50 protein-coding genes (1 of these 50 cut by a window edge) are annotated in these 57,671 nt (G+C 72.2%); 24 read left to right on the top strand and 26 right to left on the bottom strand.

The features are described 5' to 3' along the window. The 4 genes from ACQPY0_RS07610 to ACQPY0_RS07595 form a co-directional block, all read right to left on the bottom strand. Nucleotides 1-351 carry the beginning of a caspase, EACC1-associated type gene (locus ACQPY0_RS07610; RefSeq protein ID WP_432986317.1) on the bottom strand. 1,140 nt of this gene lie to the left of the window's left edge, so 351 of the gene's 1,491 nt are visible here — the first part of the coding sequence; it begins with the start codon at nt 349-351; the stop codon falls past the left edge of the window. Continuing rightward, nucleotides 344-694 carry an effector-associated constant component EACC1 gene (locus ACQPY0_RS07605; RefSeq protein ID WP_432986315.1) on the bottom strand — a complete coding sequence of 117 codons (351 nt, stop codon included), beginning with the start codon at nt 692-694 and terminating at the stop codon, nt 344-346. The genes ACQPY0_RS07610 and ACQPY0_RS07605 overlap by 8 nt, the downstream gene beginning before the upstream one ends. Before the next feature lie 774 nt (nt 695-1,468). Beyond that, nucleotides 1,469-1,909, bottom strand: coding sequence for a hypothetical protein (locus ACQPY0_RS07600; RefSeq protein ID WP_432986313.1), 441 nt, complete (start codon nt 1,907-1,909; stop codon nt 1,469-1,471). Next, the gene (locus ACQPY0_RS07595; protein WP_432986311.1) at nt 1,906-2,736 is read right to left on the bottom strand and encodes an IS5 family transposase; all 831 of its coding nucleotides are present in this window, start codon (nt 2,734-2,736) and stop codon (nt 1,906-1,908) included. The genes ACQPY0_RS07600 and ACQPY0_RS07595 overlap by 4 nt, the downstream gene beginning before the upstream one ends. 304 nt (nt 2,737-3,040) lie before the next feature. Between ACQPY0_RS07595 and ACQPY0_RS07590 the strand changes: the two genes are divergently transcribed. The 6 genes from ACQPY0_RS07590 to ACQPY0_RS07565 all read left to right on the top strand — a co-directional run bounded on the left by ACQPY0_RS07590 (nt 3,041) and on the right by ACQPY0_RS07565 (nt 15,394). Then, nucleotides 3,041-5,563 (top strand): Hsp70 family protein, encoded by a 2,523-nt coding sequence (locus tag ACQPY0_RS07590; RefSeq protein WP_432995062.1) that lies wholly within the window; start codon nt 3,041-3,043, stop codon nt 5,561-5,563. A gap of 569 nt (nt 5,564-6,132) precedes the next feature. Continuing rightward, entirely contained in the window at nt 6,133-6,582 is a 450-nt protein-coding gene (locus ACQPY0_RS07585; protein ID WP_432986309.1) for a hypothetical protein, read from the top strand. Between the two features lie 403 nt (nt 6,583-6,985). Next, complete coding sequence (locus tag ACQPY0_RS07580; protein WP_432986307.1) at nt 6,986-8,104, top strand: hypothetical protein; 1,119 nt, start codon at nt 6,986-6,988, stop codon at nt 8,102-8,104. A 214-nt stretch (nt 8,105-8,318) separates the two neighbouring features. Continuing rightward, entirely contained in the window at nt 8,319-8,822 is a 504-nt protein-coding gene (locus ACQPY0_RS07575) for a sigma-70 family RNA polymerase sigma factor (RefSeq protein ID WP_432986305.1), read from the top strand. Continuing rightward, complete coding sequence (locus tag ACQPY0_RS07570; protein WP_432986303.1) at nt 8,815-9,657, top strand: hypothetical protein; 843 nt, start codon at nt 8,815-8,817, stop codon at nt 9,655-9,657. The genes ACQPY0_RS07575 and ACQPY0_RS07570 overlap by 8 nt, the downstream gene beginning before the upstream one ends. A gap of 385 nt (nt 9,658-10,042) precedes the next feature. Next, a complete protein-coding gene (locus tag ACQPY0_RS07565) occupies nt 10,043-15,394 on the top strand; it encodes an AAA family ATPase (RefSeq protein WP_432986301.1) in 5,352 nt (1,783 codons plus the stop codon). Nucleotides 15,395-15,623: 229 nt separating this feature from the next. Here ACQPY0_RS07565 and ACQPY0_RS07560 read toward each other — a convergent pair whose 3' ends face one another. Continuing rightward, the gene (locus tag ACQPY0_RS07560; RefSeq protein WP_432986299.1) at nt 15,624-16,595 is read right to left on the bottom strand and encodes a helix-turn-helix domain-containing protein; all 972 of its coding nucleotides are present in this window, start codon (nt 16,593-16,595) and stop codon (nt 15,624-15,626) included. 455 nt (nt 16,596-17,050) lie between these two features. Between ACQPY0_RS07560 and ACQPY0_RS07555 the strand changes: the two genes are divergently transcribed. Beyond that, on the top strand, nt 17,051-17,644 hold the full coding sequence (locus ACQPY0_RS07555; protein ID WP_432986297.1) for a dihydrofolate reductase family protein: 594 nt from the start codon (nt 17,051-17,053) through the stop codon (nt 17,642-17,644). Here the strand turns inward: ACQPY0_RS07555 and ACQPY0_RS07550 are convergent. The 3 genes from ACQPY0_RS07550 to ACQPY0_RS07540 are packed head-to-tail and all read right to left on the bottom strand — an operon-like array spanning nt 17,613 to nt 20,451. Then, a complete protein-coding gene (locus ACQPY0_RS07550) occupies nt 17,613-18,947 on the bottom strand; it encodes an aminotransferase class I/II-fold pyridoxal phosphate-dependent enzyme (RefSeq protein WP_432986295.1) in 1,335 nt (444 codons plus the stop codon). The two genes, ACQPY0_RS07555 and ACQPY0_RS07550, sit on opposite strands and share 32 nt — an antisense overlap. A gap of 23 nt (nt 18,948-18,970) precedes the next feature. Next, nucleotides 18,971-19,633, bottom strand: a complete 663-nt coding sequence (locus ACQPY0_RS07545; RefSeq protein WP_432986293.1) for a response regulator — start codon at nt 19,631-19,633, stop codon at nt 18,971-18,973. Continuing rightward, nucleotides 19,630-20,451 carry a sensor histidine kinase gene (locus tag ACQPY0_RS07540; protein WP_432986291.1) on the bottom strand — a complete coding sequence of 274 codons (822 nt, stop codon included), beginning with the start codon at nt 20,449-20,451 and terminating at the stop codon, nt 19,630-19,632. The genes ACQPY0_RS07545 and ACQPY0_RS07540 overlap by 4 nt, the downstream gene beginning before the upstream one ends. Nucleotides 20,452-20,591: 140 nt before the next feature. Between ACQPY0_RS07540 and ACQPY0_RS07535 the strand changes: the two genes are divergently transcribed. Together ACQPY0_RS07535 and ACQPY0_RS07530 are read left to right on the top strand one after the other, a co-directional pair. Continuing rightward, complete coding sequence (locus tag ACQPY0_RS07535; protein ID WP_432986289.1) at nt 20,592-21,278, top strand: ABC transporter ATP-binding protein; 687 nt, start codon at nt 20,592-20,594, stop codon at nt 21,276-21,278. Beyond that, the gene (locus ACQPY0_RS07530) at nt 21,275-23,593 is read left to right on the top strand and encodes an FtsX-like permease family protein (RefSeq protein ID WP_432986287.1); all 2,319 of its coding nucleotides are present in this window, start codon (nt 21,275-21,277) and stop codon (nt 23,591-23,593) included. Before ACQPY0_RS07535 ends, ACQPY0_RS07530 begins: the two co-directional genes overlap by 4 nt. A 16-nt stretch (nt 23,594-23,609) precedes the next feature. On the opposite strand, the gene surE is transcribed toward ACQPY0_RS07530, so the two are convergent. Together surE and ACQPY0_RS07520 are read right to left on the bottom strand one after the other, a co-directional pair. Further along, on the bottom strand, nt 23,610-24,509 hold the full coding sequence (gene surE, locus ACQPY0_RS07525) for a 5'/3'-nucleotidase SurE (RefSeq protein WP_432986285.1): 900 nt from the start codon (nt 24,507-24,509) through the stop codon (nt 23,610-23,612). 11 nt (nt 24,510-24,520) lie between these two features. Beyond that, nucleotides 24,521-25,846, bottom strand: a complete 1,326-nt coding sequence (locus ACQPY0_RS07520) for an RNA-guided endonuclease InsQ/TnpB family protein (RefSeq protein ID WP_432986283.1) — start codon at nt 25,844-25,846, stop codon at nt 24,521-24,523. Nucleotides 25,847-26,076: 230 nt separating this feature from the next. Here ACQPY0_RS07520 and ACQPY0_RS07515 point away from each other — a divergent pair, with 230 nt between their 5' ends. Beyond that, nucleotides 26,077-26,379: an MTH1187 family thiamine-binding protein gene (locus ACQPY0_RS07515; protein ID WP_432986281.1), complete on the top strand. Its 303-nt coding sequence runs from the start codon at nt 26,077-26,079 to the stop codon at nt 26,377-26,379. Between the two features lie 95 nt (nt 26,380-26,474). Here the strand turns inward: ACQPY0_RS07515 and ACQPY0_RS07510 are convergent, their stop codons facing one another. Then, nucleotides 26,475-26,984, bottom strand: a complete 510-nt coding sequence (locus tag ACQPY0_RS07510; protein ID WP_432986279.1) for a PadR family transcriptional regulator — start codon at nt 26,982-26,984, stop codon at nt 26,475-26,477. 58 nt (nt 26,985-27,042) lie between these two features. Between ACQPY0_RS07510 and ACQPY0_RS07505 the strand changes: the two genes are divergently transcribed. Both ACQPY0_RS07505 and ACQPY0_RS07500 read left to right on the top strand, forming a co-directional pair. Beyond that, nucleotides 27,043-28,107, top strand: a complete 1,065-nt coding sequence (locus ACQPY0_RS07505; protein ID WP_432986277.1) for a hypothetical protein — start codon at nt 27,043-27,045, stop codon at nt 28,105-28,107. A gap of 151 nt (nt 28,108-28,258) precedes the next feature. Next, nucleotides 28,259-28,900, top strand: a complete 642-nt coding sequence (locus ACQPY0_RS07500) for a SnoaL-like polyketide cyclase (RefSeq protein WP_432986275.1) — start codon at nt 28,259-28,261, stop codon at nt 28,898-28,900. Nucleotides 28,901-28,915: 15 nt separating this feature from the next. Here ACQPY0_RS07500 and ACQPY0_RS07495 read toward each other — a convergent pair whose 3' ends face one another. Beyond that, complete coding sequence (locus tag ACQPY0_RS07495; RefSeq protein ID WP_432986273.1) at nt 28,916-29,311, bottom strand: cupin domain-containing protein; 396 nt, start codon at nt 29,309-29,311, stop codon at nt 28,916-28,918. An 86-nt stretch (nt 29,312-29,397) separates the two neighbouring features. Between ACQPY0_RS07495 and ACQPY0_RS07490 the strand changes: the two genes are divergently transcribed. Then, complete coding sequence (locus ACQPY0_RS07490; RefSeq protein WP_432986271.1) at nt 29,398-30,207, top strand: alpha/beta hydrolase family protein; 810 nt, start codon at nt 29,398-29,400, stop codon at nt 30,205-30,207. Here ACQPY0_RS07490 and ACQPY0_RS07485 read toward each other — a convergent pair. Then, the gene (locus ACQPY0_RS07485; RefSeq protein WP_432986269.1) at nt 30,202-32,064 is read right to left on the bottom strand and encodes a helicase-associated domain-containing protein; all 1,863 of its coding nucleotides are present in this window, start codon (nt 32,062-32,064) and stop codon (nt 30,202-30,204) included. The genes ACQPY0_RS07490 and ACQPY0_RS07485 overlap by 6 nt on opposite strands. A 256-nt stretch (nt 32,065-32,320) precedes the next feature. Here ACQPY0_RS07485 and ACQPY0_RS07480 point away from each other — a divergent pair, with 256 nt between their 5' ends. Both ACQPY0_RS07480 and ACQPY0_RS07475 read left to right on the top strand, forming a co-directional pair. Beyond that, nucleotides 32,321-32,989 (top strand): LPXTG cell wall anchor domain-containing protein, encoded by a 669-nt coding sequence (locus tag ACQPY0_RS07480; RefSeq protein WP_432986267.1) that lies wholly within the window; start codon nt 32,321-32,323, stop codon nt 32,987-32,989. A 153-nt stretch (nt 32,990-33,142) separates the two neighbouring features. After that, complete coding sequence (locus tag ACQPY0_RS07475; RefSeq protein WP_432995060.1) at nt 33,143-33,973, top strand: DUF72 domain-containing protein; 831 nt, start codon at nt 33,143-33,145, stop codon at nt 33,971-33,973. On the opposite strand, the gene ACQPY0_RS07470 is transcribed toward ACQPY0_RS07475, so the two are convergent. Further along, on the bottom strand, nt 33,960-35,036 hold the full coding sequence (locus ACQPY0_RS07470) for a winged helix DNA-binding domain-containing protein (protein WP_432986265.1): 1,077 nt from the start codon (nt 35,034-35,036) through the stop codon (nt 33,960-33,962). The two genes, ACQPY0_RS07475 and ACQPY0_RS07470, sit on opposite strands and share 14 nt — an antisense overlap. 373 nt (nt 35,037-35,409) lie before the next feature. Here ACQPY0_RS07470 and ACQPY0_RS07465 point away from each other — a divergent pair, with 373 nt between their 5' ends. Beyond that, entirely contained in the window at nt 35,410-36,045 is a 636-nt protein-coding gene (locus ACQPY0_RS07465; RefSeq protein WP_432986263.1) for an alpha/beta fold hydrolase, read from the top strand. 130 nt (nt 36,046-36,175) lie between these two features. On the opposite strand, the gene ACQPY0_RS07460 is transcribed toward ACQPY0_RS07465, so the two are convergent. The 6 genes from ACQPY0_RS07460 to ACQPY0_RS07435 are packed head-to-tail and all read right to left on the bottom strand — an operon-like array spanning nt 36,176 to nt 42,275. Further along, the gene (locus tag ACQPY0_RS07460; protein WP_432986261.1) at nt 36,176-37,399 is read right to left on the bottom strand and encodes a glycosyl hydrolase; all 1,224 of its coding nucleotides are present in this window, start codon (nt 37,397-37,399) and stop codon (nt 36,176-36,178) included. A gap of 48 nt (nt 37,400-37,447) precedes the next feature. Beyond that, entirely contained in the window at nt 37,448-38,236 is a 789-nt protein-coding gene (locus ACQPY0_RS07455; protein WP_432995058.1) for a carbohydrate ABC transporter permease, read from the bottom strand. A 23-nt stretch (nt 38,237-38,259) separates the two neighbouring features. Next, a complete protein-coding gene (locus ACQPY0_RS07450; protein WP_432986259.1) occupies nt 38,260-39,168 on the bottom strand; it encodes a carbohydrate ABC transporter permease in 909 nt (302 codons plus the stop codon). Further along, entirely contained in the window at nt 39,168-40,589 is a 1,422-nt protein-coding gene (gene ngcE, locus ACQPY0_RS07445; RefSeq protein ID WP_432986257.1) for an N-acetylglucosamine/diacetylchitobiose ABC transporter substrate-binding protein, read from the bottom strand. The genes ACQPY0_RS07450 and ngcE overlap by 1 nt, the downstream gene beginning before the upstream one ends. A gap of 19 nt (nt 40,590-40,608) precedes the next feature. After that, nucleotides 40,609-41,331, bottom strand: coding sequence for a sugar isomerase domain-containing protein (locus ACQPY0_RS07440; protein WP_432995056.1), 723 nt, complete (start codon nt 41,329-41,331; stop codon nt 40,609-40,611). Between the two features lie 26 nt (nt 41,332-41,357). Further along, a complete protein-coding gene (locus ACQPY0_RS07435) occupies nt 41,358-42,275 on the bottom strand; it encodes a MurR/RpiR family transcriptional regulator (RefSeq protein ID WP_432986255.1) in 918 nt (305 codons plus the stop codon). Nucleotides 42,276-42,372: 97 nt separating this feature from the next. On the opposite strand from ACQPY0_RS07435, the gene ACQPY0_RS07430 reads away from it, so the two are divergent. Beyond that, nucleotides 42,373-43,233 (top strand): N-acetylglucosamine kinase, encoded by an 861-nt coding sequence (locus ACQPY0_RS07430; RefSeq protein ID WP_432986253.1) that lies wholly within the window; start codon nt 42,373-42,375, stop codon nt 43,231-43,233. Here the strand turns inward: ACQPY0_RS07430 and ACQPY0_RS07425 are convergent, their stop codons facing one another. Together ACQPY0_RS07425 and ACQPY0_RS07420 are read right to left on the bottom strand one after the other, a co-directional pair. Beyond that, complete coding sequence (locus ACQPY0_RS07425) at nt 43,234-44,475, bottom strand: RNA polymerase sigma factor (protein ID WP_432986251.1); 1,242 nt, start codon at nt 44,473-44,475, stop codon at nt 43,234-43,236. Between the two features lie 14 nt (nt 44,476-44,489). Further along, on the bottom strand, nt 44,490-44,843 hold the full coding sequence (locus ACQPY0_RS07420; protein ID WP_432986249.1) for a YciI family protein: 354 nt from the start codon (nt 44,841-44,843) through the stop codon (nt 44,490-44,492). A 113-nt stretch (nt 44,844-44,956) separates the two neighbouring features. Here ACQPY0_RS07420 and ACQPY0_RS07415 point away from each other — a divergent pair, with 113 nt between their 5' ends. Together ACQPY0_RS07415 and ACQPY0_RS07410 are read left to right on the top strand one after the other, a co-directional pair. Continuing rightward, entirely contained in the window at nt 44,957-46,036 is a 1,080-nt protein-coding gene (locus ACQPY0_RS07415) for a glycosyltransferase (protein WP_432986247.1), read from the top strand. 13 nt (nt 46,037-46,049) lie between these two features. Continuing rightward, the gene (locus tag ACQPY0_RS07410) at nt 46,050-46,478 is read left to right on the top strand and encodes a hypothetical protein (protein WP_432986245.1); all 429 of its coding nucleotides are present in this window, start codon (nt 46,050-46,052) and stop codon (nt 46,476-46,478) included. A 68-nt stretch (nt 46,479-46,546) separates the two neighbouring features. On the opposite strand, the gene pepN is transcribed toward ACQPY0_RS07410, so the two are convergent. Beyond that, entirely contained in the window at nt 46,547-48,946 is a 2,400-nt protein-coding gene (pepN, locus tag ACQPY0_RS07405; RefSeq protein WP_432986243.1) for an aminopeptidase N, read from the bottom strand. 55 nt (nt 48,947-49,001) lie between these two features. Between pepN and ACQPY0_RS07400 the strand changes: the two genes are divergently transcribed. The 5 genes from ACQPY0_RS07400 to ACQPY0_RS07380 all read left to right on the top strand — a co-directional run bounded on the left by ACQPY0_RS07400 (nt 49,002) and on the right by ACQPY0_RS07380 (nt 54,848). Beyond that, nucleotides 49,002-49,592 carry a hypothetical protein gene (locus ACQPY0_RS07400; RefSeq protein ID WP_432986241.1) on the top strand — a complete coding sequence of 197 codons (591 nt, stop codon included), beginning with the start codon at nt 49,002-49,004 and terminating at the stop codon, nt 49,590-49,592. A gap of 429 nt (nt 49,593-50,021) precedes the next feature. Next, nucleotides 50,022-51,521 (top strand): LamG-like jellyroll fold domain-containing protein, encoded by a 1,500-nt coding sequence (locus ACQPY0_RS07395; protein ID WP_432986239.1) that lies wholly within the window; start codon nt 50,022-50,024, stop codon nt 51,519-51,521. Nucleotides 51,522-51,611: 90 nt separating this feature from the next. Then, complete coding sequence (locus ACQPY0_RS07390) at nt 51,612-52,283, top strand: hypothetical protein (RefSeq protein WP_432986237.1); 672 nt, start codon at nt 51,612-51,614, stop codon at nt 52,281-52,283. Nucleotides 52,284-52,335: 52 nt separating this feature from the next. Continuing rightward, nucleotides 52,336-54,201, top strand: coding sequence for a sensor histidine kinase (locus ACQPY0_RS07385; RefSeq protein ID WP_432986235.1), 1,866 nt, complete (start codon nt 52,336-52,338; stop codon nt 54,199-54,201). After that, the gene (locus ACQPY0_RS07380) at nt 54,198-54,848 is read left to right on the top strand and encodes a response regulator (protein ID WP_432986233.1); all 651 of its coding nucleotides are present in this window, start codon (nt 54,198-54,200) and stop codon (nt 54,846-54,848) included. Before ACQPY0_RS07385 ends, ACQPY0_RS07380 begins: the two co-directional genes overlap by 4 nt. On the opposite strand, the gene ACQPY0_RS07375 is transcribed toward ACQPY0_RS07380, so the two are convergent. From ACQPY0_RS07375 to ACQPY0_RS07365, 3 genes are all read right to left on the bottom strand, one after another. After that, nucleotides 54,814-55,479 (bottom strand): DUF2306 domain-containing protein, encoded by a 666-nt coding sequence (locus ACQPY0_RS07375; RefSeq protein WP_432986231.1) that lies wholly within the window; start codon nt 55,477-55,479, stop codon nt 54,814-54,816. The two genes, ACQPY0_RS07380 and ACQPY0_RS07375, sit on opposite strands and share 35 nt — an antisense overlap. A gap of 70 nt (nt 55,480-55,549) precedes the next feature. Beyond that, the gene (locus tag ACQPY0_RS07370) at nt 55,550-56,212 is read right to left on the bottom strand and encodes a response regulator (protein ID WP_432986229.1); all 663 of its coding nucleotides are present in this window, start codon (nt 56,210-56,212) and stop codon (nt 55,550-55,552) included. Beyond that, nucleotides 56,184-57,554, bottom strand: a complete 1,371-nt coding sequence (locus ACQPY0_RS07365; protein WP_432986227.1) for an MFS transporter — start codon at nt 57,552-57,554, stop codon at nt 56,184-56,186. Before ACQPY0_RS07365 ends, ACQPY0_RS07370 begins: the two co-directional genes overlap by 29 nt. Between the last annotated feature and the right edge of the window lie 117 nt (nt 57,555-57,671).

The following is a 57,671-nucleotide window of genomic DNA, read 5'->3' as shown; positions in this document are numbered from 1 at the left end:
CTTGGCGTAGTCTATACCCGTAAGGTCCTCGTCGCGTTCCTCCGTGTCGGTCAGCGTGAGGTACAGCTGGCCGCGCCGGCCTATGGTGCCGTGCCCGACGAAGTACACCAGCAAGACGTCACTCGTCGACTCCGCTATCCGGCGCAACAGGAACAGCGGGTTTTCGGTCTTCCAGCTCGGGTTTTCCACGAGGTGCACCCGATCCTGCGGCCAACCGCACAGCGCTGGGTCGACCAGCAGGCGCTGCATTTCGATGAGACTATTCGCAGCCGCTGGCAGCGGCGGGTAATGGCGGCTGCGGTACGCCGACGTCCCTATCAACAGCGCCGCAGAGCGAACCAGGTCAGCCATCGCGTGCCTGGAGTACGCGCTCAAGAACCGGCAGCACGTCAGCCGACGCAAGGTTGGTTGCGGCTACCTTCACGACACCAACCTCGGTGCTGACGGTGACTGACACGTCAGCGCGGCGAGAGCGGAGCCAGGTAAGCAGCGACTGCGCAAGCACGGCGCCGGCGCCCCCGGCACCGAGAGCAACGACGAGAATGTCCGCCACGCCGCCGAGGTGCCCATCCTCGATCGGCTGCGGAACACGTCGCACGAGGCCAGCCAAGGCGCGTTCCTTCCGCAGCCATTCGTGCAGTTCACCGACATCCCCTACGTCGTCGACGCCGGATACCACAAGCTCAACATTCACCGGATCATCTCCGCAGTCAGATTCCGCCACCAACATTGACGCACAGCCGCTGTGTAGGCACCCACGGTACGACAACCCGACGAGTGCACAACCGAAGCGGTCAGAACGCGACAGCGGGAGCTGCTCGTCGGTGCAGCACCATCCACATTCCCCTGGCCGCGCTCGGGTCCGCCGTGTCCGCGGCCGCCCCGATAGCCCGTCGCCGGTCGCGTGGCGGTACTCGGTCAACCCAGCCGGGCACCTCAGTGATGCCAGTAACCTAAGCGATGACATGAACCATCAAGAGCCCAGTCGGCGACCCAGATGAACGACGGCCAGTCGGGCGACACTGCAAACGACCAGCGCTACCGCCAAGTCGGGGTGCACTGTGCTCGGCAGGGTTAGAACGTCCGCTCCGGTAAGTCATGTGCACGCACATCGAGCAGATGAGTGCGCGTAGTTGTTGCCGACGCAACGAGAGCCATACTCGCGAGCCCGGGAGCGTCCCGATCGCCAGCGAACTGGACCGGGTCCGGAAGCACCAACCTGCAATCGCTTCAGCCGGGCAAATCCCAGGTCAAGGCTCTGCCCAGCTAAACCTGGGTGCAGTCGCGATCAAGTTGTGCAGGTTTGTCTGTAGCCGGGGACACACATTCGGACATGCCGCCCCCGATCGGCGAATGCGCTGGTCAGGGCGCCGATTTAGGCGTCACGAATGTCGCAGTCGGACATTTCAGTTCGCTGCCACGTTTCGTTGTGGCAGGTTTGAGAGGGCGGTCCGTGGGGTTATGTCCGTTATGACTCTGGCGTTGGGTTAGGGCTGCTGGTGGTGGGCTGAGCAAGGGCGAACAGGCCGGGCTCAGCTTCGGTCAGCACGCTGCGGGCGACGAGGCGTTTGAGTTTGGCGCGGAGGCTTTCGGTGTGGTTGGCGGTGGTGCCGACGCCGAGCGCGTGGCAGATATCCTTGGCGCGGAGCCCGCTTTCGGTGGTGGCGAACACGGCGAGGATCTGCTGGTAGGCAGTGCTGGCCAGGGTGGCGTCCGTGGATGCTGTGCTGTCGGTGGTGATGGCCAGCCGTAGGAGGGTGCCGCGGGTGGTTGCGAGGTCTGCCAGCTCGGTCTCGATGGCGGCGAGCTGCTCGGTGAGCGTGTTGATCTGCTCGCGTAGCTGCTCGGCCTGCGTAGTGGCGGCGGTTTCGCGGGTGGTAATCAGGTCCAGGATCTGCTCGTGGTTCACCCGTGACGCCAGGTCGGGGTGGTGGTGCCGGTGAGGCGGCGGACCAGGTTCGCGGTGCCCGCCCACCAGGTGCGCGACTCGCTGGACGCCTCGCGGGTTTCGTACTCGCGCGCGAGCCGGCGGTGCAGCATCAGGGTGCCGTTGACCTGTTCGACCACCCACCGCTTGGCGATCGGCACGAACCCGGGCCTGGTGTCGGTGCGTTTGACCTGTTCGACGTCGATGCCCATAAGCGCGCCGTGGATCGCGACGTCGTCCTTGAACCCCGCGTCCACCCACGCTTTGCTCACGGTCGGGGTGTGCGCGACGACTCGGTCGAGCAGCCGCGCACCGATCTGGTTGTCGGTGGCCGAGGCCGCCATCACCACCACAGCGATGATCAGCCCGAGCGCGTCCACGGCCAAGCCCCGCTTGCGGCCCGGCACCCGTTTCGCGGCATCTTTGCCGGTGGTGGCCGCCGGGATGTGGTTCGCCGCGCGGATCGACTGGGTGTCCAGCACGACCGCGGTCGGATCCTCGGCCCGGCCGGCCTTCTCCCGGGCTTGGCAGCGCAGCAGGTCGTGGATCGTCTGGTCGGTGCCGTCGTCGCGCCACAACGCGAAGTAGTAGTACGTCGCCGACTTCGGCGGCAGGTCGTGCGGCAGGTACGCCCACTGACAGCCGGTCCGGTTCTGGTAAAAGATCGAGTTCACGATCTCCCGCAACTCGTAGCGGCCCTGATACCCCGACACCGACGGATGCCGAGCCTTCCACGCATCCAGGAACGGGCCGATCACCGCCCACTGCTCATCCGTCAGATCACTCGGATACCGCTTCCGTTCGCCCACGACCAGCCCAACGTGGGCTCCAGTCGGCCAGACATCGGCACAGCCCGAACATCACGACATCCAGCGATGACAAACTACCAAAACCTCACAAACCACCCTCTGAGCCGTCCTCCCGGAGAGTATCTCGCACGCCTGGCGTTGAAGACGACACCGAGGACGACGTGCGGCCGGGTTTACGGCCACCGACGTGGAATGAGGTCCCGCTCGGCGGAGGCTGTCTCCGCCGAACGGACACGGTGTTGGCGTCGGTCGGTGCAACGTATCGATCTTGGTGGCCCAGCTGTGGTATGACCGTGCCGTGGTGATGCTCGGCATCGACTTCGGGACCTCGTCCACCGTGGCAGTCGTCAAGCTGGACGACGGGCGGACGGTGCCTCTGCTGTTCGGCGAGACACCGCTGCTGCCTTCCGCCGTCTGCGTCACACCGGGCAGTGAGCTCCTCGTCGGCCGTGACGCGATACAGGCGTCCCGGAGTAGGCCGGAGGCGTTCGAGGCGCATCCGAAGTCCCGCATCGACGACGGGGAGGTCTTGCTCGGTGACCAGGCGGTGCCGGTGGCCGAGCTCATCGGGGCGGTGCTGCGGCGGGTGCATGACGAGGCGGTCCGGGTCGCGGGTGCCGCGGTCGGCCGGCTGGTTCTGACGCACCCGGCGGGCTGGGGCGCCCGCCGGCGGCGCACGCTGCGGGAGGCCGCCACCGTCGCGGGCCTGCCCACGGCGGTGCTCGTCGCCGAGCCGGTCGCCGCCGCAGCGTACTACGTGCATGTGCTCGGTCACGCGGTTCCGCCGGGTGGTCTCCTGGTGGTGTATGACTTCGGGGCGGGCACGTTCGACGCATCCGTGGTCCGACGCACCGGTGACGGGTTCGAGGTGCTGGCCGAGGCGGGCATTCTCGACGCCGGCGGCCTCGACATCGATGCAGCCATCGTCGCGCACCTCGGCGCCGTCCACGGCGTCAGCGACCCCGAGGGCTGGCGCCGGCTCACCGCCCCGACCACCCCGGCCGACCGACGGATGTCCCGCACCTTCTGGGACGACGTACGTATCGCCAAGGAGACGCTATCCCGCACCTCCACGACGACGATCTTCGCGCCAATTCTTGAACGCGATGCGGTCCTCGGCCGGGAACAACTGGAACACCTCGCCCGGCCACTGCTCGACCGGACGGTCGCGGCGACCCGCCTCGCCGTACGCAACGCAGGGATCTCCACCAAGGAGATCGCGGCGGTGTTCCTCGTCGGCGGCTCCAGCCGCATGCCGTTGTCTGCCACGCTGCTGCACCGATCGCTGGAAATCCCGCCGACAGTGATCGAACAACCCGAGCTGATCGTGGCCGGCGGCACCCTACACGTGCACGGCGCCGACCCGCGCACCGCGGAACCGCCGTTGCAAAACAAAGCGCCGACGTCGGTACCGCAGGAAGCCTCGCCACTCGCGGTAGTCCAGCAACCGACGCCGCCAACACCCGTGCTGCCGGACCCACCCGCGCCGACCTCGCCTGTCACAGTGTCACCCGCGCCATCTTCGCCGGCGTACACGCTTCCTCACACGTCTGTGCATGCGGGACATCAACCGGGTGGTAGGGATGGGTTGAGCGCCGGCCGGCCTGTCCAGACCGCCGCGCCGATCGCCCCCTCGCATGCAGACCAAGGCCAGCCAAGGACGACCGTCGAGGTCACGGGGCCGACAGCTCCGGCACGCAGGCGGCGTCGCCTGCTCGCCATCGTCGCTACCGCCGTGGCCGTGATCATCATCGTCGTCGTTGTAGCGATCGCCCGGCAATCCGAGCCTCCGGCCACTGACCCGACGCTCACCAAATCATCCGGCAACGCCCTCACCAACCCGGCGGAATCCAGTACAGCGTCAGCCACGATCACGCCCACAATCAACCCGACCCGGCTCGCCACCCTCACCGGCCACAAGGATTCGGTGTGGTCGGTGGCGTTCAGCCCGGACGGCAAAACCATGGCCACCGCCAGCAGGGACAAGACGGTGATGGTGTGGAACGTGGCCAACCCGGCCACGCCGACCCCCATCACCACCCTTACCGGCCACAAGGACTTCGTTCAGTCGGTGGCGTTCAGCCCGGACGGCAAGACCATGGCCACCGCCAGCAGCGACACATTGATGGTGTGGAACGTGGCCAACCCTGCCGTACCCACCCCCATGGCCACCCTCACCGACCACAAGGACTCGGTGGGTTCTGTGGCCTTCAGCCCGGACGGCAAGACCATGGCCACCGCCAGCGCGGACAAGACGGTGATGGTGTGGAACGTGGCCAACCCGGCCACGCCGACCCACATCACCACCCTTACCGACCACAAGGCCTGGGTGCCTTCGGTGGCGTTCAGCCCGGACGGCAAGACCATGGCCACCGCCAGCGCGGACAAGACGGTGATGGTGTGGAACGTGGCCAACCCGGCCACGCCGACCCGCATCACCACCCTTACTGGCCACAACGATTCGGTGTGGTCGGTGGCGTTCAGCCCGGACGGCAAAACCATGGCCACCGCCAGCGCGGACAAGACGGTGATGGTGTGGAACGTGGCCAACCCGGCCACGCCGACCCGCATCACCACCCTTACCGGCCACAACGATTCGGTGTGGTCGGTGGCGTTCAGCCCAGACGGCAAAACCATGGCCACCGCCAGCAGGGACAAGACGGTGATGGTCTGGAACGTGGCCAACCCAGCCACGCCGACCCGCATCACCACCCTCACCGACCACACGGACTCGGTGGGTTCGGTGGCGTTCAGCCCGGACGGCAAGACCATGGCCACCACGAGCGACGACGACACGGCGATCGTCTGGCGGCTTACCGCCACCTAACGATATGTCAGCGTCATGATGCGGCCCGGGCGACGCCGCGCGAGTCAGCGCTTGGACGCACCACCGACTGACAGGACACGGCCGGACGACCTACTTCGGCGGCAGGGTAACCGGCATTCGATCTCTAATGGCGAACGTTTCCGCAGCTCAGATGTTGTCGCGGATGCTTTGCGCGTCCCGCCGGGGGCACCATTGATCAAATCACCTTCCAGCAGCCGAATCGGCGTCGCTGACCTGCGAATATGCGGGTCAGCGTCCGGCCTTGATCGGCCAGCCACGCCACCGGCGCGCCACCGTTTGGGAACGCCCTGGGTGTGCCTTTACAGCCAGGGCGTGACGTTCCTTGCGGACGGGCTCTTCCCATCGCAGCCCGGACTCAGCGCGTTCGGGAACACCGGTAGCAGTGCGGCCACGCCTCGCCGCCGGCGCTCCTCCGGTCTCGGCACCGGGAGTGCCTGTTCCCGGTGCCGATTGACCAGCGCCGTTAGTCTCCCGTAGTAGTTGCCGCTCGGCGGAGCGTACGCGAGAGGAATGTCCATGCGTCGTATGGTGACGTCCTGGTCGCGGCAATGACCATGGTGTTGCCGGGGTGTGGTGAGCCGGGCGTCGGGGACCTCGGCAGGACCGACGGCGTCGAGGGTGTCGTGGAGGTCTTCGAGGCATGGGCCAGGGCCCTGGCCGATCACGACGGTACGCGCGCCTGCGGGTTGATGATCGCCACCGCCGCCCGCGACCTCACGACCGAGTTCGGTGCCGTCTCCTGCCCGGCGGCGGTCACGGCGCTGCACGGGAGGCTGACCGTCGACGAGCGAGAGGTGCTCGCCTCGGCGAGGATCGATCGGGAGACGCTGAACTTCGACTCCGACGACGCGGCGCGGATATGGCACAGCGATGTCCGGTCCACCAAGGGTCCGTTCGTACTGCTGCCCGGGCGGAACTGGAACGTGACCGTCCTCTGCCGGTGTGACGACCGCTGGCGGGTGCAGTACCCGGCCGAGTTCCGGCAACCTTCCGGCTGACGCGACGCGGGCCACCCCTGCCCGCTCAGCCGGCCACGCCTTCCACCTGTTCGGCCTGCTGCCGGGTGTGGCAGAGGGCAACGGCGAGTTCCATCCGGCACGGGAGCTCAACGGTCGGCTGGAGTTGTCTACTGCCTCACCACCGAGGTCGACGCTGAGACCGACCCCGCGAGGGTGTGCACCGCCGGCCCATGGGCCGGCTCCAGGTCGGGCGGCTGCCGGAAGACGGCTCGCGGGGCGGTACCCCAAAGCATCGTCCTGGGCGACCGGGGGATAGCCCCCGATTGCGTTCGGGGGGTGGTCGGATGGTTACCGGCGGGCGGTTCGCCGAGGCTGAGGGGGCATCCACCACCATCGTGGCGGCCGGTTGGGACCGTCCGCTCGTCCCTGTCTGGAGCGTCCGATGAACGTTCTTACGAGGTTTGTCCACGCGGTGCGTGGGTGGCACCGGCCGCTGGTGCTGCACGCGGCGCTCATGTTCGGGTTGGCGGTCGTCTCCGCGGTGGGAGTGTTCACCGATGATCGGCTGTTGCTGGGCGAGCCCGTGTGGACGAAGCCGATGAAGTTCGGCGTGGCCATGGGCGTCTACAGTCTGACGTTGGCGTGGCTGCTCACCCGGCTGGCGAAGGGGCGGCGGGTCGGGTGGTGGGTCGGGACCGTGTTCGCGGTCGCCGGAGTGCTGGACGTCGGGGTGGTGACCTGGGCCGCGGCGCACGGGACGTTCAGCCACTTCAACAAGGACACCGATGACGTGGCCCGGACCGTGCAGACGGTGTTTTCCTTCGGCATCCCGCCGTTGATGCTGGCCACGCTGGTGATCGCGGTACTGCTGCTGATCCAGCGGACCGGCGACCGCGCCCTCACCCGCGCCCTGCGCGCCGGGCTCGGGCTCGCGTTCGCCAGCATGGTCGTGGCGCTCTGGCTCAGCATGTCCGCCGGGTCGACGCCGCGTACGGAGATCGACGCGAACGGGCACGCGGTGCCCCTGGTCGGCGCGCACGGCATCGGCGACCCGGACGGGCACGGCATGTTCCTGACGAACTGGAGCACCACCGGCGGCGACCTCCGCGTGCCGCACTTCGTCGGTCTGCACGCCATCCAGGTGCTGCTGGCGGTCACCGCGATCCTGAACCTGCTCGCGACCCGGCGTGCGTGGCTGCGCGCCGAGCGGGTCCGTGCCCGTCTGGTCGGGGCCGCCGCGTTCGGCTGCGCCGGCGTGTTCACCGTTCTGACCTGGCAGGCCAAGCGAGGCCAGTCCGTGCTGCACCCCGACGCGCCGACCCTGGTCGCGTTCGGCGCGGTCGCGGTGCTCGCCCTGGTGGGAGTGGCCACGGTAGTCACGGCAGCCCGCAGGCAGATCGTGGAACTCGCCGCCGTGAATGCCCGAGGCGTCGAGCCGCCCGCGCCAAGGGCGCCGACCGAAACGGCCACCGTCAATCTTCTCGCGCCGTGCGGGCTCGCCGGCGCCCTCCTGGACAGGTCGTACGACCGGTACGCCGGACAAGTCAACGCGGTGAAGTAACAGCCATCCGAACATCCTCGTCACCGGGCCGAGCGCATTCATCGGATGCGCTCGGCTCAAGCAGTTGAGGATGCGATCGCCGTCCTGGGCGCGCCGGCGCCGGCTATGAAAGTCGACGCGTCGGGCATGGACCCCAGTAGCGGGCTATTTTCAACGGCGAGGTAACCGACGAGCTCGCTCAGGCGTGTCCCCCATAACGGCGAGAGGGGGGTGGATGCGCGACAGCGACACGTTCGACGAGTTCTACGCGAGCAGCGCGAGCAGGATGGTGACGCAGCTCTACGCGATGATCGGTGACCTGGCCGAGGCCGAGGACGTGGTCCAGGAGGCGTACGCCAGGGCCTGGCAGCGCTGGCGCCGAGTGAGCGCGTACGAGAACCCGGCGTCCTGGGTGCGCACCGTGGCCTATCGGCTCGCGGTCAGCAGCTGGCGGCGGTCACGCAACCGGCGGACCGCCGATCAGAGGTTCGAGGCGGGCCGACAGGTGCGGGAGCTCAATCCCGACACGGTCGCGCTCGTCGCCGCGCTGCGGCAGATCTCGGCGAGCCAGCGCCGGGCGATCGTGCTGTACCACCTGATCGGCCTGTCGGTGCGCGAGATCGCGCAGGAGACCGGCTCGTCGCAGAGCGCCGTCAAGGCACAGCTGAGCCGGGGGCGGCAGGCGTTGGCCCCGCTGCTCGGCGTGGAGGAACTCACGGAGGCGAGGCATCATGCGTGACCAGCTGCAGCATCGGCTGACGGCCCTGGCCGACGACATGGGGAGCGCGGTCCGGGTCGCGCCCGTGGACCAGGTACGGGCCCGGGGTGACCGGCGACGGTCCAGGTTCTTGGCGTCACAGGCGGCAGCCATGGGTGTCCTCGTCGTGCTCGGGCTCGTCGCCGCCGGCCTGGCGGGCGGTCCGTCCACCGCGGAGGTGGCGGCCGGGCCGCAGATCCCCGACGCCCTGCGGCTGCCGCGAGAGGGCGCACAGGGCTGGCAGCGCAACGACGACCCGCGCGTCGCCAGCGCGTTTCCCGGCTGCGGCACCGTCGACCCGACCGGGCGCGGACGCACGGACGCCCGGACGGCGACTGGACCTGGGTCGGCGCGGGAGGTGGCCGGCGTGCCGGCCCGCGTCACGATGCAGCTGTTCTTGTACGACACCGACCAGGACGCCGCCGCAGCGTTCGCGGCACTGCGCAGAAGTGTGGATCAGTGTAACTGGACCATGCGCTTGGAGGGGTCGGACGCTGTGACGGGTGACGAGCTGTGGGCCAGTCATTACACCGGAACCGACGACAGCAACGGCGGGGCGCAGGGCGAGTACCTGGCGGGATTCCGTTCCGGCAACGCGATCTTCTTGACCTTGGCGGCGTTCGGTGGCGGCGGATGGTCGAGCTACATCTCCGCGCTGCGCGACGACGTGTTCCTGGACATCGGCGAGCAGCTGTGCACCCACATGCGCATCTGCGGCGTCTGGTCGCCCGGCCGAGGCTCGGCCGGCCCATCCGTGCCGCCCTACAGCGGCCCCGAAGCGTTGCCCAGCGGCGCCGGGGCCTCGCCGGCGAACTGACAGTGGTGCCGGGTCCGGGCGGAGGAGCGGATCACGCAGAGCGCCGCAACGGAGGCGAAGATCTGGCCGGACACCGGAATCTGCCGTTGACGGCCGCCCTCACCCTCAGCGATGAACACCCGCCGCGCGGCCACCCGCAGATCCGTCAGCCGGCGCCCGTGCGATGGGGCCAGGTAGCCGGCCAGAACTGCCCCGCTATCGGCGAAGATCCGGCCTCCCGGGAGACGATGGGTGGAGCACCCGGATCACCCGTCATATCGTATAAATCGTAACAAGTGCCGAGTCCGACCCTGGATGGAGATGTCGGATGGCTGTGAGCGGAATGCGACCTGCCCGGGATCCGCCCATTCGGGGCGTCATCTTGCACGAGAGCGAACGCGCGCGCGTGACTCGGCTGTTTCTCGGTGGGGGTACGGCCATCGTCAAGGAGCCGCTCGGACCGGACGCACAGCGCCGGGTGCAGCATGAGTTGGCGATGCTGGAGCGGCTGCGTGGCGTGGCGGGCGTCGCGCAGCTGGTGGAGGCGCCGCGGCGGCCTGGGTCCATCGTGCTGGCGGATGCCGGTGGCGTGAGCCTGGCCGGGCTGGCGAAGCCGCTACCGGTTGAGGACCTGGTCGCGATGGCGGTGGGGTTGGCCCGGGCGGTGGCGGGGATGCACCGGCGGGGGGTCCTGCACCGGGACATCGGTCCGGCGAACATCGTGGTCTCCCGCGACGGTGGGCCGTGCCTGGTGGATTTCGGGTTGGCGTCGTCGCTGGCCGAGATTCGTCCTGGGTTCACGCATCACAGCGAGATTGTTGGGACGTTGGCGTATCTGGCGCCGGAGCAGACCGGCCGGACGGGCCGGTCGGTGGATCAGCGGGCGGACCTGTACGCGTTGGGTGCGACGTTGTATGAGCTGGCGACGGGGGCGCCGCCGTTCGGTTCCGGTGATCCGCTGCGGCTTACGCATGATCATCTGGCCCGGGTGCCGGTGGTGCCGGCCGCGGTGAACCCGGCCGTGCCCCCGGTGTTGTCCGAGATCATCATGCATCTGCTGGAGAAGGAGCCGGATCGCCGGTATCAGACGGCCGACGGCGTGGTCTATGACCTGGAGCGGCTGCGGGACGGTGGGGCGGCCGCGGCGGTTGGGTTGCGGGTGGGAGAGCACGACGTTCCGGTGCGGCTGTTGCCGCCGTCGCGGCTGGTGGGGCGCGACGCGGAGGTGGCGGCGCTGGAGGCGGCGTTCGCGGGTGCGCTGGCGGGCCGGTGTCGTGGGTTGCTGGTCGGCGGGGCGCCGGGGGTGGGCAAGACGGTGCTGGTCGATGAGTTGCGGCCGGTGGTGACGGGCCAGGACGGCTGGTTCGTGGTGGGGAAGTTCGACCAGTATCGGCGGGATCTGGAGTTCGACGCGATGCATCAGGCGTTCCGGGCGTTGGGTCGGTTGTTGCTGGCGGAGCCGGAGGATGAACTGGCCGAGGTCCGTGAGCGGATCTTGGCGGCGGTCGGGGCGAACGCGGGTCTGCTGACCGCGGTGCTGCCGGAGTTCGCGGCGTTGCTGGGCGTGCCGCCCGATCCGGGGGATCCGCTGACCGCGCAGGTACGGATACAGCGAGTGTCGGTACAGCTGCTGCGGGCGGTCGCATCGCGAAAACGTCCGGTGGTCTTCTTCGCCGATGACCTGCAGTGGGCTGGGCGCACGCCGCTCGGTCTGGTCGATCTGCTGCTCGGCGAGGAGCCGGTCGACGGTGTGTTGCTGGTTGGTGCGTACCGGGAAGGCGACGTGGATGCGGCGCATCCGCTGGCGGCGCCGTTGTCGCGGTGGCGTGAGCAGCCCGCGGTGCGGCATCTGCGGTTGGTCAACCTGCCGGCGTCCGGCACGGCCACCATGGTCGCCGAGATGCTGCACGCGGACCCGGCTTGGGCGGTCGGCCTGGCCGAGGCGATCCACCCGTTCACGTCCGGCAATCCGTACGAGACGGTGGAGCTGCTCAACGCGCTGCGCCACGACGGCGTACTGACCGCGACGGCCGCCGGGTGGCGGTGGGACGCGGCGGCCGTGCGCGCTCACCTGGGCCGGTCGGAGGTCGCTGGGTTGCTGGCGGCGCGGGTTGAGGCGGTGCCGGCGCCGTCGCGGCAGGTGGTGGACGCGATGGCGTGTCTGGGTGGGCGAGCCGAACTGAGCCTGCTGCAGACCGCCACCGCCGAGCCGGCGAGCGTGGTGGAACAGCGGCTGGCGCCCGCCCTTGACGACGGCCTGCTGGTGGTGGAGCCGGGGATGCATCAGGCGGTCCGGTTTCGTCACGACCGGATCCGTGAGGTGGTCCTGCGCGGGCTGGACCCGCACCGGCGATGCGTCATGCAGCTGGACATGGCGCGGCGGCTGGCGGCCGTGCCCGAGTTGTACGCGGTCGCGGCGGAGCAGTACCTGCCGGTGGTCGACGCGGTCGACGACCCTGCGGAGCGGCGTCGGGTGGTGCGGCTGCTGCGCAGCTCCGCCGGCCAGGCGGCGTTGATCGGGGACTACGCGTTGGTGAACGCGCTGCTGGCGGCCGCGCTGCGGCTGATCGACCCGGGTGAGACCGCCACGCTCGTCGAGGTGCTCACCGGCCGTCACGCCGCCCTGTACTGCCTGGGCCGTTTGGACGAGGCGGACGACGAGTACGACACGATCAAGCGGCTGTGCACCACCGCGTTGGATCGCGCGGAGGCCGCGGCGGTGCAGGTGTGCAGCCTGACCCACCGGACCCGCCTTGCGGAGGCGATCGGGCTCTGTCTGGAGTCGCTGGGTGAGCTGGGTGTTACCGTCCCGGCGGCGAACCAGCTCCAAGCCGAACTCGATCGTAAGTTCGATCATCTGTACCAGTGGCTCGACCGCACCGACAGCGCCGATGAGCTGGCGCGACCGGAGATCACCGACCCGACGCCGCGTGCCATCGCCCGTCTGATCAACCGGGCCCTGCCGGCGGCCTTCTTCGCCGGTGAGTTCGCCACGTTCAACTGGCTGTGCCTGGAGGCGTTGCGGATCTGGCTCGCGCACGGCCCGAGCCGCGCCCTGATCGGGCCCGCCAGCTCCGCCGCGACCGTTGCGATGGTCCGTGGGAACTACGCTGCCGGGTACCGCGCGAGGCGGCGGGCCGTGGCGGTGAGCGAAGCCCGCGGATACGAGCCGGAGACCTCGCAGGCGTACTACGTGTTCGCTCTCAACTGCTGCTGGTTCGAACCGATCGAGAACAGTATCCGAGCAGGTCAGCGGGCCCGGGAGGGACTGATCGCGGGGGGCGACCTGGCCCACGCCGGCTACACCTACTACGCGACCGTGCCAGGCCTGCTGGACAGCGCGCCATCGCTGGAAAGCTTCGTCGCCGAGGTGGAGACGGGTCTGGCCTTCATGCGGCGTACTGGCAACGAACAAACCGCCCGGGTTCTCGACGGCTACCGCTGGCTGGCTGGTGTGCTGCGCGGCGGAAGCGCAGCCGCCGCCGGTGAGGCGGAGCCCGACCGGCACGTCGACAACCAGCATGTACTGTTCCACGCACATGTCAACCGTGCGCTCGCCGCTGGCATCTTCGGCGACCCGCCCGGCCTGGCCCGGCACACCGCGGCGGCGATGCGGCTGCTACCGGCTATCCGCTACCCGAGCGCCGTGGGCCGGCTGCTGCGCGGGCTGTCCCTCGCTGGGCAGGCCCGTGACTGCCACGGTGCCGAACGCGACGCTCTGCTGTGCGAACTGGACGACGTGACGCAGTGGCTGGCCGCACGCGCCGCGGACGCACCGGAGAACTTCCTGCACCTCTTGTGGCTGGTCGAGGCTGAGCGAGCCTGGGCGGTCGGCGACTTCCGCGCTGCCGCCCTCGCCTACGACGCCGCCCAGCGCGAGGTCGCCGGCCGCCGACGGCCCTGGCACCGGGCCCTGATCGCCGAACGTGCGGCCCGCTTCCACCTCGCCCACGATCTCGAATACGCCGGCTACCACCTGCTCCTCGAAGCACGCCAGGAGTACCTCGCCTGGGGCGCCACCGCGAAAGTCGACCAACTCGACTGGGCCTACCCGAGCCTTCGTCCACATCCTGACGCCACCGTCGCGCAGCGCGCGCACCAGAGCGGTAACCCGCCCGAGGACGTCCCGCACCAGCGGGCCACCGTCACCACCGGAACGCTCGACCTGCTCGGCATCTTGTCCGCCTCGCAGGCACTGAGCTCCGAGACCAGCATCGAACGGCTGCACGCCCGCGTGGTCCAGGTGCTCAGCGCGATGACCGGCGCCACTGCGGTACACCTGCCGCTGCGCAGCGACGACCGACCGGACTGGCTCCTGCCCACCTCGATGAACAGCACCGGAAACGAACACGCAGTCCCGATGTCCGTGCTGCGCTACGCTCAGCGCACCGGCGAGCCACTGGTCGTGGCCGACGCCACCCGCGACGACCGCTTCGCCCGCGACCCCTACTTCGCCGACCTCACCTGCTGTTCGCTGCTGGCGCTTCCCATCCTCAGCCGGGGCACGCTACGGGCGGTGCTGCTGCTGCAAAACCGCCTCATCAGCGGCGCGTTCAACGCCGAACGACTCGACGCCGTCAAACTCATCGCCAGCCAGCTCGCCGTCTCCGTCGACAACACCCACCTGTACGCCGAGTTTCGCCGCATCGCCGACGAACAGGCGGCCCTGCGGCGCGTGGCTACCCTCGTCGCCCGGGGCGTCAGACCGGAGCTCGTGTTCGCAACCGTGGCCGAAGAAGTCGCCACACTCTTCGGCGCCGACGACACCGTAATCACACGGTTCGAGTCGGACGCAGAAGCCACCGTGATGGGACACTACCCATTCCAGCGCTCCCGATCCGGTGTGCGCGGCCAACTCGACCCCCGCTCGGCCATGGCCTCGGTCCAGGCGACCAGCCGAGCGGCTCGCCGCGACGCGGACGACCCGAAACGCGCGAACCTCGCCGGCGCGGCCCGCTGCGCGGTCGCCAGCCCGATCGTGGTCGAGGGCCGGACCTGGGGCGCCATCGACGTCGAGTCCCAGCACCAACGGCTGCCCCAGGACACCGAGCAACGCCTGGCCGATTTCACCGAACTCATCGCCACCGCCATCGCCAACGCCGAAAGCCGCACCGAACTCACCACCTCACGCGCGCGCATCGTCGCCACCGCCGACCAGACCCGCCGCCGCATCGAACGGGACCTGCACGACGGCGCCCAGCAGCAACTGGTCACGCTGGCGCTGCAGCTGCGTGCGGCACAGGCGGCGCTGCCACCCGAGCTCGACGCGCTCCACGAACAACTCGACCACGCCGCCGCCGCGGCAACCGGCGCGCTGGACGAACTGCGCGAGACCGCACGCGGCATCCACCCGGCGATCCTCACCGACAGCGGCCTCGGCCCAGCGCTACGCGTGCTCGCCCGCCGCTCACCGATCCCAGCCAGCCTCAACATCCGCGCGCCGGCCCGCCTACCCGAACAGATCGAGGTCAGCGCCTACTATCTCGTCGCCGAAGCACTCACCAACGCGGCCAAACACGCCCACGCCTCCACCATCACCATCACCGTCCACACCGACACCTCCGGCAGCATCCTGCGCGTCACCGTCCACGACGACGGCACCGGCGGCGCCGGCTTCACCCGCGGCACCGGCCTGCTCGGCCTCAAAGACCGCGTCCAGGCACTCGGCGGCCGGCTCGCCCTGCACAGCCCGTGCGGGGCAGGCACCACCCTGTCCGCGGAACTCCCGCTCACCACCCCGAACGGCGAGAGATCGTGAGCTGTCGCCCACACTGATGGCGCACCACGAAGGGCGGGGCGGTCGGTTCACGGCGGAGGCAGCAGTGCTTGAGATGACCTGGGTGGCGCTCGTCCTCGGCGCCGCTTGCGCAGCGGTCGGGCTTGTGACCACGGTTGCCGCCCTCGCGCCTATGGGCATTGCGGTTGCGGGATTCTTCCGCGCGCAGGCGCCGCCCAGAGCATGACCTCGACCCGCCGGCACGCCGGCGTCAGGCGGGCCACGCCAGGTCGTCGATCGCGAGAAACGGCACCGTCGCGAGCGTGGCGGGCGTGGTCCCGGTGAAGGCCAGGACCTCCCGATGGAGGTGGGACTGGTCGGCGTAGCCGCTGGCCGCCGCAGCCGCGGCGACGCTCTGCCCGGCGGCGAGGCGGTGGGCGGCGTCGTCGAAGCGGACCAACTGGGCGGCACGCTTGGGCGTCAGGCCGAGTTGAGAGCGGAATCGGGACCACAGACGCTTGCGGCTCCAGCCGACCTCGGTGGCCAGCCGCTCGACCCGCACCTGCCCGCGGCCGACCATCATCTGCTGCCAGCAGAACTCGACCTCTGGATCGACCGCACGACCGGCGTCCACCCGCCGTGCTATCGCGGCCGTGGCAATCGCGAACCGGTCTTCCCAGGACCGCGCCGCGCGCAGTCGCTCCTGCAGTCGCGCGGCCTCCCGCCCCCAGAGGTCATCGAGCGCTGCCACCGCGCCGCTGAGCTCCGGCGTGGCGCCCAGCACCGCGTGAGCGACCACCGGTGACAGCCGAACCTGAAGGCACTCGAAGCTCGGTCCCCCGAGCATGCACATCACGACCGGCTCGTCGCCGGAGCGCCATCGCTCCAGGCCCGGCGAGCGCCGCTCCTCCACGTCCCAGACCTCGGTGTCGAGGGCCAGGTCCGCCCCGACCCGCTCCCGGATCCGCGCGGCCGCGATGCCCAGCAGGGTCGCGCTGAAGTCGAGGCCGAGGTAGCGCCGCGGTGACCGGCCGCGCTCGGCGAGCCCCAGCAGGAACGCGACGCTGTGCCGCCCGTTGCCGGGCCCGACCTCGGCGAGGTCGCGCAGCCCCAGATCGCGCACGCCGGAGTTGAGCAGCGTTTCCGACTCATTGGCCGCCGTGGCCATCATGCCGGAGTAGTCCGTCGTGCTCTCGTATCGGTCGTGGGTGTACGCGGCCGATCCCGCGTATGCGTACTTCAACGGGACGGTGCCGGCCGAGATTGAATCGATCAGGGCTCTTCGGTGCCGGTTGTTCTCGAAATACGAGGCCCGGCGAGGTTCGAGTAGATGCACGTCGTCCACTGCGATGCCGCCTCCCCCCGGGTGCGGTTGACCTGCCCCGCGCGGTCTATCTCCAGTGAAGCGCAGGATGCGGACGCGGTCAACGTTCAATCACATTCTTGAGTTATTCATGCCGGCCCGTTGAGTATGCCTCGAAGACCAATTCATCCGAACGGCCAGGGTCATTCCAGGTTTGGTCCCGACACCATTTCGCAGGGATATGACGCATCGACCTCGGTCACGCGATCGGCGGCCCGGACGACCCGGCCGCACCCTCCATCATGACATCCACACGCATGCATGAATGCCGGTCGGTGCGCGGGTCCGCACCGCGTCGGCCGATGAGAAGTCGCCGCCCGCTCGTCCTGGTTGGTATGGCGATCGTTGAAGTTGACATCTCGATGTCCGTTGACGGGTTCGTGACCGGGCCCGAGCTCGGGGAGTTTCCCGGCCTGGGGCGGGGCGGGGAGGCGCTGCACGCCTGGCTCGGGCACGAGGCGGGGCGCGAGCTCAGCCGGGCGACGTTCGCGGCCTCGGGGGCCGTCATCACCAGCCGGCGCGTGTACGACGACACCTCGGGCTGGCAGGCCGAGGACGGGTTCTTCCGGATGCCGGTCTTCGTCGTGACGCACCGGGCGCATGAGGTGCTCCGCAACGGGAAGACGACGTTCACGTTCGTGACGGGCGGGGTCGGCGCGGCGATCGGGGCGGCCTCGGCGGTGGCCGGCGATCGGCGGGTACACATCATGGGCGGGGCGAGCATCGCGCAGCAGGCCCTGCGGGCGGGGCTCGTCGACCGGCTGCGGCTGCACGTCGCGCCGGTACTGCTGGGGTCGGGCACCGCACTGTTCGCCGGGGCGGGGCCGGCGCTGGAGCACGCGGAGACCGTCGACACGCCCCACGCGACGCACGTGACCTACCGGGTGCTGAACACGGCTATGCGGCCGGCGCCGGAAGGGTGCCCCTGACGGCTTGGGCGGCGGCGTCGGCCAGGTCCGGGATCGCCGCCTCGTCGAGGGCGGAGACGGTGATGCGGACGGCCGGCGGCGTGGCGATGCGGTAGAGGGCGCCGGGCGCCACGGCGTAGCCGTGCTCGCGCAGGCGGGTCACCGCCGTGGTCTCGTCCGGCACCGAGAGCCAGACGTTGATGCCCGTGCGGCCCGTGGCGCTCAGGCCCCGGGCGCGCAGGGCGGACAGCAGGCCGGTGCGGCGGGACTCGTAGGCGGCGCGGGCCCGGGCGACCGTCTCGGCCACCGCCGGGTCGGACCACAGGTCGGTCACCACGCGCTGGAGGAGGGTGCTCACCCAGCCGGTGCCCACGCGCTGGCGGCCGGTCACCCGGGCGATGCCCGCCGCGTCGCCGGCCACCACCGCCAGGCGGAGGTCGGGGCCGTAGGGCTTGCTGACCGAGCGCACGAAGGCCCAGGAGCCGGTGGAGCCGGCGAGGGGGTGCAGCGGATCGACCGACAGCTCGGCGGCGTGGTCGTCCTCGATGACCAGGACGTCCGGGTGGGACCGCAGGACGGTGCGCAGCTCGCGGGCGCGGGACGCGGTGACGCCGGCGCCCGTCGGGTTGTGGGCCCGGCTCGTCACGACCACCGCGCGGGCGCCCGACCGCAGCGCGTCCGACAGCGCCTGGGGGTCCGGGCCCGAGTCGTCCACCGGGACCGGCACCGGGCGCAGCGCCAGGGCCGCGATCAGGTCCAGGAGGTTGGCCCAGCCCGGGTCCTCCACCGCCACCCGGTCGCCGGGAAGGAGGTGGGCCGTGAGGAGGCGTTCGATGCCGTCCAGGGCGCCGCCGACCACCGCCAGGTTGGTGGCGTCCAGGCCGTCCCTCGCCAGAAGGGCCCCGGCCGCCGCCTTCAGGGGTGGGTACCCGGCGCCCGACGCGTAGCCGGTGGGGGGTGCCGCCGCGGCGGCTCTCGACAGGGCCGGGGCCAGGTCCGGCAGCAGGCGGGGGTCGGGGCCGCCGGCCGCCAGGTCCAGGACGCCCTCGGGGACCTCCAGGCGGAACTGGCCGCGCGCGGGCGCCACGGCGGGGCGGGGGCGCACCCGGGTGCCGTGGCGGCCGGCCGACTCGGCTATGCCGCGCTGGCGCAGGGACTGGTAGGCGGCGGCCACCGTGGCCGGGCTGACCCCCAGCTGGGTGGCCGCGGTGCGGATGGGGGGCAGGGCCGCGCCGGGCTGGAGCGTGCCGGAGCGTACGGCGGACTCGACGGTGGCGGAGATCTCGCTCGCCGTCCGGCCTGCCATGGCGAAGCCCGCGCTCACGATTCGACCCTACGGCACCGGCTTCACTGCGCGGCCGGGCGCACGAGGCCCGTCTCGTAGGCGAGGACGACCGCCTGGGCGCGGTCGCGCAGGTCGAGCTTGGTGAAGATCCGCGCCACGTGGGTCTTCACCGTCGCCTCGCTCAGGCCGAGATCGGCGGCCAGCTCGGCGTTGGACCGGCCGTGACCGAGCAGGGTCAGCACCTCCAGCTCGCGCGGGGTGAGCGGGGTCAGGTCGCGGTGCAGCGGCGGCGGGGCGGCCTCGGCCGCGAAGCGCTCGACCAGGCGGCGGGTGATCGACGGGGCGAGCAGGGCGTCGCCGGTGCTGACGAGGCGTACGGCGTTGGCGAGGTGCTCCGGGGTGACGTCCTTGAGCAGGAAGCCGCTCGCGCCCGCGGCCAGGGCGGCGTACACGTATCGGTCCAGGTCGAACGTCGTGAGCATGATGACCCGGCAGCCCGGGTGGCGGGCGAGGATCTGGCGGGTGGCGGCCAGGCCGTCGAGGTTGGGCATCCGGATGTCCATGAGGACCACGTCGGGGCGCAGTCGCTCGGCGGCGGAGACCGCCTCGACGCCGTCGGCCGCCTCGCCGGCGACCTCGATCCCGCGCGCGTTGAGGATCATGCGGAAGCCGGTGCGGACCAGCGCCTGGTCGTCGACGATCAACACCCTGGGGTCGCCGGTCATGCGGCCTCCAGCGGGATACGGGCGCGGACGCGGTAGCCGCCGCCGAGGCGCCGGCGGGCGTCCAGGTCCCCGCCGTAGACCGCGACCCGCTCCCGCAGGCCGAGCAGGCCGCGGCCGGTGCCGGCGGCCGGGCTGGCGACCGCGCGGCCGGACAGGACGCTCGGGCCGGTGTTGACGACCTCGACGCGCAGGTAGCGCTCGGCATACCGGACCTCGACCTCGGCCCGGCCGGCCTCGCCGTGCTTGAGGGCGTTGGTCAGAGCCTCCTGGATGATTCGGTACGCCGTGGTGTCGACCCCGGCCGGCAGCGGGCGAGGCTCGCCGCTGATGCGCACGTCGACGGGCAGCCCGGCGAAGGCGATGCGGTCCACCAGCCGGCTCAGCCGGTCCAGGCCGGGCTGCGGGGCGAAGTCCTCGCCCTCGTCGGAGCCGTCGGCGGCCGGGGCGAGCAGGCCGAGCAGGTGGCGCAGCTCCTTGAGCGCGTCGCGGCCCGCGCCCTCGACCGCGGCCAGCGCCTCGGCCACGTCCGGCGGGACGGCCGGGCCGGCGGCGAGGACCTCGCGGGCGGCGCCGGCCTGGACCACCATCACGCTCACGTTGTGGCTCACGATGTCGTGCAGCTCGCGGGCGATCCGGGCGCGCTCGGCGCCGACGGCGGCCGTCGCGGCGGCCTGGCGCTCCCGCTCCAGCAGCCAGCCGCGCTCGTCGAGGGCGCGGCGGTGCCGGCGCCGGGCCCGCGCCGCGGCGATCCCGAGCGCCGCGGCGGCGGCCAGCGCCACCACCAGCGCCGCGACCAGGGCGCCGACGAGGAGGTCCACCCGGTCACGATGCCAGACGGCCCGGCCGCGGCGCATCCATCCTCGGTTTCAGTGGCATACATCTGCAGGATGACGGCCGTGGGTTGATTGCATCGTGCAGCGGACGCTGCCAGCCGGGCCGGCGAAATAGCTTGTCGAGTATGACGACGGTGGTGCGGCTCGACGATGTGCGCAAGGAGTACGGCGGGACGATCGCGCTCGACGGCGTGTCGCTGCGGATCGGGGCGGGCGAGGCGGTCGCGGTCATGGGGCCGTCCGGGTGCGGAAAGTCGACGCTGCTCAACATGATCGCCGGGCTCGACCGGCCGACGGCGGGGCTCGTGGAGGTACACGACGAGGATCTGGGGAGCATGACCGAGACGGGCCTGGCGCTCTTCCGGCGGCGCCGCATCGGCATGATCTTCCAGTTCTTCAACCTCCTCGACGACCTGCCGGCGCTGGACAACGTGGCCCTGGCCGCGCAGCTCATGGGGCTCAGCGCGCGCCAGGCGCGCCGGCGGGCCCTGGAACTGCTCGACGAACTGGGCATCGCCGAGCGGCGCAACGCCTACCCGGCCACGCTCAGCGGCGGCGAGCGGCAGCGGGTCGCGGTCGCCCGGGCGTTGATGAACCGCCCGGCGCTGCTGCTGGCCGACGAGCCGACGGGGGCGCTCGACAGCCGCAGCGGCGAGCAGGTGATGGATCTGCTGCTGGACCTCAACCAGATCGGGCAGACGCTGCTGCTGGTCACGCACGATCGCGTGCTGGCCGAGCGCTGTGCGAGTCGAGTCATCGAGCTTGCCGACGGCAAGATCGCCGCAGAGCGCTCGCTGGAGCGGGCGAAGTGAGCGCGGTCTGGCGGGCCGCGCGGGCGGCCGTGCGCCGGCGCAGACTGCAGACGTTCGTGATCGCGCTGGTGGTGCTGTTCTCGACGGCGACGATCGTGGTCGCGCTCGGACTGCTGGACGCCTCCAACGGGCCGTTCGACAAGGCGTTCGCGCGGCAGCGGGGGCCGCACGTCATCGCCACGTACTCCACGACGACCCCGCCGGCGAGCGCGCCCGGCGCCGCGGCGGCCGCCGGCCCCTTCGGCGAGCTGGTGCTGGACGTGCCCGCGGACGGGGCGCCGATCTGGGCTGTCGGGCCGCTCACCGTCGTCGGGCGGGCCGACCCGTCCGGCAGCCCGGTCGACCGCGTCGACTTGTGGGCGGGACATTGGGCCGACAACGTTGACGAGGTTGTCATCAACGTTGACCCGCCCGCGCCGGACAACGTCGACATGTTCGCCCCCGAACTGCTTGGCAAGACAATCACCGTGCCGGGCCGGCCGACGCTGACGATCGTCGGGCTGGCGTACAGCCTGTGCCACACCGCCGATGCCTGGGTCTCCCCCGGCACGCTGGACAAGCTCGGGCCGACGGGCTCGCAGATGCTGTACCGCTACACGGGCCCCGATCTGGACAGCTTCATCGACGCCGTGCCGCGCGACGGGCTGGTGGCCACGCAGTCGTACCTCGTGCGTAAGGCCGCCGTCGCGGCCGGCCCGGGCACGATGGTGCCGTTCCTGGTCGTGTTCGGCGTGCTGGGACTCGTCGTCGCCGTGCTGATCGTGGCCAACGTGGTCAGCGGCGCGGTCATCTCCGGCCTGCGGCACATCGGTGTGCTCAAGGCGCTCGGCTTCACCCCACGCCAAGTGGTGTTCGTCTATCTCTTCATGGTGACGGTACCGTCCCTGCTCGGCGCGGTCCTCGGCACCGCGCTCGGCACCGCCGCCGCCCGACCCCTGCTGCGCAACGCCTTCCAGGGCCTCGGCTTCGGCGGCGACGTGCAGACCGGCGCCTGGGTGCCGCTCGCCGGCGTCCTCGGCGTGCCGGCGCTCGTGGTGCTGACCGCGCTCGTCCCCGCGGCGCGCGCCCACCGGCTCTCCGCCGCCGAGGCGATCAGCGCCGGCTCCGCCCCGCGCCCGGGCCGCGGCCTGCGCGTGCAGCGAGCACTGTCCGGCACCCGCCTGCCCCGCGCGGTCAGCCTCGGCCTCGGCCTGCCCTTCGCCCGCCCCGGCCGCACCGGGCTGACCATGGCCGCGCTGCTGCTCGGCGTCACCACGGTCACGTTCGCCGGCGGCCTGGCCACGTCGGTGATCCGCTACGGCGACGCCGTGGACCGGGCGGACGCGGTGCAGGTACAGGTACGCCCGGAAAACCCCGCCCTCGGCGCGAACCGGTCACCGCGGACCGACCCCGAGGTCGAGACGCTGCTGCGGGGGCTGCCGGGCACGACGTACGTCACCGCCGACCTCACCCTCGAGCTCACCGCCGCCGGCCACAGCGACCCGGTCAACGTGGACTTCCTGCGCGGCGACTCGACCACGCTCGGCTACCAGGACCAGCTCACCCAGGGCCGCTGGCTGGCGGGCCCGGGCGAGGCGGTCGCGTCCTCGGCCGCCCTGCACGACCTCGGCCTGCGCGTCGGCGACCGGGTGACCCTGGTCCACGACGGCCGCAGCCTGCCGCTGACCATCGTCGGGCGCACGATGGAGGCCGGCATCGGCAACGGCGACCTGTTCGCGGACTGGTCCGCGTTCACGACCCTGGCGCCCGGCTACCACCTGGTCAACCACGAGGTCATGTACTTCGTGCGGATCGCGCCGGGCACGACGGTCGAGGGCTACCTGGCCTCCGTCCGCGCCGCCGACCCCGGCCTGTACGCCTGGTCCGCCGTCGCCGGCCTCGGCAACCCCTACACCGTCTCGGTCGTCACCGTCTCGACCGCGTTCTCGCTGATGATCGGCGCGGTGGCCGCCCTGAGCGTCTTCAACACCGTCCTGCTCAACGTCCGCGAGCGCCGCCGCGACCTGGGCATGCTCAAGTCGATCGGCATGACGCCCCGGCAGGTGGTCGCGATGGTCGTGACGTCGATGGCGGCGCTGGGCGTGGCCGGCGGCGTCGTGGGCATCCCGATCGGCATGGCCGCCCACCGCCTGATCCTGCCGATGGCGGGCCGCGCCGCGAAGATCGATCTGCCGGCCGGCCTGTTCGAGGTGTGGAATCCGGGCGCGCTGGCCCTGATGGCCCTGGCCGGGGTGGCGATCGCCGTCCTGGGCGCGCTGGCGCCGGCGCGGACCGCGGCCCGCCTGCCGATCGCCGAGGTCCTGCACAACGAGTAGACGGCCCCGGCCGCGCTCAGTCGACCGGCAGGTCGAGGTCCGGGTCGTCGGCGGGCGGGCGCAGCGCGGTCAGGGTCGCGTACCCGGCCGTGAGCAGGGCAAGATCGGTGTCCGGCGGCGGGGTCTCCTCGCGGACCACGACGGTGATCCGCGCGTAGTCCCGGGCCGCCTCGGCCACGCTCATCCGGACCTGCCCGAACGGGGCCGGAACGGCGCGACGCACGCCCCGGACGGCGGGCCGAGGGCGGTTGGGCACGTTGAGGTTGAGCACGGTCGCGGGCGGGGCCTCGGCGAGCCAGGACAGCAGGTCCATCGCCAACTCCCCCGCGGTCGCCCAGTGCAGCGCCTCGCGCCCGGCTCCGTCCTCGCGCCCCCGCAACAGCACGCCGGCCGAGCCCTCACGCGGCAGCACGCCGGCTGAGGGCTCCCGCGCCAGCGCGCCGCCCGAGCCGTCGCGCTCGCGGAACAGCGCGTCGGCGCCGGGCAGCGCGGTCAGCACGTCCAGTGAGACGGCCAGGGCGCGCAGGCCCTCGGTCGCGGCGGTCAGGGCGGCGCCGACGGTGCCGGAGTGCAGGATCGCGTGGCCGGCGTTGGCGCCGCGGTTGATGCCGGAGAGCAGGATGTCGGGGGCGGGGCCGAAGACGCCGAGGGCGGCGAGCACGGCGATGTACGCCGGGGAGGCCGCCACCGAGAACGCCTGCCCCGCCGCGGCGAACGCCGGGCCGCCGTCCAACTCGACCCGCGACAGCACCAGACGGCCGGACGCGGTGACCGCGTTGAGGGCCGCGCCGGAGCCGCTCGCCTCGCGGTGCGGGGCGGCCACGGTCACCTCGTGGCCGGCCTCGGCCGCGGCCCGGGCGAGGGCGCGCAGGCCCGGCGCATCGATGCCGTCGTCGTTCGTGATCAACACTCGCACGAAGCGACACACTAGTGCTGTGACCGCAAACGTTGCCCGGGTTGGGGTGGTGTTTGTGGTTCCTCGCCGTGTGGTGCAGGCGAGCGACTCCCCGCCACTGTTGGTGGTGGGGCGGGCCTCAGCCGGCCAACCGACCCCACTGCCGTCACGTGGTGTGGTCGGCGGGGGTCACGCCGGGACGGTCCGGCACCGGGCAGGTGCCGTCCGGCTCGACGGTGCGTGACCACGTGCGGCAGCACCGCTGCCACCGTGGTGATCCCGCCACCCTTGGGAGTTCGGGTGGCGATAGTGGCCGCCGCGAACAGATCACGGTGCCCAGTCGTATTGCAGCTCGTGCAAGTCATCGTCCGGCCGGCCGGTTTGCGGACCCGGGCCCGGCAGGCGGGGCAGGTCGAAGAGCTGCCACGTTCATCAACCAACCGGAGGGTGATCCCGGCGAGTTCGGCCTTGTCCCGCAGGACCGCGATGGCCCGGCCGACCTGCCACTGCCGCAGCCGCAGGTTGTGCCGCCGCCCGGCATCCAGGTTGAGGACACCGCGGGGGTCACCGACCGTCAAGGTCCCGACCCGCTGCTGCACGGCCCAGGCGATGACCGCCTTCGCGGCCTCGTGCTGGGCCTGCCGGACCCGCCGCCGATGCCGACCCTCGACGAGCCGCGCCCAGCGGCGGTACTGCCGCCACCGCCGCGACCCGCACTGCCCCGGCTTCGGCGCCCGCCCGGCGACCGCACGGCACCGGGCTTTGGTGTCGGCCAGATGCATGCGATGCTCGGCGCGGACCGCCCGCCCGGACACCAACAGACCATGCCCGTCCGGCCCGGCGACGGCATAGGGGTGGATGATGCCCAGGTCGACCCCCGCCACGCGGCCCGGATCCGGGCCCGTCACGAGCGGATAGGTTGCGACCGGGACTTCGGCGGTGACCTCCAGCCACAGCCGGCCGCCCTCGGCCAGCAGCGTCACGGACCGCACCCGCTCGGCCGGATACGGAATCGCCCGGTCCAGCCGCAGCCGTAACGGTGCGTACCCGGCCGCGGTCGGCAGTCGCAGCCGACGGCCGTCCAGCCGGAACGTCCCGTGGTACCAGCGCACCGGCACCAACCCACGCCGCCGCCGCGGAAACCGCGCCGACACATCCCCAGCCTTGCGGCGCTTCGCCGCCGAGAACCACGCATCCGAAAACCGTCGCAACACCGACCGCGCACCGGTCGTGTCCAACTCGCCGAACGTGCCCGGCCCGGCCGCCGCCAACTCCCGGCACAACCCCTGATACGACACCAACGGCGCATCACCCCGGCGGCGACGCCACCCGTTGAGCTCCAGCACGCACGCCCACACATCACCAGCCGACCGCAACAACCCGAAACACCGCTGCCGCTGCAACCGCGTCAGCCGCACCCCAACCCGGGCGGTCCGATACACCACCCGCGGCGCACCAGCAGCACGACATCGAGGCACGCCACCACATTTAGCACACACGTTCCCATAGCCGCTACCCCGCCGCCGGCACCACCAGCCAAGCCGCCAACACTGTGAACGTTTGTGGTCACAGCGCTAGCGTCGAACGCATGTCAGTTCTTGTCGCGTTCAGTGTCACGCCGCTCGGGGTCGGGGAGGACGTCGGGGCGCTCGTCGCCGAGGCGGTTCGCGTGGTCCGAGCGTCCGGGCTGCCCAACCGCACCGAGGCCATGTTCACCACGGTCGAGGGCGAGACGTGGGAGGAGGTCATGGGCGTGGTGCAGGCGGCTGTGGCCGTGGTGCAGGCCAGGTCGCCGCGCACGAGCACCGTCATCAAGGTCGACTGGCGGGACGGGCCGGTCGGGCGGCTCGACGCCAAGGTCGCCTCGGTGGAGCGGCATCTCGCGGAGTAACGACGGGACGGCTCCGGTGGGCGTTCCCGTCCTGCCTCACTCACCGTACCATGCCGAGAAAATTTCACATTTTCCCGGCCACCCTCCGCGATCGATCAAATACCGTCCAGGAAGCGCAGGGCGGCACGGGCGTTCTCGTGCCGCCACGCGGCCAGGATCGCGGCGAAGCCGGGAGCCTCCGCGCGGCGGCGTGCCAGGGCCGGCTCCAGCGGGGCGATCACCGCCCGCTGGGCCGACACCAGATCGGTCAGAGAACCACCGCGCCGGGTCAGCAGGGCCAGCTTCACCAGGAACTCCGAGCGTAGGTCCCGCACGTGCGCGACCGGCCGCCCGAGCCACTCCCGCACCGCAGCCGCGCCCGCGGGGGTGGCGCCGAGGATCGAGCGCTGCGGGCCGCGGTGGCCGGCCTGGGTCTCCGCCATGACCAGCAGGCCCGCCGCGGTGAGGCGGTCGACCGCGCGGTACACGATCGGGCGGGGCACCTGCCACACCCGCCCGACGTCACCGTCCTCGGCGGTCAGCGCGGCGATCGCGAACCCGTGCGCGGGGGCCTCGTCGAGCAGGGTCAGCACGATCCATTCGGGCAGGGACAGTGACGGCGGCACGCCAGCGAGCCTATGCCGCACTCCGGTAGTCTCATTGTGACTACCGAGGAGGTGGGCGGTGCTCGGGCGGCTGGACGACGGGACGCCGCACTACGCGCCGATCGGCGAGCTTCCGGTCGACGGTGACCGGGTCTGCTGCCACCTGTGCGGCCGCTGGTTCCTCTCCGTCGCATCCCACCTGCGCGTCCACGGGTGGACGAAGGCCGGCTACCTGGAGGCGTTCGGCCTCGAACGAACCAATCCGCTCAGCGGGCCCGCGACCCGCAAGCGGCGCGCGTCCGCGCTCGGCGCGCGCGGTGCGGAGCCCGCGATCCGCGACGCGCGGCGCGCCGCCCGCGAGCGGGCCGGCAGCGGGGCGCTCACCGCGGCGGCCGCGCGAGCCGCGCGCGGGCGGGCACATCCGGCCGAGCGCCGGGTCAAGACGCTGGCCGCGCTGGCCACGATCGAGCCGGCGGCGCGGGCCGCGGGCAACCGGCGCCGCGGCGAGGAGCACCGGGCACGGGTGGCGGCCGCGGTGGCGGCGCGGTCGGGGTTCGCCAGCTTCGGCGAGTACGTCACCGCCCGCGTGCGGGCCGGGCTCAGCATGGCCGCGATCAGCCGCGAGGCGGGACTGCACAAGGACTGGGTGAGCCGGCACGCGCCGGTGCCGCAGCGTCCGCCGCCGGGCGAGACGCGGCTGGCGCCGGTCGCGCGGGCGCACGGATTCGACGGCGTCGGGGCGTATCTGCGCGCGGCGCACGAGGAGCAGCACCGCAGCGTCGCCGCGATCGCGCTGGAGGCGGGGGTGTCGCGCTGGACGGTGCTCGCCGCGCTGCGCCACCACGGCATCGAGCCGACCGCGCACGCGGCCAAGCGGCACGGCGCCACGGCCCGCGCCAGTGCGGCCGCCCGGGCGCTCGGATTCTCCTCGATCGAGGCGTTCGTGGCGGCGCGCCGGGCGCAGGGCCTGCCGTGGCACGCGCTGGCGGCGGAGTCCGGAATCGCCCCGACGAGCCTCCGCCGATACCAGAAACGCGAAGCCGATACCAGAAAAACGAAGCCGACACCAGAGACCACGAAGCCACTACAAGAGACCGCGGAGCCGAAGCCAGAGACCGCGAAGCCGACACCGGAAACCACGTAGCCGACACTGGAAACACGAATTTAACATTGATGTATACTGATCTTACTTCTATCCCAAGAAGGATTACTCAACGGGGTTGACGGACACCATTGCACTACCCCACGATCGCAGGCGATCACTTTCCGCGAACATTTGCGAAGGGAACGTCAGCGTGACCGAAACCCCTCTTTGGCTGCAGGGCCGTTCGGCCGTCGTGGAAGCCACGGACCCGGCCGACTGGCGCGAAGGCACCCCGGACTACCACCTGTCCCACACGGTGATGCCCGGGCAGCGCACGCACCACTTCGCGCCGGATTCACTGGAGGCCGTCGTCGAGCGGATCGTGCAGGTCTTCGAGATGGAGGTCTCGCACAAGAAGGACCCCGCGACCTGGGTGTCGATGGTGACGGAGCACTTCCGCACCAACGTCAACGGCGGGGCGTGGGCGAGCGCGCAGGACATCGCCGACATCGGCAGCTACAACATCCTGATCGGCGACAGCGCCTTCTACAAGTCCGGCCAGGAATCGTTCGAGTCCTCGCACCACATCTTCCACAAGGCATTTCCCGGTGGTTTCTACTGGGAGGTGCTGGAGGTTCTCAGCCCGCCCCCGGTCGTCACCTTCAAGTGGCGCCACTGGGGTGCGTTCACCGGCGAATACCACGGTTTCCAGCCCACCGGCGAGACCGTGGAAATGTTCGGCATCAGCGTCGCGAAGGTGACCGGCGACCTGAAGCTGCTCGAGGTCGAGCACTACTACGACCCGAACGCGTTCCTGGGCAGGCTGACCGGCGGCTGCCCCGTCGCGCACTGAGCGGAGGCGCCGGGATCAGGACAGCTCGTGGCCGGTGGTGCTGTCGACGTGCGCGGGAATCCGGCCCTCGTGGTGGTCGCCGGTGGTGAGGGTGCCGGTCGGCTCGAACATGAGGATGGAGCCGCCCGGGGACGAGGGCTTGTGCTCGGTGCCGCGGGGGACGACGTACGTGTCGCCCTGGTAGAGCACGACGGTGTGCTCGTGGCCGTCCGCGTCGCGCAGGGCGATGTCGAACCGCCCGTCGAGCACCAGGAAGAACTCGTCGGTGTCGGCGTGCGTGTGCCAGACGTGCTCCCCACGCGCGTGGGCCACGCGCACGTCGTAGTCGTTCATCCGCGCCACGATGCGCGGGCTGTACACCTCGGTGAACGACTGGAGCGCCTCGGTCAGGTTCACGGGCTTCGCGTTCATATCTCGATTCTGCGCCCGCGCGGCCTCCCCCGCCGGGTACGAACGTCACCCGCCGCCCACCGGGCGGCGGGTGACATGATCGGGCCGTGTCCGACCGCTGGCAGTACGATCCCGACCCGGCCCTGCGCCCGGTGGCCCGCACCCCCGAGGTTCGCTTCGACAGCGCGGGCGTGCCCCTCCTCGGTGTCCTGCACGTCCCCGCCGGACCCGGACCGCACCCGGTCGTCGTGCTCCTGCACGGCTTCCCCGGCAACGAGCGCAACTTCGACCTCGCCCAGGCGATGCGTCGCGCCGGATACGCCGCGCTCGTCTTCCACTACCGCGGCTCCTGGGGCGTCGGCGGCGACTACCGCTGGTCCGGCGTCCTGGCCGACGCCGCCCGGGCGGTGAGCGCCGTGCGGACCTTCGACCCGGCCTTCGGCCTCGACCCGGGCCGCGTGGCGGTGGTCGGCCACAGCCTCGGCGGCTTCGCGGCCCTGCACACCGCGGCGAACGACCCGTCCGTCCGGGCCGTCGCCGCGATGGCCGCCTACGACTTCGGGGCCATGGCCGCAGAGCCGGAAGTCGTACGTCATGAGGCCCGCGCCATGTTCGGCTCGGATCTGCTGCCGTTGCGGGGCACCAGCGGCGACGCCCTCTACGAGGAGATGCTCGCCCACGGCCCGCTGTGGCGCCTGGCCGGCCTGGCGCCCCGGCTCGCGGACCGCCCGGTCCTGCTGGTCGCCGCCGGCAACGACACGGTCGCGCCCCCGCCGCTGCACCACGAGCCGCTCGTGGCGGCCTACTCGCGAGGTCAGCGCTTCGAACCGGTGACCCTGCCGTCCGACCACGCCTTCTCGGACCACCGGGTGGCCCTGACCCGCACGGTCATCGACTTCCTGGACCGATCGCTATAGACCCGCGCGGTGGCGGGCCGGGTGCTCGACGGCGATCGTGCCGTCCGGGTTCTCCGCGGCGGGCACGTAGCCGGCCGCCCGCAGCGCGGCCAGCGTCTCCGCCGGGGGCAGCGCGCTGGACAGCACGGTCGGGGCCAGCTCGGTCAGCTCCAGCCGGGCCAGGCCCCGCACCTGGCGGATCTCGCCCAGCAGCGCGGTGTCGTCGCTGCGCAGCACGCAGCCGACCGTGCGGACCCGGACGTTGCCGTGCTTGCGGCCGAGGTCGGCGACGAGGTACTCCAGCGGCTGCGGCACCCGCCCGCCGGCCGCCGCGGTGCGGATGCGGGCGATCAGCTCGTCGGCGGTGCAGCCCGCGTCGAACGCGCGGCGCACGGAGGACTCGGTGAAGCGCCACGTGGAGCCGCCGCCGCGGGACTCGCGTTCGGCGGCCAGGTCCAGCAGGGCGCTCAGAGTCGCCGACGGGGTGCCGGTGACGACCGCGGTCAGGTCGCTCTGCAGCAGTACCGTCTCCTCGGCCGCCGGCAGGAAGTCCTTCAGGGCCGCGGCGAGCCGGTCGCCGTCGCCCGCAGCCAGGGCGTGACACAGCGACGTCGGGGCGTAGTGGGCGCCGACGCCCATGAGCTCGTACTCGCGCCAGAGGGCCTCCACCATGGGTACGACCTCTTCGGCGTCCCCGGCCACCAGCGGCCGCAGGTAAGCCAGCATCGTCGCCAGCCCGTCGATCCCGGCCGCGGCCCGGCCGATGCGCAGCGAGGCGAGCACCGCCGCCAGCGTCACGCGCAGCAGCGCGCTGCTCTCGTCGTGCTCGCCGCCGACGAGGGCCGGGCGGCCGTCGAGCAGCAGCGGCGCGGCCGGCATCCGGAACCAGCCCTCCAGCAGCCAGCCGAACTGCTCGGCCGGGGAGAGCTTGAGCCAGTTGTCGAACTCGGCCGACGGGGCCACCCGGTCGCCGGCGATGCCGATCAGCCCGTTCATGCCGGCGACGGTCAGCCAGAACCGCACGCCCTCCTCGTCGGAGCCGATGAGCCGGGCCAGCTTGCGTACCTCGCGCAGCCCGATCCCGCCCGCCTTGAGGATCGGCACCGGGGTGCGGCCGCACTCCTCCAGCAGCGTCACGATCGAGCCCAGAGCCGCCCGGGCCGCCGCCGCACCCGAGCGCTCGACGGTCCCGGCCGCGGCCGGCGCCGACGGCGGGGCGGGCGGCGTGGTGTCGAAGCCGGCTCGGAAGTCCGGCCGCAGCGCGGCGCCGACCTCGCTGGGCATGCAGATCGCGGCGCCGTAGTACTGGTTGAAGATGAGCAGGCCGCGGTCGACCGCCCAGCGCAGCGGCGAGACGCGCCGCCCGGTGCGCAGCGCGAGCATCGCGTTCGGGTCGGCGTAGAACGGCTCCCCGACCGCCATGCCGAGCATGATGTCCTGGGCTGCCCGCGGCGCGAGGCGGAACTGCTCGCGCACCAGGTCCGGGTCGGCCAGCGCCGCGCCGATCGCCTCGACCAGCCGCCGCTGGTCGCGTCCGACCGGGGCGCCGAGCTCGAAGGCGATGCGCTGCAGCTGCTCCAGCGGCAGGTACGCCATCTCGTGCTCGGCGGCCCGCCCGAACCCGTAGCTGTTGGCGAGGACCTGGTGCAGCGCCACGGTGCGGATCCACTCCGGGTCCCGCTCGTCCGGCCGGGCCAGCCCCGATTCGTGCAGTGTCCGCAGCGCCGCGGCGAGCCGGGGGTCGTCCTCGGAGACGCCCAGTGCCCGCGCCAGATCGCGCCGCCGCGTGCCCGCCGCGCGCAGCGAGAGGACCTCGGCGACCTGCAGCTCGGGCAACGTCAGCAGCGACGCGAGCTGAAGGATCTGCGCCGTCTCCACCGGCGCGATCCTATTCCGGCGCCGCATTCTCCACCCAGCGTGCTCACACATTGACGCACAGCATTCGCGAATACCCTGGCCCCGTAATGGTTTCACCACATTGAGTGGTCGGTCGAAGCATTGATCTTCACTATTTTTTCGAACAATTCAGACATAAGCGGATCGGTCGCAAATTTCCCGGGCGTCACGGCTGTTGTCCACCGGGCGATCCGCACTATGTTGTGTCGTCGCTAAGTTCCACCCCGTAGGAGACGACGTGAAGAACACGCTGTTCAGGAGGGCTGTCGTCGGCACGTTCGCCGCGGCCGCCGCTTTCGGCCTATCGGCCCTCTTCGCTGCCCCGGCAAGCGCCCACAATGCCGGCCCGTCCGGCAAGGCGGTCTGTGGCGATGACGGTAAGTACGTGGTCACCTGGACGGTCAAGAACGACTTCGGCACCAAGGTCACGCTCTCCAACATCAAGATCCTGTCCGGCGGCAAGGTCGTGCCCGGCGACAGCATCCCCGCGGAGATCACGCTGACGGGGTACGGCAAGGAGACCTTCACCACCACCTACGCCGGCGACACCAGCAAGACCCTCGTGCTGAGCGTCGACGGGCTGTGGCAGGACGGCCGGGACAAGACCTGGCCCGAGAACGGCAAGCCGCAGAACTTCACCAGCGACGGCGTGAAGCTCACGGGCGACTGCAAGCCGGACACCCCGACGCCGACCCCGTCCAAGACGACCCCCGGGCCGCAGCCGTCGGCCTCCAAGCCGGCGCCGCGCACGCCCGAGGCCTCGTCGAGCGCGCCGCCCGGGCTGCCGGTCACCGGCTCGTCCAGCACCCTGCCGATGGTCGGCACCGGCGCGGCCCTGATCGCGGGCGGCACCGTCCTGGTCGTGACGCTGCGCCGCCGTCGCCGGGTCACCTTCACCGCCGAGTAGACCCAGCACCGCCGCCGGCCCGCTCGACCCACCGGTCGGGCGGGCCGACGTCGCGCGGGGAGGCCTCGGTACCGTGTCCGGCGAACACCGTACGCGCCGTGAAGCCCCCGAGGAACGCCCGTGACCCGAACAACACTGCACGTCGGCTGCGCCATGTGGACGCTCAAGGCCTGGCAGGGCCGGTTCGTCGAGCATCCGCTGGCGGCCGGGGAGCGGCTGCGCGCGTACGCGGGCTGGTGCAACGCCGTCGAGGGCAACACCACGTTCTACGCCACCCCGTCCCGCGAGACGGTCGCGACCTGGGCGGCCCAGACCGCCGAGGACTTCCGGATGGTGCTCAAGCTGCCCCGGCCCGTCACCCACGAACAGCGCCTGGCCGCGGCCACCAGCCCCGAGCTGACGGCGTTCCTGGACGCGATCGAGCCGCTGGGCCCGCGGGCGTACGCGCTGTGGATCCAGCTGCCGTCCTCCTTCGGGCCGCCGGACGTCCCGGCGCTGGACGCGTTCCTGCGCCGGCTGCCGCAGCGGTACTCGACCGCGGTCGAGGTGCGGCACAACGCGTTCTTCGCCGAGCGCGACGCCGAGCGGCGGCTCGAGGACGTCCTGTCGGCGCACGGCGCGGAGTGGGTGCCGTTCGACACGACGGCGTTCTTCGCGGCCGCGCCGACCAGCGACGCCGAGCGCGACGCGTGGACGAAGAAGCCGCGGACACCCCTGCGGAGCAGGGCGCTCACGCAGCGGCCGATCGTGCGGTACCTCGGCCGGGACGACACCACCGAGACCGTCCGCGGCTGGCAGCGCTGGGTCGCCATCGCCGCCGAATGGCTGCGCGAGGGCCGCTCCCCCACGTTCTTCATCCACACGCCCGACAACGCCGACGCGCCGCGGCTCGCCCGCGACTTCCACGCGGCCGTACGCGCCCGGGTGCCGGACCTCGCGCCGCTGCCCGACCCGGAGCCGGTCGGCCCGCTCACCCTGTTCTGAGCACGACCTCGGTGCCGGAGGGCAGCTGCAGGAACTCCAGCAGCCGCAGCGCCTCCGCGTGTACGGCGGCCGCGTCGCGCAGGGCCCGCAGCGGCACCACCTCGAGCCGGCCCGGCCCGATCGACCAGGTGCCGGCGACGAAGCCGTCCTCCAGAAAGGTCGGCCGGACGACCGAGTAGCCGGGGCAGATCACGGCGCGGTCCGCGGGCGAGGCGACGATGCGGGAGCGGTCCTCGTGGCTGAGCACCAGGTTGTCGAACTCGGGCAGGAAGCGCACCCTGGCCGGCTCGTCCGGGCCGGCCAGGTCGAGCTCCGGCAGGTCGAACAGCTCCCGGCCGGCCTCGTCGGTGTACACGCGCAGCCGCGCCCGCAGCCGTTCGGCGTCGGCGTGCAGGCCGCGCAGTCCCGACCAGTTGCGCAGGTCGGCGATGGTGGCCGGGCCGCAGCTTGCGAGGTATCGCCGGAAGAGCTCCTCGATCCCGGCCCCGGGCGCCAGCGGCGCGTCCAGCCAGTCCTCGGCGAGCGCGACGTGCACGTGCCCGCGGCGGCGCCACACCCCGGTCGGCGGCGGGTGTACGAGCGCGAGCTGGTGCTGCGCCACCCAGGCGAGCGCGATCGCCTGGCGCCCGGGAAAGCGATTTCCTAAGGCCTTGGCGAGCTGCGGCCGGGTCAGGACGCGCCCGCGCAGCTCCTCGCGGGCGGCGTCGAGCAACTCGCCGAGGTCGATACCCTCGATCTGCCGGCGGAACGGCGAGAGCCCGTTCCCGCCGATCCGGGCCTTGATCAGCGGCCGCAGCCACCGATAGTCGGCCGCGGCCGCGATGTGCTGGGTCCCGCGCAACAGCCCGCCGCGCACGACCGCGCGCTGCCGCAGGGCCGCGGTCAGCCGCTCGTGCGTGAAGCCGGGCAGCCGTGCCCACAGCCCCACGTAGGGCGCGTCGACCTCCTGCGCCTGGACCGCGACCAGCCGCGCGACCGCCTCGGGCACGCCCAGGTCCACGTCGTCGAGCAGCAGCTGGCGGCGCAGGTAGGTCCGGTTGAGGGTTCTCGTGTCGACCTTCACCCCGCCGACGCTACGGCCGGATGCGGTCAGGAACTGGCCGCATCGGTGGGTATACAGACCGCATGAACGTCATCACCAACGTCATCACCGAGGGAAACCCCGACGCGCCCGCGTACGTGTTCCTGCACGGCTGGCCGGAAACCGCCCGCTGCTGGCGCGGCGTGATGCGGCTGGCGGCGGCGGACGGCGCGTACGCGGTCGCCGTCGACCTGCCCGGAATCGGCGCCTCCGCGGCCCCCGAACCGCCCGGAGCAGCGAACGCCGAGACGGGCAAGGAAGCAAACGCCGAACCGCCCGGAGCAGCGAACGCCGAAGCGGGCGGGGGGCGAACGCCGAAGCGGGCGAGGAAGCGGGCAACGAAGCAGGCGACGAGGTGGGCGGGGCGGCCGGCGGGACCAAGGCGGCGCTGGCCGCGGCGGTGCGGGACGCGATCCGGCCGCTGGGGCTGCGGGACGTCACGCTCGTCGGGCACGACTGCGGCGGGATGGTCGCGTTCGCGTATCTGCGTGCGTTCGGCGGTGAGCTGCGGCGCGCGGTCATCATGAACACCGTGGTGCCGGGCGTGCCGCCGTGGGAGGAGGTGCGGCGCAACCCCTACATCTGGCACTTCGGCCTGCACGCCGTGCCCGGGCTGCCCGAGCTGCTGGTCGCCGGCCGCGAGCGGGCCTACTTCGACTACTTCTACGACGTCCTCTCCGCCACGCCCGGCGCGGTGCCGGACGACGCGCGGGCCGACTACGCGGCGGCCTACGCGACACCGGGGGCGCTCGCCGCGGGGTTCTCGTGGTATCGCGCGTTCGCGGCCGATGCCGCCGCCAACGCCGAGCCCGCCGACGTCACGACCCCGCTGCTCTACCTGCGGGGCGAGCACGAGGGCGGCGACATCGCGGCCTACGCGGCCGGGTTTCGCGCGGTCGGCGTCCGGGACGTGACGACGGGTGTCATTCCCGGGGCCGGACACTTCGCCCCGGACCAGTCCCCGGCCGAGGTCTGGAGATTGGTGCAGTGAGCGGTCGCGCGTGCTGTTCCGATGCTGAAGCTTAGCCGACCCAAACAAACCCGCATCGCAGCGTAGTCACCACATTACCGGGAGGGCCGGCGTCCCGCACGAGGACGCCAGCCCCGCGATGGACCCCGGTCTAGCAGTGGCCGAGGTCTTCCCAGTTGGCGGTCCAGCCGGGCTCGGAGCCCTGCGTCCACCACTTCGCGCGCCACAGGTGCTTGCCCTGGCCCGAGGCCGGGCCGCCGGGGTCGCCGTTGGCGCTCTTCTCGTGCTTGACCGTCTGGCCGGCCGTGTAGATGCCGCTGATCGACCACTCGGGAGCGGTCGCGCAGTTGGTGGCCGGCGGGGTGGACGTCGACGGCGACGCCGACGGGGACTTGGACGGCGACGCCGAGGTGCTCGGGGTCGCGGAGCCGGTCGGCGTCACGCACGGGCCGGAGGAGTCCACGGTGTCCGTGAACGCGCTGCCCGCGCCGCGGTAGGCGGCCGCCTGCGCCGTCGCCTGGCTCGGGGTGAGGACCTGGTTCTTGGCGTACAGCACCCAGTCGACCTGCTGGATGTAGGTGCTCAGGCCCCCGGTGTGTGCCGCGGTGTCGATGAACCACAGGTTCCAGTTGATGGTCATCGTCTGGCGCGGGTAGAACTTGCCGGAGTGGTCACCGACCTGCTGGCCGTCGATGTAGTAGATGACGTGCCCGCCGGAGACGGTGACCACGAGGTCGTGCCAGCCGTCGAAGCTCCTGCGCTCCTCCGAGTGCACGTTGTCGGCGTACCACGGGTCGTTGCGATACGTGTACCACGTGGTCTGGTAGTTGATGGGCCCGGTCTCGCCCCAGCCGCCGTTGGGCAGGTACTCCGAGAAGTCCAGCTCGCTGTAGGTGGGGTCGAGGTCGCCGTTGAGCGGGCTGATGGTGAAGAACGTCTCGTTGATGTGGTCGCCGTCGTTGCCGCTCGCCGGCGCGTCGGTGAAGCGGATCCGCGAGGCGTAGGTGCCCTCGAGGTAGCGCTTCTGGGCGGTGTACAGCTCGGCCTGGTTGGTTCCCCCGCTGGTGCCGTCCGTGGACGCGGTCAGCTGCATGACCTTCTGACCGCCGTTGGTCGGGAAGGAGATGCTGTTGGCCGACCAGGTGGCGCCGGGCACGCCCGGTCCGCCGGAGTAGGTGCGCGGCACCCATCCGTGCGCGGTCAGCGACGCGTCCGAGGACGAGCTGTAGTTGAAGTCGTCGAACAGGTAGCCGCAGTTGTTCGCGGCGGCACTGGCGGTGCCGACGGTGGCCGCGGTGATCGCGAACGCCCCGACGGCGCCGGCCAACGCGATGCCGGACGCGATCGCAATAGATCGACGTGTGCCAATTGACATGGGCAGGGTCCTCCTGAGGGGATAGGAGACTACGGCCCCTAGAGACCGTTACTTGACCGCGCCGGCGGTCATTCCGGCGCGGATGTGCCGTTGGAACGCGACATAGGCGATGAGCACCGGCAGCATGGCGATGGTGAGGCCGGCGAACAGTCCGCTCCAGTCGCTGCGGTAGCCCTGGCTGACCGACAGGGAGGCCAATCCCTGCGCCAGGACGTACCGGTCCGGGTCGGGGTTGAGAACCAGCGGAAGCAGGTACTGGTTCCAGAGCCCGAGAAAATTGAAGATGCCGACGGCGACCAGGCCCGGCCGGGCCATCGGCAGCATCACGCGGAAGAACACCCCCGCGTGCGAGCAGCCGTCCATGAACGCGGCCTCGGCGACCTCGTTCGGCAGCGTGCGGAAGAACGAGTGCAGGAAGAAGACGGTGAACGGGATCGCGTAAGCCGCGTAGACCAGAATCAACCCTTGGTACGTGCCGAGCAGATGCAGCTGCTGCACGACGAAGAACAGCGGCACCAGCGCCAGGAACACGGGGAAGAACATGGCCGCGACGAAGGTGTAGTAGACCAGCCGGTTGCCCCGGAAGTCGTACCGCGCCAGCGCGTAGGCCACCAGCGCCCCGAGCAGCATCGTCACCAGCAGCGCGCCGCCCACGACGATGACGCTGTTGAGGAAGTACCGGCCGATGTCGGCCTGGGTCCAGGCGCGCGACCAGTTGTCGAAGTGCGGGTCGCTGGGCAGCGACCACGGGTCGTTGAGGATCTGGTCGTCGGTCTTGAAGGAGCTCAGCACCGCCCACAGCAGCGGCAGCGCCGTCACGACGCCCCAGCAGAGCATCGCCACATGCGGCAGGACGCGCTTCACGCCAGCTCGACCCTCTCCTCGCGGCCCGCCCGCAGGGCGAGCACGGCCAGCGTCAGCGTCGCGAAGAACAGCGCGACCCCCATCGCCGAGGCGTAGCCGAACTTGCCGTAGGTGAAGGCGTTGCGGTACAGCGAAAGCCCGATCACCTCCGTGGCCCCGTCGGGTCCGCCCGGCCCGACCGTCATGACCTGGACCACGGCGAAGCCGTCCAGCGCCCCGATGCCGAGGTAGACGAACGCGACCTGCACCGTGTCGCGCACCAGCGGCAGCGTCACCTTGCGAAAGGTCGCCCAGCCGCTCGCGCCGTCCAGCCGCGCCGCCTCGAACAGCTCCTTCGGGATCGAGTCGATCGCCGCGCTGAACAGCACCATGTAGAACCCGACCGACGACCAGACCAGCACCGCCATCACGGCCGGCAGGGCGAGGGCCGGCTCGGCCAGCCAACTGCGGGCCAGCGAGTCCAGCCCCACCCCGCGCAGCACCCCGTTGAGCAGGCCGGTGTTCGGGTTGTAGATGAAGCCCCACAGCACCGCGATGACGACCAGCGACAGCAGCTGCGGGAAGAAGTACACGATCTGGTAGACGCGCGACCCCGCGATCCCCCGCCGCCCGTCGCGGCCGCCGAGGTGCAGCATGCTGGCCAGGAACAGCCCGAGGCCGACGGTGACGATCGGCACCACCGCGAGCATGACGGCGTTGTTGCGCACCGCGTCGAGGAACAGGGAGTCGCCGCCGAGGCGGGCGTAGTTGCCCGCCCCGACGAAGTGCGCCTCGCCGGCCACGCCGGTCCAGTCGGTGAGCGAGAGGTAGAACGCCTGCGCGTACGGCGACAGCACGAACAGCACGTGCAGCACCAGTGCGGGCACGAGCGCACCGAACAGGAACCGGAGCCGACCGTGTTTCATCAGCGGGTGTACTTCTTGACGCTGGAGTCCTTGGCGAGCGCGTCGGCGGCCTTCTGCACGCGGTCGGCCCACTCGGCCGCCGTGGCGCGCTTGTTCACCAGCTCGCCGGTCGCGTCGTCGACGGCCTTGGCCAGCGGCGCGTACCAGGTGCGGAACCTGAACGTGAAGGCCTCCTTGCCCGCGGCGGTGATCGCGTCGCGGGTCGAGCCCAGGCCGCTGGACAGCGTCAGCCCGTCGGTCGCCCCGGCCACCGCCGGCAGCGTGCCCGCGCTCTGCGCGAAGGCCTTCGCCGACTGCTTGGAGAACAGGATGCGCAGGTACTCCATACCGCCGGCGGCGTTCTTCGCCTTCGCCGGCACCAGGAACGACTCCGAGCTCGCCGCCTGCACCGCGGCCGCGCCCATCTTGTCGCTGCCGGTGCGGGGCGGCACCGCGCCCATCACCATGTCGAAGCCCTGGGGCGCGACACCCTTCTGCTCGCTCGGAAGCCACGAGCCGCACGGGATGAACGCGGCCTTGCCCTGGCACCAGGCGGCCTGCGCCTCGGTGTGGGACAGGGCCTCGGAGCCGCTCATGATGTACCCCTTGCCGGCCAGCTCCGCGAAGGCCTCCGCGGCGGCCTTGAGCCCGTCGGCCTTCCAGGCGTTGGGCTCGAGGTTGTCGACCGACTTGAGCAGGTCCGCACCGCCGATCTTGGCGGCCATGGTGAGCAGCGGGTCGTTGATGTACTCCGGGTACTTGCCCTGGTAGGTCCAGGGCGCCACGCCGGCCGCCCTGATGGTGGCGCAGAGCGTCAGCATCTCGTCCCACGTCTTCGGGTACGTCCAGCCCTTGGCGGCGAACAGCGGCTTGGAGTACCACAGGCCCCACACCGTGTAGGTGAAGTTCAGGGTCAGGACCTGCTTGTCGAACGTACCGTCGTCGATGACGCCGGGCAGCAGCGTGTCGCGGACCTTGGTGCTGGGGTCGTCGAACGACGGGGCGTCCAGCAGCGGCGCGAGGTCCGCCAGCTGCTTGGCCCCGACCAGGGTGGCCAGGTCGAGCCGGCCGGCGCCGGTGTTGTCCACGACGTCCGGGGGCGTGTTGGCCACGAAGCGCGGCTGCAGCGCTTCACCGACCTTCTGGATGCCCTTGTGGTCGATCGCCGCCTTGCTGTACTTGCCCTTGTAGAGGTCCTCGGCGTGCTTGGCGTAGTCGTCGCCGTAGCCGCCCTTGAAGATCACGACCTCCAGCGGCGCGTCGTCCTTGACGCCGAGCGGGTTGTCCGCGCTCTTCGCCCCGGTGTTCGCGGCCGGCTGCTCGTCGTCGCCGCCACTGGTCACACAGGCGCTGAGCAGCGGCGCGGCGATGGCAACGCCGGCGGCGCCTTTCAGCAGCGAGCGGCGGCTGGGATAGGTTGGGAGTGAAGGTGAGGGGTTCATGGCAAGGCTCGCTCTCCTTTTATGCGGTACGCCGGATGCGCCCGGCGTACCGCGCCTCAAGTCCTGCGTTGTGCTCCCGTCCGCCCGGCACGTTGTCGGACAGGTAGACCGGCGGCGTGACACCGAGCGCGAGCAGGCGCGCCACCACCTCGGTGACGATCTGCTGCGCCAGCAGCGCCGCGGTGATCGAGGAGACGGCCCCGACGGCACCGCCGCCGGGCAACGGCAGCGACGCGTCGCCGTAGGGGGCCCCGTTGTCGAGGACCACGTCGGCGAAGTCGCTGAGCTTCATCCCGCTGCTGTGCCGCGAGTCCACGCGCGAGGAGTGCTCGAGCGACGTGATCGCGATCAGCGCGTGCCCCCGCTGCTTGACCAGCTGCGCCATCTCCACCACGGCGCCGTTGACGCCGGAGTTGGAGGCGATGACGAAGGTGTCGTCGGGCTTGACGGGGGCGAGGTCGTAGAGGCGGTGCGCGACGGTGGGCGTGCGCTCCAGGTTCGGGTCGGCCAGGGCACTGAGCGATTCGCCGCCGTACAGCACGATGTCGCGCAGCGCGATGCGGTTGGTCGGCACCAGGCCGCCGGCCCGCCCGGCGATCTCCATGGCGAGCGCCTCGGAGTGCCCGCAGCCGAACGCCTGGATCACCCCGCCCGCCCGCACCGTGGCGGTCATCAGGTCGGCGGCGTGCGCCACCTTGTCGCCCTGGGTGGTCCCGACCCGGTCGATCGCGGCGCGGATCACCTCGACGTAGTCGGCACTTCTGATGGTCACAGCGGCTTTTCCCTCCGTGGTCGCTTGCGGTTGCTGGTCGTCTCGGGCACCCGGTGCGCGTCGACGGCGCGCACGGTGAGCTCGAGGGCCTCGGCGGTGCGCTCGTAGGTGCGCTGCGCCACCGCGACGTAGATGAGGTCCAGGACCAGCAGCTGCGAGTGCAGCGCGGAGAGGGCCGCCACCCGGAAGGTGGTCTCGTGGACCGAGGTGGTGAACACGACGTCGGCCACCTCGGCCAGCGGCGAGCGCCCGAAGGACGTCACCGCGACCGTCGTCGCCCCGTGGTCCGCGGCCTCCGCGAGGGTCTCGATGACCTCGCGGGTCCGCCCGGAGTGCGACAGCCCGATCGCGACGTCGCCCGGGCCCAGCAGGGCCGCGTTGGTGAGCGCGGTGTGGCTGTCGGAGCGGTACCAGACCGGGACGCGGATGCGTTCGAGGCGAAAGGCCATCTCCCGGCCGGCCGTGCCGCTGGAGCCGAACCCGAAGATCTCCACCCGCCCGGCCCCGGCGATCGCCTCCGCGACCCGCTCGACCGCGGCGACGTCCAGCCCGGCCGCGGTCGCCTGGATCGCCCGCGTGTCCGCCGCGGTGATCACCCCGAGCACCCCGTCGAGCGGATCGCCCGGCGCGATGTCGCCGCTGATGTCGGTCTCCCACCGCGCCTGCTCGGCCCGCCCGGTCTCGGTCGCGATCGCCACTCTCAGGTTCGCGTACCCCTTGAAGCCGAGCGTCCGGCTGAAGCGCGTGACGGTCGCCGTCGAGGTGCCGGAGCGCTCCGCGAGGTCGACGATGCTGGCGTGCGCGGCCTCCTCGGGGTCGCCGAGGATCGTCTCGGCGATCTTCGCGAGGGCCTCCGGCATCGTCGGCCCCTCGATGCGGAGCCTGCCCAGCAGCCCGCCACTCTCACCGGTCACAGCTTGGTCATCCTTTTCATCGTTCCGCCTTGGCGATGAAAATTACGACCACTTCAACTTCTAGTCAATAAGCATTTTCTATGTTTCGATCGTGGCCATGGCTGTCGTGGTTGGTGTGGACGCGGGCGGCACCGCGTCGAAGGCCGTGGTCGTCGACGGTTCGGGCACCGTGCTCGGCCGCGGGGCCGCGGGCCCCGGCAACCCCTCGGCCGGCGGCCCGCCGGCCGCACGCGCTGTCGGGTCGGCGCTGCGGTCGGCGCTGGCCGGCCTGGACCCGGCGACGGTCACCGCGGGCGTCGTCGGCGTGGCCGGCGCCAGCGCCCTGGCCGACCCGGCCGTCGCCGCGGCCTTCGCCGAGGAGTGGGTGTCGATCGGCCTGCGCTGCGAGATCCCGATCGTCGGCGACGCGGTCACCGCCTTCGCCGCGGGCGGCGACTGGAGCACCGGAGCCGTGCTGATCAGCGGCACGGGGGCGGTCGCCGCGCTGGTCGACGGCCTTTGCACGGTCCGCGTCGCCGACGGCCTGGGCTGGCTGCTCGGCGACGAGGGCTCGGGGATGTGGCTGGGCCTGCAGGCCGTACGCCATGCGGTCCGGACATTCTCCTCACCCCTGGCCCGCGAGGTCGCCGCACACGCGGGCGCCGCGACCCCCGACGACCTCGTGCACTGGGCCGGCACCCTGCCCCCGTTCGGCGCCGTGGCCCCGCTGGTCTGCGAGCTGGCCGACGCGGGCGACCCCGACGCGGCGAGCATCGTCACCGAGGCCGCGGCGCGCCTGATCGCCACCCTGGACGAGCTGGAGTCCCCGCACGCCCCGGTCGTGCTGGCCGGCGGGCTGCTGGTCGCCGGCACCCCGGTCCGCCGCGCGGTGCTGACCCGGCTGACGGCCCGGGGCACGGCGGTAGGCACGGCGACGGACCCGGCCCTGGGCGCCGCCCGCCTCGCCCTGCGCCGCTGATCAGCAGGCGGCGGCGCGGTTGAGCAGCAGCGTGCGCTCGCGCTCGTTGCGGGTCATCGCCGCGGCGCGCTCGAACTCGGCCCGGGCCTCGTCCGTGCGGCCCAGCTTGAACAGGAAGTCGGCGCGGACCGAGGGCAGCAGGTGGTATCCGCGCAGCGACGGGGCGTCCAGCAGCGGCTCCAGCACCGCCAGGCCCGCCTGCGGGCCATCGGCCATCGACACCGCCACGGCCCGGTTGAGCTCGACGATCGGCGAGGGGGTCAGCCCGGCCAGGTCCGCGTAGCGCGCGGCGATCTCCCGCCAGTCCGTCTCCTGCGGCGTGCGGGCGCGGGCGTGGCAGGCGGCGATCGAGGCCTGCAGCGTGTACGGGCCGCCGCCGAGCCGCTCGGCCCGCTCCAGCGCCGCCAGGCCGCGGGTGATCAGCAGCCGGTCCCACCGGCGGCGGTCCTGGTCCAGGAGCATGATCGGCTCGCCGTCCACGCCGGTGCGCGCGGCCGACCGGGAGGCCTGGATCTCCAGCAGCGCGATCAGGCCGTGGGCCTCCGGCTCGGCCGGCATCAGGCCGGCCAGGACGCGACCGAGACGCAGCGCCTCCTCGCACAGGGCCGGGCGCATCCAGTCGTCGCCGGCGGTCGCGGAGTACCCCTCGTTGAAAATCAGATAGATGACCTCCAGGACCGAGGCCAGCCGCTCGGATCGCGCCGCGCCGGTCGGCAGCTCGAACGGAACCCTCGCCTCCGCCAGGGTCTTCTTGGCGCGGCTGATGCGCTGGCCGACGGTCGCGTCCGGGACCAGGAACGCGCGGGCGATCTCGTCCGTGGACAGGCCGCCGAGCAGGCGCAGGGTCAGGGCGACGCGGGACTCCTGCTTGAGCACCGGGTGGCAGGCGGTGAAGATCAGCCGCAGCAGGTCGTCCTCGATCGGCTCCTGCTCCAGCACCGCGTCGAACTCGGAGGCGTCCGTGTGCTCCTGCGGCGCCAGGGCGGGCAGGTGCTTCTCCAACACCCGCTGACGCCGGATGGTGTCGATGCCGCGCCGCTTCGCGGTGGTCATGAGCCACGCGCCGGGGTTGCGCGGGACGCCCTCGGCCGGCCACTGCTCCAGCGCCGCGACCAGGGCGTCCTGCGCAAGCTCCTCCGCGAGCCCGACGTCGCCGACGAGCCGGGCGACCCCGGCGATGACCCGGGGTGCCTCGATCCGCCAGACGGCCTCGATGGCCGATTTCGCGTCGGTACCGCTCACGCGCCCAAGATAAGCTACTCGTACTCGGACACCTTGCGGACCTCGATCTCGATGTCGTGGTCGAACAGCGCGGCGAAGCGCGTGGCCCACTCGACCGCCTCGGCCTGGTCGCGCACCTGCAGGATGCCGAAGCCGCCGATGACCTCCTTGGCCTCGGCGAACGGCCCGTCCACGACGGTGGTCGCGCCGTCCTTCCTGGTGATGATCGCCGCGCCGGCCGAGCTGGGCAGCAGGCCCTCCGCGGCGAGCAGGACGCCCGCCTTGCTGACCTCCTCCATGTACTGCCCGAACCTCGCGATGAACTCCGGGTTCGGCTGCCACAGCGCCGGGTTCGAGTCGTCGAGCTTGTGCATCAGCATGTACCGCATCGTCGTGTCCTTCTCGGTAAGGTGGCTGGCCGTTCGCTCAGCCTCTACCACCGCGTCGAACGACGCTCGCCGTCTTCGACAACGCCCCGGAAAAGTTTGGAGCCGAGGTTCCGATGCGCATGCTGTTCGCGTTCGCCGGTGGCAACGGCCACCTCCAGCCGCTGCTCCCGCTCGCCCGCGCCGCCGCCGGGCGCGGCCACGCCGTCGCGTTCACCGGCCGGCCGGGCCTGCTGCCCGAGGGGTACGAGGGCTTCCCGGCCGGCGCCGACGCCCCGCAGGACGAACGCCGCCCGCTGCAGCGCCTGGACCGCGACCGCGAGGAGCGCGAGTTCCGCGACGGCTTCGGCGGCTGGATGGCCCGCGAGCGCGCCGCGACCACCCGGGCCGCCGCCGCGGCGTGGCGCGCCGACCTCGTGGTGTGCGACGAGACCGACTTCGGCAGCATGATCGCCGCGGAGTCGCTGGGCCTGCCGCACGCGTCCGTGGTGGTCCTCGCCGCGGGCCGCTTCGGCGGCGCTGCGGGCCTGGCGCCCCTGCTCGACCGGACGCGGTCCGCGCACGGCCTGCCCGCGGACCCGGACCTGGCGATGCTGACGCGCCACCTGGTGATCTCCCCGGTCCCGCCCAGTTTCCGGGTCGCGTCCTGCCTGATGCGCCCGATGGCGGCTCCTCCGCCCGCGCCGACCACCCCGCCGACGGTGTACTTCACCCTCGGCACGGTCTTCAACACGGAGTCGGGCGACCTCTTCACCCGCCTCCTGTCCGGTTTCCGCACGCTCCCCGTCGACATGGTCGTCACGGTGGGCGGCGCGGTTGACCCGGCCGAGCTCGGCCCGCAGCCGGCGAACGTGCGCGTGCAGCGGTACGTCCCGCAGGCCGAGCTGCTGCCCCGCTGCTCGGCGGTCGTCTGCCACGCCGGCTCCGGCACCGTGATCGGCGCCCTGGCCCACGGCCTGCCCCTGGTGCTGGTCCCGATGGGCGCCGACCAGCCGGCCAACGCGGAGCGCTGCGCGGAACTGGGCGTGGGCGTGGTCCTGGACGCGCTGTCCAGCACCCCGACGGACGCGGCCGAAGCCCTGCGCACGGTGCTGACCGAGCCGTCCTACACCACGGCCGCCGCGGCCCTGCGCACCGAGACCGCGGCGATGCCGAGCCCGTCGCAGGTCGTACCGTTGCTGGAAGCTCTGGCCTGAAAGGTGAGCACGAGTGATCGAGCAACGGCACCTGCGGACGGTCGACCAGCACGGCGCAACGGCGCCGATCACTCTGCACATCGACGCCGGCACAGCCCAACAGACGCGGATCACCGCCGTGACCGCGGCCGAGACGATCGGCCCCGTCGCCGGCGCGGACCTGCTCGAACCGCTCATCGAGATACGCCGTCGGCTGGAGGCCCGCGGACTGCGCCTGTGCTGCCAAGCGGCGCGGGTCAACGTCTGGGCTTCCGGCCAACTGCGCCAGTTCACCAGCGGCCGGCAGGGATACGTGCTGACCGAGACACGGCGCCCGAGTCCCGAAGAGCCCTTCGAGGTCGTCGACTTCCTCGCCCCAGCGCCCGCCGGCCAGGTCACGTCCCTGGAGGAGCAGTACCGATTCGTCTACGCCTTCCACGGACTCCAGAAACCCCCAAAATGAAACGCCCGTCGGCTCGCCCGCCGTATTGGCCACGCGGGCACCGCCGGGCACAGGGTGCGGGCCGGCGGCTACGGGAGCCAGCGGCGCAGTTCGTCGGCGCCGTCGGCGATCTCGCGGCGTAGCAGGGGGTCCAGGTCGGGGCGGGCCAGCAGGGCGTCGGCCGGGGCCAGGGCCGCCGGGCTGTGGACGGGGAAGCTCAGCCGCACCACCTGCAGCGCCGCCAACAGGTAGCGGTCGGTGAGCATCGCCGGGGCGTCGGTGAAGTAGCGCTCGACGTAGGGGTCGGTCAGCGCCTCCTGGCCCGGCTGCCAGAACGCCCCGGCGTTCGCGACGGCCAGGCGCGGGTTCGGGTCGGTGACGATCGCCGACCAGGCGGCCGCCTTCGCCTGTGGGGTCGGCAGGGCGGCCCGGGCGGCGGCGGCCCGCTCGGCGCCCTTCGCGGTGGGGTCGCGGCGCTGCTCGGCCGCGATCTCGTCCGGCGTGGCGGCGCCGAGCGCGCACAGGCGCAGCAGCAGCGCCCAGCGCAGGTCGGCGTCGACCGCCAGGCCCTCCGGTGCGCCGGGGCCGGCCAGCCAGGAGCGCACCAGCGGGGCGTCGGCGACGCTGAGCAGGGCCCGGGCCGCGGCCAGCCGGCGGCCCGGGCCGGGGGCCGCGCCGGCCAGGGCCCCCGCGCAGACCTCGGCCAGCGGGGCGAACGGGATCAGGCCGCGGCGGGCCAGGCAGTCCCGGGCGAAGGCCAGGACCTCGTCGAAGATGCCCTCCTGGCGCTCCGTCGGCAGGGCCGCGACGAGCAGCGCCAGGAACTCCGACGGGGGGATCTCGCCGTCGCGGACGGCGTCGATGACCGCGGTCCAGATCACCGCCCGCGCCAGCGGGTCCTCGACGTCGGGCAGGACCGCCGGGAGCGCGGCGCGGCTGAAGGGGTCGAAGCGGATTTTCGCGTACGTCTCGTCGCCGTCGTTGAGCAGCAGGACCGTGCCCGCCGGCGCGGCGGCGAGGCCGGGAATCGTCGCGGTGGCGCCGTCGATCGTGAACGGCACCCGGCGCACCGAGCCGTCGGAGGCGTAGGCGGAGGCCGTCAGGCGGTGGGGGCGCAGCGGGCGGCCGGTCTGCTCGACGACCAGCTCGCCCGACGGCAGCGGGCGCAGCGTGTTGGCGCCGGTGCTGCGCAGCCACAGCTCGGCCCAGCCGGTCAGGTCGCGGCCGGCCGCGGAGCCCAGGACGGCCAGCAGGTCGGCCAGGGCGGCGTTGGCGAAGCGGTACCGCCGGAAATAGTCCCGCACCCCGGCCAGGAACACCTCGTCGCCCAGGTGGACCGCGAGCTGGCGCAGGGCGGCGGCGCCCTTGGCGTACGAGATGCCGTCGAAGTTCTGGAAGGCCACCGCGGTGTCGGCGACGTCCTCGGGGGCGACGGGGTGGGTCGACGGGCGCAGGTCCGCGGTGTAGCCCCAGCGCTCCCGCCAGATCGCGAAGTCCGCCAGCGCCGCCGGGTGCCGGCCGGTCTGCGCCGCGACGCGCCAACCCATGTACTCGGCGAAGGCCTCGTTGAGCCAGACGTCGTCCCACCAGCGCAGGGTGACCAGGTTGCCGAACCACATGTGCGCCATCTCGTGCGCCATCACCACGAACCGCCGGTGCCGGTCGCTGTCGGTGGCGCCCGCGCGGAACAGGAACTCCTCGCGGAAGTTGACCAGGGCGGGGTTCTCCACGGCGCCGCCGGGAAACTCGGGGATGAAGGCCTGGTCGTACTTGGCGAACGGGTAGCGGGTGTCGAACAGCTCGTGGTAGTGGTCCAGGCTCGCGGCCGTCGCGCCGAAGAGCTCGTCCGCGTCGGCGTCCAGGGCCGGGGCGAGGCTGCGCCGGCACAGCAGGCCGAGCGGGATGCCGTCGTGCTCGCGCTCCAGGACGTGCCACGGGCCGGCGAGGAAGCTGAACAGGTACGTCGACAGCGGCGGGGTCCGCTCGAACTTCCAGCGGCCGTCCGCGCTCGAGCGCACGGGCGCGTTGGCCCGGACCGTCCACTGGGCAGGGGCGAGCACCGTCAGCGAGATGGGCGCCTTCAGATCGGGCTGGTCGAAGCAGACGAACATGCGCTGGGCGTCGTCGATCGGCGCCTGTCCGTAGAGGTACGTCCGAGCGTCCTCGGGGTCGGTGAAGCGGTGGACGCCCTCGCCGCTGTGCGAGTACGGCGCGCGGAACGAGGCCTCGAGCCGGTTCTCGGCGGCCAGGTCCCGCAGCACCACGCGCCCGTCCACGACCGGCGCTTCGCGTCCGTTGAGCCTCACGTGTACGGCCTGAGCCCCCTTCACCTCCGCGAAGGTCCCGGCGCCGGGTGAGGCGCACGAGAACTCGGCGACCGTGCGCGACGTGAACCCGTCGCCGGAGGTCACGTCCAGCTCGATCGCGTACGAGCGCACGGTGATCAGCCGCGCGCGCTCCACCGCCTCGGCACGGCTCAGGCTCGACACGATCCAGACGCTACCCGCTCGCCCGGGCGTCACTTCCCGTGGCTAGCGTCCGGGGATGGACGGGTACTGCGAGCGCCTCGGCCCGGGCCTGTGGGCCGAGCCCCTCAACGCGGTCTCCAACGTCGCGTTCCTCATCGCGTGCGCGGTGCTGCTGGTGCGGACCCGCCACCGGCTGCTGCCGATCCTGCTCGGCGTCGTAGGGCTGTGCAGCCTGTCGTTCCACACGTTCGCGACCGGGCCGACCGCGGCCCTGGACTCGCTGTCGATCCTGGTGTTCGTGCTCGTCGCGGTCGTGCTGCTGGCGCGGCACGGCCTCGGGGTGCGGCCCGGGCTCGCGTGGCTGGCCGCGCCCGCGTTCGTGGTGTTCGCCGGGTTCGTGGATCTGCTGCTGGCGCTGGCGGGCCGGCAGTTCACCCTCGGTGGCTATCTCCCCGCGGCGCTCGGGCTCGCCGGATTCGCCGTCGCCCTGCGCTCGCGACCGCTGGGGATCGCCACGGCGGTCTTCGCGGTGTCGCTGACCCTGCGGACCCTCGACGAGCCGCTGTGCGGGTCGGTGCCGATCGGCCTGCACTGGCTGTGGCACTGCCTCAACGCGGTGGTGCTGTACCTCGTGGCCCGCGACGTCGAACGGCGGCTTGTTCGATAGGCCGGTGTCGCTCGTTCGGCTGGTCGGCACCCGGCGGTCAGGTCGGAACAAGAGGGTCAGCCTCATGAGTTCTGGAGATATCGGACAGGTCGGGCGGCGCTCGCTGCTGCGCGCCGCCGTGGTCGCGCCGGCCGTCGGGGCGGTGGTCGCGGGGGCGGAGCTGCCGGCTTTCGCAGGCGCAGGTCACGGAGGCTCCGCCGACCCGGGGATCCCGCGGTTCGCGCTGGCGGTGCTGCCCGACACGCAGTACCTCTTCGACGAGGACTCCTCGCGGCCGGAGCCGCTCAAGGAGACGTTCGACTACCTCGTGCGCGAGCGCAGCGAGGCGAACATCGTGTTCATGTCGCACCTCGGTGACGTGACCGAGCACGGCTCCGAGCACGAGATCGGGCTGGCCTCCGACACGTTCCGCGCGCTGGACGGGCGGGGGTGTCCTACAGCGTGCTGGCCGGCAACCACGACATCGCCTCGAGCACCGACGACCAGCGCGGCGACTCGGCGTACCTGCGGGCGTTCGGCGCGAAGCGCTACTCGCGCATGCCCACCTTCGGGGGCGCGTCGCCGGACGGGTACAACTCCTTCCACATCATCGGGGCGGGCGGCCGGCAGTGGCTGATCCTGGCCCTGGACTGGCGGGTCTCCGACCGCGGCCTGGCCTGGGCCCAGGGCGTCCTGAACGCGCACCGCACGCTGCCGGTCATCCTCACCACGCACGAGCTCGCGTACTCGGGCGACGACGGGGTCGCGCAGCTGTCCGGCTACGGCCGCCGCCTGTGGGACGGGTTCATCAAGCGCAACGACCAGATCTTCCTCACCCTCAACGGGCACTTCTGGCCGCCGGGGCGCACCGTGCTGCGCAACGACGCGGGGCACGACGTGCACGTGCACATCACGAACTACCAGGACCGGTACTACGGCGGCGCGGGCATGATCCGCCTGTACCACTTCGACCTGGCCCGCGACGTCATCGACGTCGAGACGTTCTCGCCGTGGTTCCTCAGCCGCGATCCGCACAAGCGCAACCCGCTGGAGGCCGAGACGATCGAGCTGACCGGGCCGGCCGACCGCTTCAGCCTGTCGATCGACTTCGCGGCCCGCTTCGAGGGCTTCGCGCCGGTCACGCCCCCGGCCCCGCGCCCGCCCGCGGCGGTGATCGGCCGCGACACGGCCGCCTACTGGCGCTTCGACCCGGCCGGGCTGCCGGCGGCGGGCCAGGCGGGTTCGGCGGTGTCCGACGGCACGCTCGTGCGGGACCTGACCGGCAAGGGCAACGACCTGACCGTGCGCCGCCTGCACACCAGCCCCGCCGGCGCGCTGACCTGGTCGCCGGAGCACCACGCGGGCCAGCCGGCGCACGCGAGCCTGCGCTTCGACGGCGGCAAGTCCCCGGACCGCGGCGCGATCCTGGAGGCCGTCGCGGCCGCGCCGATCAACCGGATGCGCTTCGAGCGGGGATACACGATCGAGGCGTTCGTGAAGCTGCCCGACCCGTTCGAGGGCGACCACGCGTGGATGGGCATCCTCAGCTGGGAGGGGCGCAACGGCGACGCGGGCAAGACCAGCGGCTGGTCGACGGAGGAGCCGACCTGCAGCCTGAACCTGTCCCCGGAGCGCTTCCTGCAGTTCGTGGTGTACCCCACGGACCGCGACGCCGACCCGACCTCCTGGAGCCACGCCCTGCCGGTGGGGCGCTGGATGCACCTCGCGGTGGTCAACGACGCCCGGCGGACCGTCGTGTACGTCGACGGCTCCCCGATCGCGCGCAACCCCACGCAGCCGTCGAAGGGCATCACCACGCTGGGCAAGCCGTTCGTGATCGGCGCGACCCAGTTCGCCGAGCAGTTCGGCCAGGGCTTCTACGGCTGGATCGGCGACGTGCGCATCACCGCCGCCGCCCTGCCGGTCCGGCAGTTCCTGACCACCTTCTGATCGCGGCCCCGGGCCGGCGGGACAAAGTTCCCGGCGCCCGGGACAGGCGGGTGCTGCCGGGCCGGGTCGGCCGGCCGGGATGGTGCCCGCATGACTACTACTACGAACAGCAGGGCGTGGGCGTTCGCCGGGGCCCTGGGTGGGATCGCCGGGCTCGTGGGGCTCTTCCTCGGGTCCGGCCTCACCGGCGACGTCGGGGACGGGATCAAGGACAACGCGCTCGTGGTCGCCGCCGTGAGCGGGCAGCGGCACTACGTCTGGATCACCCAGGTCGTCTGCGCCGTGGCGGCCGTGTGCCTCGTCGTCTTCGCGGCCGGGCTGCGCCGGCACCTCGCGCGGCAGGAGCCCGCCGGGAGTCTCGTGCCGGCGGTGGCGGCCGGCGGGCTCGGGCTCGTCGCCGTGCTGCTGCTCGTCGGGGGCGGGATCTGCACCGAGCTGTACTGGGCCCTCGGCGAGCCCGAGCGCTGGGACCCCGACACCGTCGCCGGGCTCGTCGAGGTCTACAACACGCTGCCGTGGCTGTGGGCCGGGGCGGGGCTGAGCGCGGCGGCGGTCGCCGTCGGCGGGTTCCGGCACGGGTCGGCCAGCACGTGGCTGGCGGCGGCGAGCGCGGTTGCCGCCTTGCTCGTCGCGGCCACGCAGGCATTTCCCGCGCAGTACGGGGCGCTGTTCCCCGGGGCCGCGTGGGTGTTCGTCGCCGGGCTCGGATTCGCCTTCTCCGGGCGGGAGACGCCGCGGGAGAACGTAGTGTACGGGCGATGAGGGCGTGACTGTGCGGGCGATGCGGGCGTAGCCGCTGTACCTGGCAGGTCCGGTGCTGGCCGGGCTCGCCGGGTGGCTCGCGGTGCGCAATGCCGCGCCCGCGGGCGAGGTGGCGTACCTGCCCGCCGTCGCCGCCTGTGCGCTCGTCGGGGCGCTGATCACGGTGAAGCGGCCCGGGAACACCGTGGGGCCGCTGCTGCTCATGAGCGGGCTGGCGTTCGTGGTGCTGGAGTGCTGCGGGCAGGCGGCGGTCGCCGGGGTCACGGCCCTGGCGTGGCCGCAGACCTGGCTGTGGGTGCCGGCGAACCTCGGGATCGCGCTCGTCCCGGCGTACTTCCCGCTCGACCGGCCGCCGAGGTGGGCGGCCGCCGGGCTGGTCACGCTCGCGGGGCTCGCCGCGCTCACCGGGGCGTTCCAGCCGGGGGTCAACGACCAGGTGCGGCCGCAGGCGCCGGCGAACCCGCTCGGGGCCGGGTTCATGGCCTCCGTCGCGCCCGTGGCCGGGATCGCGTTCACGGCCGGGGCGGCGGTCGCGTTCGTGGCGGGGGCCGTGGCCGTGGCGAGCAGGGCCCGGACGCTTCCGCAGGCGCGCTGGCTGGCGTACACCTGCGGGCTCGTGGCCCTCGTCGTGCTGGCGCGGTTCGCGGCCGGGCTCGCCGACTCGGACCCGGACCGGATCTGGCCGCACGACAACGCCGGGTGGGACGTGGCGGGCGGGCTGGCGATGGCGCTCGTCCCGGCCGGCATCGGGGTGGCGATCCTGCGCCACCGGCTGTTCGACATCGATCTGCTCATCAGCCGTACCGTGGTCTTCGCCGCCCTCACCACCGCGGTCACCGGCGCCTACCTGCTCGTCGTCGGGGTTCTCGGAGCCTCCTCGGTGCTCGCCGCCGTGGCCGCCGCGCTCGTCTTCGGCGGGCTGCGGCAGTGGGTGCAGCGCCGGGTCAACCTGCTGGTGTACGGCGAGCGCGACGACCCGTACACCGTCCTGGCCCGCCTCGGGGAGCGCCTGGCCGCCGTGCCGGACCCGGGGGCGATCCTGGCCGCGAGCACGTCGACGGTGAAGGAGGCGCTGCGGCTGTCGTACGTCGGGATCGAGGTCGACGCCGGCCCCGTCTACGAGCTCGGCGAGCGCCCCGCCGAGCCGGTCACGTTCCCGCTCGTGGCCGGCGGGGAGCCGGTCGGCGCGCTGCGGCTCGGGCCCCGCCCGGGCGAGGCGGCGCTGGGAACGCGGGACCGGCGGCTGCTCGCGGACCTGGCCCGGCACATCGGCGTCGCGGTGCAGGCGGTGCGCTACTCCGCGGACCTGCGCCGCTCCCGCGAGCAGCTGGTCGTGGCCCGGGAGGAGGAGCGCCGGCGGCTGCGGCGGGACCTGCACGACGGGCTCGGGCCGACGCTCGCCGGGCTGACCATGCGCGCGGAGGCGGCCCAGGAGGTCGGCGGCGAGCGGGCGCGAGAGCTGCTGGCGGAGATCGTCGAGGACGCGCAGACCGCGGTCGCCGACGTGCGGCGGCTCGTCGAGGGGCTGCGACCGCCCGCGCTGGACACGCTCGGGCTGGTCGGGGCGCTGCGGGCGCACCTGGCCAAGCAGCCGGCCGGGCCGCGGGTGAGCATCGAGGCACCGGCGGAGGTCGGCGGGCTGCCGGCGGCGAGCGAGGTGGCCGCGTACCGGATCGCGGTCGAGGCGATCGCGAACGCCCGGCGGCATGCCGGAGCGACGGCGGTACGACTGGAATTGCTTGTCGAGAACGATCGGTTGTGTCTGACCGTCACCGATGACGGGCACGGCACATCGCCAGTCAAGGTGGGTGGAGTGGGCATGCACTCGATGCGGGAACGGGCCGAGGAGCTCGGCGGCGAGCTGGACGTGACGTCGACGCCGCACGGCACGTCGGTGACAGCACGGTTGCCGCGATGAGCGAGCCGGTGCGGGTGCTGGTTGTCGACGACCATGACCATTTCCGGGCCGGGTTGAAGGCGTTGCTGGCCACCAGCGACGAGGTCGAGGTCTGCGGGGAGGCGGCCAGCGGCGAGGAGGCGCTCGCCGCGCTGCCGCGCCTGCAGCCGGACGTGGTGCTGCTGGACCTGGTGATGCCGGGGATGGGCGGGATCGCGGCGACCGAGCGGATCGTGGCCGCCGCTCCGCACGTGCGGGTGCTGGTGCTGAGCATGGCCGACGACGACGATTCGGTCTTCGCGGCGGTTCGGGCCGGTGCGCGCGGCTACGTACTCAAGGGCGCCCGGCGGGTGGAGATCATCCGCTCGATCCGGGTGGTCGCGGACGGTGAGGCGATCTTCGGGCCGGCGATCGCGGCCCGGCTCATGGGGTTCTTCGCCGGGCTGGACCGCACCGGGCCGGAGGTGTTCCCGGAGCTCACCGCGCGGGAGCGGCAGATCCTGGGCCACATCGCCCGGCACCTGACCAACCCGCAGATCGCCGAGCGGCTGGGCGTGAGCCAGAAGACCGTGCGCAACCACGTGTCGAACATCTTCGCGAAGCTGCAGGTCGCCGACCGCGCCCAGGCGATCGTCATCGCCCGCGACGCGGGTCTGACCGGCGAATGATGATCTCGGCGACGGCGAGGTTGATGAGCCAGCCGGCCACGAGTGCCACGCAACGCCATGACGGATAGCTGGGATCGTCAACGTTGACTGGCAACAGTGGCAAGCTGGTGAAGACTTGCGTGCCGGCACCCATGGCGATCGCGTAGGCACGCATCATCCACGCCTTGTGTGTGTGGAAGTCGCGCCGGCGGATCGCGATGAAGCCGAGCACGATGGCGAGCAGCATGACGGTGCCGAAGATGTACCGGAACACGCTGAGCACGTCGTTGTCGCCGCGGGGCAGGTCGTAGAAGGCGGTCATCCACAGGCCGGACAGGGCCACGGCGATGCCGGCGACGGCCACCACCCGGCCGCAGACGCGGTGCCAGCGCCGGTGGCGTCGGCGAAAGCCGGGGGCGAACTGCAGCGCGCCGAGGAACGCGAACGCCACCGCACCGAAGATGTGGACCAGCACCGGGGCCGGCATGTCGACGAAGCGGGCGTTGGCGGCGGTGCGCTCGACGCCGCCGGTGAGCTGGGCGACGCGCACGCCGCCGGCCAGGGACGGCACGAGGGCCAGCAGGAACAGGCCGGCGACGATGGGCCAGTCGCGGCGCGGGCGGCGGCGGATCGGGGCGGTCACGGTCGTCATGGACACGATGGTGGGCCGCGCACGGGGGCGATGCATCGCTCCTTGGGCCGGACCGGAGCCCGACCAAAGTTCAGCTCCCGGGTCTGACCCGGTCCGTCTCGTACGCCCACATCGCGATCTCCACCCGGTTGCGCACGCCGAGCTTGAGCATCAGCGCGGTCACGTGGGTCTTGACGGTGCTCAGCGTGATGAACAGCTCGTCGGCGATCTCGTTGTTGGTCCGGCCCCGCGCCACCCGGGCCAGCACCTGCTCCTCGCGGTCGGTGAGCGGCTCGATCGGCTGGCGGGGCGGCCCGGCCGGGCCGGTGTCGGCGAACGCCCGCAGCAGCCGGGTCGTGACGCTGGGCGCGATGAGCGCGTCGCCGGCCGCGGCCGCGTGGACGGCCTGGGCGAGCAGGGCGGGGCCGGCGTCCTTGAGCAGGAAGCCGCGGGCGCCGGCGCGCAGGGCGGAGTAGACGTACTCGTCGAGGTCGAACGTGGTGATGACGACGACCGCGATCGGGTCCTCGACGGCCGGCCCGGCCAGCTGCCGGGTCGCCTCCAGCCCGTCCATCGCCGGCATGCGCACGTCGAGCAGGCACACGTCGGGGCGCAGGCGCCGGGCCAGCTCGACCGCCCGGCGGCCGTCGGCGGCCTCGGCCACGACCTCGATGCCGGGCTGGGCGTTGAGGATCATCGTCAACCCGGTGCGGACGATCTCCTGATCATCCGCGACCAACACCCGCACGGTCACCGGCCAATGCTACGGGCCGAGCGGCACCGTCAGATCCGCCGAAAGTACGACCGGCGACCAGCACCCCGGCGACGGCGGGGACGAGCGCGACCGCGAACGCGGCGGCGTACGCGACGGGGCCGACGTCCACGAGCGCGGCGAAGAGGGCGCCACCGACGGCGAGCGCGGTGGTGGTCAGCAGCGCGTCGCTGACCTGGAGGGCGGAGCTGTTGGCACCCTGCTCGGCCGGGGCGGAGTAGCGCAGGACCAGCGCGGCGGAGGCCGGGGACGCCAGACCCATGCCGAAGCCGCCCGCGCACCAGCCGGCGACGACGACCACCACCGGTACACCTGCGAAGGCCAGCGACATCGCGGACAGCACGCCGACGGCGATGCCGGTCGCGCCGAGACGGAGCCGGGCCGCGTCGGAGAGCCGCTGAGCCTGGCGGGCCTGGACCCAGGAGCCCGCGGACCAGAACAGCGCGCCGGCCGTCACGGTCAGGCCGGCGAGGGCCGGGGTGAGGCCGCGCTCGCGGGTGAGCATGAGCGGGATGAACACGTCGGTCTGCATGAACGCGGCGCCGGCGAGGCCGCGCAGGAGCACGACGCTGGGCAGGCCGCGGGCGGCGGCGAGCGTGCCGGGCGGCAGCAGCCTCGCACCGCAGACCAGGGCGACGGCCAGGCCGGCGGCGAGCAGCGCGGCGCCGCGCGGGCCGGTCTGCTGGCCGCCCAGGTAGAGCAGCAGCGCGCCGGCGGCGGTGCCGATCGACCACGCGAATCGGTTGTTCCGCGCTGTGTGCGAGCTTTCCGCCCGAACCGTCCGCACGCGCGGCCAGATCAGCAGCATCGACGGTACCGCCACGGCGATGACGAGCAGAAAGACCCAGCGCCAACCGGCGAATTGGACGATCAACCCGGCGAGCGCCGGACCCGCGATGGCCGGCAGCACCCAGGCGGCGGAGAGGAACGAGAAGACCCGGGCGTGCTCGGACACCGGGTAGGCCCGGCCGACGACCACGAACAGCGCCACCGCGACCAGGCCGCCACCGAACCCCTGCACCAGCCGCCCGGCGACCAGGACCCACATGTGCGGGGCCAGTCCGGCCAGCAGCAGGCCCGCGCAGAACAGGGCCACCCCGGCGGCGACCGGCCGGGCCGGGCCGGCCCGGTCGCACCAGGCGCCGGCCAGCACCATGCCGACCACGCTGGTGGCGAGGGCGCCGCCGAAGGCGAATCCGTACAGGGCCAGGCCGGAAAGGGCCCGGGCGACGGCCGGCATGGCCGCGGTCACGGCGACCGCCTCGAAGGCGACCAGCGTGACCAGCGTCACCATGCCGACGGTGAGCGCGCGTCGGTTCTCCACCCCGGCAACGTCGCACCTCAACAGGGGTTCAAGTCAAGCCCGCAACGACGGCTGCGGGCTGGTCCGCCCGGACGGGTGCACGGCCTGCAGCGGCACCGAGGGAGACCTCACCGTCGC

This window comes from Dactylosporangium sp. CA-233914 (assembly GCF_050942935.1).
GTDB lineage: Bacteria > Actinomycetota > Actinomycetes > Mycobacteriales > Micromonosporaceae > Dactylosporangium.
The sequence above is the reverse complement of the archived record's forward strand: the minus strand, read 5'-3'. Positions and strand labels throughout refer to the sequence as shown.

Bases quoted from the DNA above. Each gene is read 5' to 3' on its own strand.
- ACQPY0_RS07420 (WP_432986249.1), bottom strand. From the start codon at position 44,843: ATGCGGTACATGCTGATGCACAAGCTCGACGACTCGAACCCGGCGCTG.
- ACQPY0_RS07575 (WP_432986305.1), top strand. From the start codon at position 8,319: ATGCGCGACAGCGACACGTTCGACGAGTTCTACGCGAGCAGCGCGAGC.
- ACQPY0_RS07570 (WP_432986303.1), top strand. From the start codon at position 8,815: ATGCGTGACCAGCTGCAGCATCGGCTGACGGCCCTGGCCGACGACATG.
- ACQPY0_RS07450 (WP_432986259.1), bottom strand. From the start codon at position 39,168: ATGAAACACGGTCGGCTCCGGTTCCTGTTCGGTGCGCTCGTGCCCGCA.
- ACQPY0_RS07375 (WP_432986231.1), bottom strand. From the start codon at position 55,479: ATGACGACCGTGACCGCCCCGATCCGCCGCCGCCCGCGCCGCGACTGG.
- ACQPY0_RS07555 (WP_432986297.1), top strand. From the start codon at position 17,051: ATGGCGATCGTTGAAGTTGACATCTCGATGTCCGTTGACGGGTTCGTG.
- ACQPY0_RS07460 (WP_432986261.1), bottom strand. From the start codon at position 37,399: ATGTCAATTGGCACACGTCGATCTATTGCGATCGCGTCCGGCATCGCG.
- ACQPY0_RS07400 (WP_432986241.1), top strand. From the start codon at position 49,002: ATGGACGGGTACTGCGAGCGCCTCGGCCCGGGCCTGTGGGCCGAGCCC.
- ACQPY0_RS07580 (WP_432986307.1), top strand. From the start codon at position 6,986: ATGAACGTTCTTACGAGGTTTGTCCACGCGGTGCGTGGGTGGCACCGG.
- ACQPY0_RS07515 (WP_432986281.1), top strand. From the start codon at position 26,077: ATGTCAGTTCTTGTCGCGTTCAGTGTCACGCCGCTCGGGGTCGGGGAG.
- ACQPY0_RS07430 (WP_432986253.1), top strand. From the start codon at position 42,373: ATGGCTGTCGTGGTTGGTGTGGACGCGGGCGGCACCGCGTCGAAGGCC.
- ACQPY0_RS07535 (WP_432986289.1), top strand. From the start codon at position 20,592: ATGACGACGGTGGTGCGGCTCGACGATGTGCGCAAGGAGTACGGCGGG.
- ACQPY0_RS07545 (WP_432986293.1), bottom strand. From the start codon at position 19,633: ATGACCGGCGACCCCAGGGTGTTGATCGTCGACGACCAGGCGCTGGTC.
- ACQPY0_RS07590 (WP_432995062.1), top strand. From the start codon at position 3,041: ATGCTCGGCATCGACTTCGGGACCTCGTCCACCGTGGCAGTCGTCAAG.
- ACQPY0_RS07475 (WP_432995060.1), top strand. From the start codon at position 33,143: ATGTGGACGCTCAAGGCCTGGCAGGGCCGGTTCGTCGAGCATCCGCTG.
- ACQPY0_RS07495 (WP_432986273.1), bottom strand. From the start codon at position 29,311: ATGAACGCGAAGCCCGTGAACCTGACCGAGGCGCTCCAGTCGTTCACC.
- ACQPY0_RS07415 (WP_432986247.1), top strand. From the start codon at position 44,957: ATGCGCATGCTGTTCGCGTTCGCCGGTGGCAACGGCCACCTCCAGCCG.
- ACQPY0_RS07390 (WP_432986237.1), top strand. From the start codon at position 51,612: ATGACTACTACTACGAACAGCAGGGCGTGGGCGTTCGCCGGGGCCCTG.
- ACQPY0_RS07380 (WP_432986233.1), top strand. From the start codon at position 54,198: ATGAGCGAGCCGGTGCGGGTGCTGGTTGTCGACGACCATGACCATTTC.
- ngcE (WP_432986257.1), bottom strand. From the start codon at position 40,589: ATGAACCCCTCACCTTCACTCCCAACCTATCCCAGCCGCCGCTCGCTG.
- ACQPY0_RS07455 (WP_432995058.1), bottom strand. From the start codon at position 38,236: ATGCTCTGCTGGGGCGTCGTGACGGCGCTGCCGCTGCTGTGGGCGGTG.
- ACQPY0_RS07585 (WP_432986309.1), top strand. From the start codon at position 6,133: ATGACCATGGTGTTGCCGGGGTGTGGTGAGCCGGGCGTCGGGGACCTC.